48 protein-coding genes and 2 pseudogenes are annotated in these 51452 nt (G+C 67.3%); 22 read left to right on the top strand and 28 right to left on the bottom strand.

The features are described from left to right. Positions 1-571: 571 nt before the first annotated feature. Positions 572-865, bottom strand: a complete 294-nt coding sequence (locus tag FHR04_RS17400) for a hypothetical protein (RefSeq protein ID WP_139404500.1) — start codon at positions 863-865, stop codon at positions 572-574. A 507-nt stretch (positions 866-1372) separates the two neighbouring features. Between FHR04_RS17400 and FHR04_RS17395 the strand changes: the two genes are divergently transcribed. The 7 genes from FHR04_RS17395 (at position 1373) to FHR04_RS17365 (ending at position 6916) form a co-directional block, all read left to right on the top strand. Next, on the top strand, positions 1373-1834 hold the full coding sequence (locus FHR04_RS17395; RefSeq protein WP_139404499.1) for an SHOCT domain-containing protein: 462 nt from the start codon (positions 1373-1375) through the stop codon (positions 1832-1834). 105 nt (positions 1835-1939) lie between these two features. Next, on the top strand, positions 1940-3022 hold the full coding sequence (locus tag FHR04_RS17390) for an ABC transporter permease (RefSeq protein WP_139404498.1): 1083 nt from the start codon (positions 1940-1942) through the stop codon (positions 3020-3022). Positions 3023-3104: 82 nt separating this feature from the next. Beyond that, positions 3105-3839, top strand: a complete 735-nt coding sequence (locus FHR04_RS17385; protein ID WP_139404497.1) for an ABC transporter ATP-binding protein — start codon at positions 3105-3107, stop codon at positions 3837-3839. Between the two features lie 82 nt (positions 3840-3921). Continuing rightward, entirely contained in the window at positions 3922-4299 is a 378-nt protein-coding gene (locus tag FHR04_RS17380; protein ID WP_139404496.1) for a hypothetical protein, read from the top strand. A gap of 11 nt (positions 4300-4310) precedes the next feature. Further along, positions 4311-4907: a DoxX family protein gene (locus FHR04_RS17375; RefSeq protein ID WP_249039193.1), complete on the top strand. Its 597-nt coding sequence runs from the start codon at positions 4311-4313 to the stop codon at positions 4905-4907. 72 nt (positions 4908-4979) lie between these two features. After that, a complete protein-coding gene (locus FHR04_RS17370; protein WP_139404495.1) occupies positions 4980-5672 on the top strand; it encodes a response regulator in 693 nt (230 codons plus the stop codon). A 41-nt stretch (positions 5673-5713) separates the two neighbouring features. Further along, positions 5714-6916: an ATP-binding protein gene (locus tag FHR04_RS17365; protein ID WP_249039192.1), complete on the top strand. Its 1203-nt coding sequence runs from the start codon at positions 5714-5716 to the stop codon at positions 6914-6916. Here FHR04_RS17365 and FHR04_RS17360 read toward each other — a convergent pair. Beyond that, a complete protein-coding gene (locus FHR04_RS17360; RefSeq protein WP_139404493.1) occupies positions 6913-7143 on the bottom strand; it encodes an MliC family protein in 231 nt (76 codons plus the stop codon). The genes FHR04_RS17365 and FHR04_RS17360 overlap by 4 nt on opposite strands. Positions 7144-7680: 537 nt before the next feature. Here FHR04_RS17360 and FHR04_RS17355 point away from each other — a divergent pair. The 6 genes and pseudogenes from FHR04_RS17355 to FHR04_RS17325 form a co-directional block, all read left to right on the top strand. Next, positions 7681-7797, top strand: a pseudogene (locus FHR04_RS17355) (IS4 family transposase); the annotation flags it as partial. A 399-nt stretch (positions 7798-8196) separates the two neighbouring features. Then, positions 8197-11259, top strand: a complete 3063-nt coding sequence (locus FHR04_RS17350; protein WP_139404492.1) for a DUF11 domain-containing protein — start codon at positions 8197-8199, stop codon at positions 11257-11259. 167 nt (positions 11260-11426) lie between these two features. Beyond that, a pseudogene (locus tag FHR04_RS21710) lies at positions 11427-11841 on the top strand (hypothetical protein); the annotation flags it as partial. 277 nt (positions 11842-12118) lie between these two features. Next, positions 12119-12517, top strand: coding sequence for a hypothetical protein (locus FHR04_RS17335; RefSeq protein ID WP_139404491.1), 399 nt, complete (start codon positions 12119-12121; stop codon positions 12515-12517). A gap of 158 nt (positions 12518-12675) precedes the next feature. After that, entirely contained in the window at positions 12676-13215 is a 540-nt protein-coding gene (locus tag FHR04_RS17330) for a Dps family protein (RefSeq protein WP_139404490.1), read from the top strand. A gap of 70 nt (positions 13216-13285) precedes the next feature. Next, positions 13286-14932, top strand: coding sequence for a catalase (locus FHR04_RS17325; protein ID WP_211344213.1), 1647 nt, complete (start codon positions 13286-13288; stop codon positions 14930-14932). A gap of 279 nt (positions 14933-15211) precedes the next feature. Here the strand turns inward: FHR04_RS17325 and FHR04_RS17320 are convergent, their stop codons facing one another. Continuing rightward, positions 15212-16534, bottom strand: a complete 1323-nt coding sequence (locus tag FHR04_RS17320) for a sensor histidine kinase (protein WP_221265599.1) — start codon at positions 16532-16534, stop codon at positions 15212-15214. Between the two features lie 34 nt (positions 16535-16568). Then, on the bottom strand, positions 16569-17228 hold the full coding sequence (locus tag FHR04_RS17315) for a response regulator transcription factor (protein WP_139404489.1): 660 nt from the start codon (positions 17226-17228) through the stop codon (positions 16569-16571). A gap of 217 nt (positions 17229-17445) precedes the next feature. On the opposite strand from FHR04_RS17315, the gene FHR04_RS17310 reads away from it, so the two are divergent. After that, a complete protein-coding gene (locus FHR04_RS17310) occupies positions 17446-18159 on the top strand; it encodes a Dps family protein (protein WP_183944836.1) in 714 nt (237 codons plus the stop codon). An 849-nt stretch (positions 18160-19008) separates the two neighbouring features. Here FHR04_RS17310 and FHR04_RS17305 read toward each other — a convergent pair. The 3 genes from FHR04_RS17305 to FHR04_RS21455 form a co-directional block, all read right to left on the bottom strand. Beyond that, the gene (locus FHR04_RS17305) at positions 19009-19254 is read right to left on the bottom strand and encodes a hypothetical protein (RefSeq protein WP_139404487.1); all 246 of its coding nucleotides are present in this window, start codon (positions 19252-19254) and stop codon (positions 19009-19011) included. Between the two features lie 349 nt (positions 19255-19603). Beyond that, positions 19604-20020 carry a hypothetical protein gene (locus tag FHR04_RS17300; protein ID WP_139404486.1) on the bottom strand — a complete coding sequence of 139 codons (417 nt, stop codon included), beginning with the start codon at positions 20018-20020 and terminating at the stop codon, positions 19604-19606. A 271-nt stretch (positions 20021-20291) separates the two neighbouring features. Then, positions 20292-20657 carry a response regulator transcription factor gene (locus FHR04_RS21455; protein ID WP_249039194.1) on the bottom strand — a complete coding sequence of 122 codons (366 nt, stop codon included), beginning with the start codon at positions 20655-20657 and terminating at the stop codon, positions 20292-20294. On the opposite strand from FHR04_RS21455, the gene FHR04_RS21450 reads away from it, so the two are divergent. After that, complete coding sequence (locus FHR04_RS21450) at positions 20613-20912, top strand: hypothetical protein (protein WP_249039195.1); 300 nt, start codon at positions 20613-20615, stop codon at positions 20910-20912. The genes FHR04_RS21455 and FHR04_RS21450 overlap by 45 nt on opposite strands. Before the next feature lie 215 nt (positions 20913-21127). Continuing rightward, complete coding sequence (locus FHR04_RS17290; protein ID WP_139404484.1) at positions 21128-22429, top strand: hypothetical protein; 1302 nt, start codon at positions 21128-21130, stop codon at positions 22427-22429. A gap of 294 nt (positions 22430-22723) precedes the next feature. Here the strand turns inward: FHR04_RS17290 and FHR04_RS17285 are convergent, their stop codons facing one another. The 4 genes from FHR04_RS17285 to FHR04_RS17270 form a co-directional block, all read right to left on the bottom strand. Beyond that, a complete protein-coding gene (locus FHR04_RS17285; RefSeq protein WP_139404483.1) occupies positions 22724-26083 on the bottom strand; it encodes an ATP-binding protein in 3360 nt (1119 codons plus the stop codon). A 687-nt stretch (positions 26084-26770) separates the two neighbouring features. Further along, complete coding sequence (locus tag FHR04_RS17280; protein WP_249039191.1) at positions 26771-27724, bottom strand: phosphotransferase; 954 nt, start codon at positions 27722-27724, stop codon at positions 26771-26773. Then, positions 27721-28347: a response regulator gene (locus FHR04_RS17275; RefSeq protein ID WP_139404482.1), complete on the bottom strand. Its 627-nt coding sequence runs from the start codon at positions 28345-28347 to the stop codon at positions 27721-27723. The genes FHR04_RS17280 and FHR04_RS17275 overlap by 4 nt, the downstream gene beginning before the upstream one ends. Continuing rightward, positions 28344-29474 (bottom strand): sensor histidine kinase, encoded by a 1131-nt coding sequence (locus FHR04_RS17270; protein ID WP_249039190.1) that lies wholly within the window; start codon positions 29472-29474, stop codon positions 28344-28346. Before FHR04_RS17270 ends, FHR04_RS17275 begins: the two co-directional genes overlap by 4 nt. Positions 29475-30679: 1205 nt before the next feature. Between FHR04_RS17270 and arsB the strand changes: the two genes are divergently transcribed. Continuing rightward, complete coding sequence (gene arsB / locus FHR04_RS17265; protein ID WP_139404480.1) at positions 30680-31966, top strand: arsenical efflux pump membrane protein ArsB; 1287 nt, start codon at positions 30680-30682, stop codon at positions 31964-31966. A 15-nt stretch (positions 31967-31981) separates the two neighbouring features. Here the strand turns inward: arsB and FHR04_RS17260 are convergent, their stop codons facing one another. The 9 genes from FHR04_RS17260 to FHR04_RS21045 all read right to left on the bottom strand — a co-directional run bounded on the left by FHR04_RS17260 (position 31982) and on the right by FHR04_RS21045 (position 37747). Beyond that, entirely contained in the window at positions 31982-32521 is a 540-nt protein-coding gene (locus FHR04_RS17260) for a hypothetical protein (RefSeq protein WP_139404479.1), read from the bottom strand. A gap of 111 nt (positions 32522-32632) precedes the next feature. Continuing rightward, positions 32633-33391 (bottom strand): hypothetical protein, encoded by a 759-nt coding sequence (locus FHR04_RS17255; RefSeq protein WP_139404478.1) that lies wholly within the window; start codon positions 33389-33391, stop codon positions 32633-32635. 53 nt (positions 33392-33444) lie between these two features. Then, on the bottom strand, positions 33445-34863 hold the full coding sequence (locus FHR04_RS17250) for a sensor histidine kinase (protein ID WP_139404477.1): 1419 nt from the start codon (positions 34861-34863) through the stop codon (positions 33445-33447). Further along, entirely contained in the window at positions 34860-35561 is a 702-nt protein-coding gene (locus FHR04_RS17245) for a response regulator transcription factor (RefSeq protein ID WP_170214005.1), read from the bottom strand. Before FHR04_RS17245 ends, FHR04_RS17250 begins: the two co-directional genes overlap by 4 nt. Positions 35562-35834: 273 nt before the next feature. Further along, complete coding sequence (locus FHR04_RS17240; RefSeq protein WP_249039189.1) at positions 35835-36101, bottom strand: XRE family transcriptional regulator; 267 nt, start codon at positions 36099-36101, stop codon at positions 35835-35837. Between the two features lie 50 nt (positions 36102-36151). Next, positions 36152-36385 carry a type II toxin-antitoxin system RelE/ParE family toxin gene (locus FHR04_RS17235; protein WP_249039188.1) on the bottom strand — a complete coding sequence of 78 codons (234 nt, stop codon included), beginning with the start codon at positions 36383-36385 and terminating at the stop codon, positions 36152-36154. 122 nt (positions 36386-36507) lie between these two features. Next, positions 36508-37158, bottom strand: coding sequence for a hypothetical protein (locus tag FHR04_RS17230; RefSeq protein WP_139404475.1), 651 nt, complete (start codon positions 37156-37158; stop codon positions 36508-36510). 125 nt (positions 37159-37283) lie between these two features. Next, positions 37284-37631: a tyrosine-type recombinase/integrase gene (locus FHR04_RS17225; protein WP_170214004.1), complete on the bottom strand. Its 348-nt coding sequence runs from the start codon at positions 37629-37631 to the stop codon at positions 37284-37286. Further along, positions 37598-37747, bottom strand: coding sequence for a hypothetical protein (locus tag FHR04_RS21045; protein WP_170214003.1), 150 nt, complete (start codon positions 37745-37747; stop codon positions 37598-37600). The genes FHR04_RS17225 and FHR04_RS21045 overlap by 34 nt, the downstream gene beginning before the upstream one ends. A 280-nt stretch (positions 37748-38027) precedes the next feature. Here FHR04_RS21045 and FHR04_RS17220 point away from each other — a divergent pair, with 280 nt between their 5' ends. The 3 genes from FHR04_RS17220 (at position 38028) to FHR04_RS17210 (ending at position 41354) form a co-directional block, all read left to right on the top strand. Continuing rightward, positions 38028-38978, top strand: coding sequence for a tyrosine-type recombinase/integrase (locus FHR04_RS17220; protein ID WP_139404473.1), 951 nt, complete (start codon positions 38028-38030; stop codon positions 38976-38978). Between the two features lie 229 nt (positions 38979-39207). Further along, positions 39208-40149 (top strand): dienelactone hydrolase family protein, encoded by a 942-nt coding sequence (locus tag FHR04_RS17215; protein WP_139404472.1) that lies wholly within the window; start codon positions 39208-39210, stop codon positions 40147-40149. A gap of 311 nt (positions 40150-40460) precedes the next feature. Next, complete coding sequence (locus FHR04_RS17210; protein ID WP_139404471.1) at positions 40461-41354, top strand: C39 family peptidase; 894 nt, start codon at positions 40461-40463, stop codon at positions 41352-41354. A 310-nt stretch (positions 41355-41664) separates the two neighbouring features. On the opposite strand, the gene FHR04_RS17205 is transcribed toward FHR04_RS17210, so the two are convergent. The 4 genes from FHR04_RS17205 to FHR04_RS17190 are packed head-to-tail and all read right to left on the bottom strand — an operon-like array spanning position 41665 to position 43825. Continuing rightward, positions 41665-42462 (bottom strand): CopD family protein, encoded by a 798-nt coding sequence (locus FHR04_RS17205; RefSeq protein WP_249039187.1) that lies wholly within the window; start codon positions 42460-42462, stop codon positions 41665-41667. After that, positions 42459-42854 carry a copper resistance protein CopC gene (locus tag FHR04_RS17200; RefSeq protein ID WP_139404470.1) on the bottom strand — a complete coding sequence of 132 codons (396 nt, stop codon included), beginning with the start codon at positions 42852-42854 and terminating at the stop codon, positions 42459-42461. The genes FHR04_RS17205 and FHR04_RS17200 overlap by 4 nt, the downstream gene beginning before the upstream one ends. A gap of 45 nt (positions 42855-42899) precedes the next feature. Further along, on the bottom strand, positions 42900-43343 hold the full coding sequence (locus FHR04_RS17195) for a DUF1775 domain-containing protein (RefSeq protein ID WP_139404469.1): 444 nt from the start codon (positions 43341-43343) through the stop codon (positions 42900-42902). A gap of 41 nt (positions 43344-43384) precedes the next feature. Further along, entirely contained in the window at positions 43385-43825 is a 441-nt protein-coding gene (locus FHR04_RS17190; protein WP_139404468.1) for a hypothetical protein, read from the bottom strand. Positions 43826-43941: 116 nt separating this feature from the next. Between FHR04_RS17190 and FHR04_RS17185 the strand changes: the two genes are divergently transcribed. Further along, positions 43942-46623, top strand: coding sequence for an ATP-binding protein (locus tag FHR04_RS17185; RefSeq protein WP_139404467.1), 2682 nt, complete (start codon positions 43942-43944; stop codon positions 46621-46623). A 49-nt stretch (positions 46624-46672) separates the two neighbouring features. Here FHR04_RS17185 and FHR04_RS17180 read toward each other — a convergent pair whose 3' ends face one another. From FHR04_RS17180 to FHR04_RS17165, 4 genes are all read right to left on the bottom strand, one after another. After that, complete coding sequence (locus FHR04_RS17180) at positions 46673-47818, bottom strand: PQQ-dependent sugar dehydrogenase (RefSeq protein ID WP_249039186.1); 1146 nt, start codon at positions 47816-47818, stop codon at positions 46673-46675. A gap of 299 nt (positions 47819-48117) precedes the next feature. Next, a complete protein-coding gene (locus tag FHR04_RS17175; protein WP_139404466.1) occupies positions 48118-48762 on the bottom strand; it encodes a DUF6766 family protein in 645 nt (214 codons plus the stop codon). Between the two features lie 107 nt (positions 48763-48869). Then, on the bottom strand, positions 48870-49487 hold the full coding sequence (locus FHR04_RS17170) for a DUF1990 family protein (RefSeq protein WP_139404465.1): 618 nt from the start codon (positions 49485-49487) through the stop codon (positions 48870-48872). A 292-nt stretch (positions 49488-49779) separates the two neighbouring features. Continuing rightward, a complete protein-coding gene (locus FHR04_RS17165) occupies positions 49780-50649 on the bottom strand; it encodes a glucose 1-dehydrogenase (protein ID WP_139404464.1) in 870 nt (289 codons plus the stop codon). Positions 50650-50961: 312 nt separating this feature from the next. On the opposite strand from FHR04_RS17165, the gene FHR04_RS17160 reads away from it, so the two are divergent. Then, on the top strand, positions 50962-51387 hold the full coding sequence (locus FHR04_RS17160) for an alcohol dehydrogenase catalytic domain-containing protein (RefSeq protein WP_249039185.1): 426 nt from the start codon (positions 50962-50964) through the stop codon (positions 51385-51387). The last annotated feature ends 65 nt before the right edge of the window (positions 51388-51452 follow it).

Raw genomic sequence — 51452 nt, 5'->3', positions numbered from 1 at the left:
GTAGCCTGTGAGGCGGCGGGTTTTGGTGGCTTCACACCTCAAAACACCGCCATTTCTCGTTTCTGTCGAGGGACAGACCGGAAGGTGACCTTCCCGCCGTCTGGGACGACTAAAAAATGAAGTTGTCGGCTACTGAGCTCTGATACGGATTCCGTTTGTAACGCGACAGACATCGGGACAGCTCCGATGTCCACGCTCCACGTCCAGAACCCGTTTTTCCCCTGCTCGCTTCGCTCGGATTTCCAGGTGTTTTTAATACCTTTCAATCGGAGTCCATATGATTGCCCAACTCAGCCCAGGATTTACCCCAGCTCAGCCGGAGCGAAATGGGATATCCGAGCACGTGATCTTGACGCCATGATGGCCATGTCTCTCCAGAAAATTCTGGAGACTGGACCGGGACAGCCCAAAGTCGCTCGTCGGCCCCACGATAACCTCCTCGATGGGCGCTCTGGACTGGCCGCTGGCCCTGATCACGATGTATGGCACGAGCATGATTTGATTTGTGCGTCTTTTGAGGAGACGACGCAAAAGGCCCTGATCTCCGCCCATTCCCGGAAAGAGCCATCTTTCATCCTGGCGAAAGCGCACTATCGTAGATCACCGGAACAAGGAAAGAGGTCAGGCCGAGTCCAGCGCCGTATCCCTGAAAATCCGTTCTCAGCGCGGTGACGTTGAACCTGACCGAAGTACCGTTGCCGGCGGAACCGCAGTCGCGCCACTGGCCGAGCTGATTGCCGTTCTCGGAGAAGCTGACGGTGTAACTCGGGCACATGATCGCGTTGACGTTCATTCCCGCCACCTGCTGGATGAACCCGATCAGATTGTCGGAAGGAAAGGCAGAAGACCTGATCTCGCCCGACATGGTCCCGAGCAGATCAAAGCCGTGAACGATCTCGTGCTTGTCGTTGAGGTGGTGGAATTCGTGGCCGAGATGCTGTTGGACTCGGCGGTGCCTTTGGATCCGCTCAGCGTGGTGTAGCGGTAGAGGCTCTGCACCGCAGCCGGAATGCCGGACATCTGTTCGATGCGAGGTTCTCTTTGGGCAGGACCGGCGGCGGGGTCCCGGACCCTACGGGAGTGTCGGGCTTCCGCCGGTTTCGGGGGGCGTCCGGCACCCTCGACAGCGCCTTGGGGAGGGCGGTTTGACGCACAAGAAGAGTTCGGTGAAGGCGCCGATCATGCCCCTCTATTGCGCTGATAGTGATATTTGCCAGGTTCCCCCGCCATCTGCCGGTCATCCACCCGCGCCGTTCACGCAGGATTCACATTCCCTCCCCGTGCGCTTCACGCACCTGAACCTACCTTCTATTTCAAAGCACTCAACCGCGCCGCGCCGCATGGCCCACCTTCTGCGACAGGAGAAACACCCATGGATGTCATCATTTATACCCCCGGCCCGCAGGCCCAGTCCACGCCCATGATCCAGACACCGTATGGCTATGGCCCCAGCTCCGGCCACCCCCACGGCGGCCCCGGCTTTCTGCTGCCGCTGCTGATCGTCGGCGGCTTCCTGTTCCTGAGGGCCGGGAACAAGCGCCGCCGCTGGGCCAGGCGGCAGATGCAGCGCCCCACCCCGGCAGGCGGCCCGGCAATTCCCGAACCGCACGAGGATGACTGGAATCTGCGCGAGGACCCGCACGACATGTTCCGCCAGACCCGCGAACAGTTTTTCAGCGACGGCGCACTGGGCATTGTCCGCGAACGCTACGCCAGAGGGGAAATCAACGCCGACGAATATGAGACGCTACGCCGCACGCTGAGCGGTGAGGGCGAACGGCAAGGGCCTGACCTGAGCAAACCGGACTCCGGGGATGACGGACTGAAGCTGTAACTCAGGGCCAGTGGCGGCGGGGAGAACACCCTTTCCCGCCGCCTTCGACTGCCCCGGCCCAACCTCCCCCTCAAGCCTCGCCTTCTTTCACCCAGAGGATCACCCATGTTTCTTGCCCTGCGCGAACTCCAGCACTACCGCTTCCGCTCCGCCCTGATCGGCGGCATCGTCGCCCTGATCGCCTTTATGGTCTTTATGCTCACCGGCCTGACCCGGGGGCTGGCCCAGGACAGCGCGGCCCTGATGATCAACACCCCCGCCAGGCACTTCGTCACCACCCGCGACGCGGCGGGCGTCTTTAACCGCTCCTTCCTCAGTCCAGATGATGTGGAGCGCATCACTGCCATCGGCGAAAGCGCCGTTACCCCACTGGCCCAGAGCTTTGCCAGCTTCAGCGGTGGGACTGAAGCCACCCAGCTCAGCGGCGTGCTGCTGGGCGTGGATCCGTCCGGCTTTATGGCCCCCAAGATCACCAGCGGCCAGGGCCTCGCGGCGGGCGTGAGCGGCGCTGTGGTGGACCACTCCCTTCAGGAAGACGGCGTGAACGAGGGCGACACCCTGACCCTCAAGCCCGGCGGCGAAACGCTCAAGGTACTGGGCTTCACCAACGCGGCCCGGCTCAACCATCAGCCGGTGGTGTTCGTGACGCTGGACCGCTGGCAGGCCCTCAACCCCCGCACGCGCGGCAGTGTGAGCGCCGTGGCGCTCAAGACCGACGCCGATGTGACCAGCCGGATCGCTGAACTGGATGGCCTCAGCGTCCTGACCCGTGCCCAGGCGCTGCAAGTGCTGCCCGGCTACAAGGAAGAACAGGGCAGCCTGACGATGATTCAGGTGTTCCTGGTGGTGGTGGCCGCCTTCGTGATGGCCGTGTTCTTCTACGTTCTGACCCTGCAAAAGACCCCACAGTTCGGGCTGCTCAAGGCCATCGGGGCCAGCACCCGCACCCTGGCGGGCAGTCTGGTCGCGCAGATGCTGTTCCTGACCGTCATCGCCGTGGCCGTCGCCGCCCTGGTCACCCTGGGCATCGTGACCCTGCTGCCCGCCGGCATTCCGTTCGCGCTGACGCTGCCCACGCTGCTCTCCGCTTCGGCGCTCTTGATCGTGGTGGCCGCCCTGAGCAGCCTGCTGAGCCTGCGCACCGTCGCCAGGGTAGATCCGCTGATCGCCATCGGCACCGTGACCTGACGTATGCAGGGGCCTGAGCCAGATAGTCCAGACCTGTTGACCAACCGTTTGCCCTTTTTCCCAACAAATTCAGGAGTACGCCATGACCCTTACCGCCCCCCGCCCGCAGACCGCCCCCGGCTCTCCGTCCAGTTCCGCCCTGCTCACCCCCACCCTCGTCCTTCAAGACGTCAGCAAGACCTACGGCGACGGCGACGGCACCATCACCGCCCTGCATCCAGCCACCCTGGTGGTGCAGCCCGGCGAACTGGTGGCCATCAACGGCCCCTCGGGCAGCGGTAAAAGCACCTTCCTGTCGATTGCCGGGGCGCTGCTGCGGCCCACAGGCGGGAAGGTCAGGATCGCCGGTCAGGATTTGACGGCCCTGTCCGACGCGGGGCTGCCCGCCTTCCGGCTGAAGAACCTGGGCTTTGTGCTGCAGAGCAGCAACCTGATTCCATACCTGAACGTCCGTGAGCAGCTCACCCTGGTGCCGCACCTGGCCGGTGAGGATGGCTGGGACGCCCGAGAGCGGGCTGAAGAACTGCTGCGGTTGCTGGGCCTGTCCGGACGCGCCCGGCATTTCCCGGACGCCCTGTCCGGTGGGCAGCGCCAGCGCGTCGCCATCGCCCGCGCGCTGATGAACGATCCGCAACTGATCCTGGCCGATGAACCCACCGCCAGCCTGGACAGCGTGCGGGGCCGTGAGGTGGTGGAGTTGCTGGCCCAGCAGGTGCATGCCCACGGCAAGGCCGCCGTGATGGTCACCCATGATGAGCGTGTGCTGGACCTGTGTGACCGCGTGGTGAGCATCGTGGACGGGCGGCTCCGGGAGTAGGGTGGCCCGCCCATTTCCTGACCGAGGCCCTTCTTCTTTATCCACCCATTCCCATCAGCCTGACCGCTCAAGGAGTGCTGCCATGACCAATCCCATTCTTCTTCTTCGCTGGATCATTCGCATCGCCGGCATCGTGGCCCTGGGCATGGGGCTGGCGTTCTGGGGCGGTAGCGGGTCCGCCCTGCTCAGCGCCCACCAGGGCCTGGGCTCTCTGGTCTCGATTGCGCTGCTGCTGATGGCCGTTCTCGGCTTCAGCCGGGGCGTCGCGCCGGGGCTGCTGGGGCTGGCCCTCGTCTGGAGCCTGGTGGTTCCCGCCATCGGGGTCATGCAGTTCCGCTTGCTGCCGGGTGACCTACATTGGATCATCCAGGTCTTTCACCTGCTGCTGGGCGGCGGGGCCATCGCGCTGACCGAGATCATCGCGGGCCGCGCGCTGAAGGGCCAGGCTGTGGCGGCTTGAGGAGAAAGAGCATGGCTCCCGATCAACCTGTATCTCCCCAGTCCACCCCGCAGAGAGACACCCTGGCCTGGAAGTTGCATGCCCTGCAACTGCGTGGGCTGGGCTGGGCGGCGCAGCACGGCATCACCCTGCTGCGCCTGGCGCTGGGCGTGGTCTTCGTGTGGTTCGGCGCGCAGAAGTTCTTTCCCGGCCTCAGCGTGGCGCAGGATCTCGCCACCAACACCATCTCGGCCCTGACCTTCGGCACCGTTGGGGCGCAGGTCAGCCTGCCCGTCCTGGCCACGTGGGAATGCCTGATCGGACTGGGGCTGCTCTCCGGGCGTTTTCTGCCCGCCACCCTGCTGCTGTTGCTGGCACAGATGGCCGGAACTTTCATGCCCCTGATTCTGTTTCCCGGCGAGACCTTCAAGATCATGCCGTGGGTGCCCAATCTGGAAGGCCAGTACATCATCAAGAATCTGGTGCTGGTGGCAGCGGCCCTGGTGGTGGGCGCAACCGCGCGCGGCGGCAGGCTGATCTACGATGCCCAGGCCGCCGAGACCGCCGAACACACCCAACGGGTGCACGAACGCTTTCGGCGGCGCTTTCATCAGGACCCCGAGGAATAAAATCCCCTTCCGCCCACCCGACTTGACCCACCGAAGTGGCACCTCACGACAGCTCAAGGAGGCACGGCGCACATGACCACCATTCTGATCGTGGAAGACGAGGCCCGGCTGGGCGACATCCTGGAGGAGTACCTGCGCCGCGAGGGCTACGTCACCGAGCGCGCCATGACCGGCCCGCGCGCGCTGGAGCTGTGGCGCGCGGCCCGCCCCGCCCTGATGCTGCTGGACCTGATGCTGCCCGGCCTGGACGGCCTGGAGGTGGCCCGCCGCGTCCGTGCCGAGTCCGCGCTGCCGATCATTATGATGACGGCCCGCGACGAGGAAGTGGACCGGCTGGTGGGCCTGGGCATCGGCGCGGACGACTACGTGGTCAAGCCGTACAGCCCACGCGAGGTGGTGGCCCGCGTCAAGGCCGTGCTGCGCCGCGCTGGAGGCGCGGCCGGTGCAGGCGGCGGGTTCGGCCTGCCGACGCTGCACCACGCCGGGCCGCTGAGCGTGGACACCGCCGCCTTCGAGGTCCGCGTGAACGGTGAGGCGCTGGACGTGACGGTGGCCGAGGTCCGCCTGCTCTCGGCCCTGGCCCGCACGCCGGGCGTGGTGAGGACGCGGGCCGAACTGCTGTCCGCGCTGGGCGCGCTGGAACGCGGCACCGACGAGCGCGCGGTGGACGCCCACGTCAAGAACCTGCGCCGCAAGCTCGGCGAACACGCCGAGCTGCTGGACACGGTGCGCGGCGCGGGCTACCGCCTGCGCCTGGAAGGATGAGGGTGGGACCGGGTCCCGTCCGGCCTGACGTCGGAAAACGTTTGGAGGGCCGCCCGACACGGCGCGGGTCAGGTGGGCGCGGGCGGGGCAAAAAGCGCGAGCGTCGCGGCGGCCTGCGCGGCCGCCTGACCCGCATGTTCGCGCTGGTGGCGGTGCTGGCGGTGGCGGTCACCACCTCGGGCACGGTCAATTCGGCGTTCCGGGTGATCGACCGGCTCAATCCGGAACTGGGCCTCGGTTCCCTGTGGGACGGGGGGCGGCACGCCAATCCCTCGGCACCACTCACGGCACACGAACTCGTGGCGCGCGACGCCCGGCGTCGGATCATCGGCAGCGCGGTGCGTTCGGCGGTGTTCAGCGCGCTGGTGGCCGTGATCGTGGCCGGACTGGTCACGCGGCAGCTCACGCGCCCGCTGTCCCGGCTGGTGGACGGTGCGGGCCGCCTGCAGGCCGGGGCGCGCGACGTGCAGTTGCCGCTGCCCCGCCGCCATGACGAGGTGCGTGACCTGACCGGCGCATTCAACGACCTCACCACGGCCCTGGCCCATCAGGAAGCGTGGCGGCGGGGACTGATGGCCGACATCGCCCACGACCTGCGCACGCCGCTGGCGGTGCTGCGCTCCGAGATCGAGGCCATGCAGGACGGCGTGCAGCCCACCGACGCGGCGGCGCTGGCCCGACTGCACGGCGAGGTGCTGCTGCTGGCCCGCCTGGTCACGGACCTCCGGCTGTTGTCGCTGGCCGAGAGCGGCGCGATCACGCTGACCCCCACGCCTGTGGATGGGAGTGAAGTCCTGCAGGCCCTGGCTGACGCCTATGCCCTGCGAGCCGCAGAGGCGGGGGTCACCTTGACGGTCAACGCCTCCGCCCCCGTGCCCTTCACTGCTGACCCGGACCGGCTGAGGCAAACCCTCCAGAACATCTTGGACAACGCCCTGCGCTACGCCGCCCCCGCCCCGGTGAACCTGTCAGCGCACTGGGACGGAACGGGGGCGGTTCTGACCATCCGCGATCACGGGCCTGGGTTTCAGCCTGACGACCTGTCGCGCGCTTTCGAGCGTTTTTACCGCGCCGACGCCAGCCGCAGCCGCGACCCCGGCGGACGGGCCAGCAGCGGCCTGGGCCTGGCGATTACCCGTGCGCTGACCGAGGCGCAGGGCGGCACCATCACGGCGCGCAATCACCCGGCGGGCGGGGCGGAGTTCACGCTCCGCTTTCCGGCGGTGACAGAAGAGCTGACCTAGAACGACCAGCACGCCCAGTTTGTTTTGCCGCCCGTGAGCAGCGCCTGCGTCTTTGTCGTGTCGCCGTTCACGAAGGTGCTGAGGGTCGCCTCGCCCTGACGTTCCCACCATTCCAGACCGCCGCGCGCGTCCGCTGGGCCGCTCAGGCCCGCGTACCGCGCACCGCTGGCACTGATCGTCTCAGCCAAGCCGGAGTTCACGCCGGTCCACTTCAAGACGGCGAACATGGGGCCATGCCGTAAGCGACATCCACCACGCTAATTTTTTTGCCTATATTGCAGGTGTGAGAGTAGCTTCGCTCAGGAGCCACGGGGGGACACCGGCTCCACCCGCGCTGGCCGTCACCAGGGCGACGCAGGTCAACCCTGGACAAGTCCCTCATCAACAGCCCTTTGTCAGGTGGGGGCAGATCCGCTGATGGTGGGAGGCGTAGAAGACCCGTCGATCAGGTTAGCGCGACGCCTTCGTGGTCAGGCCAATGACCAGAAGTCAGACCCCGGCGATAACTGCAGTTGTCCCTGGGGGCGCCTCAGAGCTACGGTTCAAGTGCAATTGGACTGGACCGACCGAGGGGAGAACCTCATCCAGATCAACGTCAGGACGAGCAGAGCGAGCAGCTCCGCCCGATTTTTGCGGTAGGCCGGGAGGTGAGAGCCGAAGCACACCATCAACGATTTCAGGGCAGCGGAAGATGCGCTCTGTTCTCGCGTGCTGGACGACATATTTCAAGTCCCTCGAAAACTGTCGGGGACTGAGCGAAGATCCGCACCATGGCGCGGATCTTCCACGTCGCGCCTCTCACGCCGCAGGACGTCAATGACGTCCTGCTCCCACTTCTCCCCGACGGCAAACTGACCCTGATCCTGGTGGGATTGCCTTGGGCTGCCCGTAATGCCCTTCCTGCCCATCGGCACGTCAATTACCCGAGTGTCGGTTGCTCAGGAAAGCCAAGCCACAACATGGAAGATGAAAGATTTATGCGATAAGAGTAAATTTTATAACTGACCCTCTCACCATTTAATCTGTTAAGAATCTTACAGTGTCCTTGCAATCTAAGAAACATGACAGGGAGGTGACCGTGAAGTTTTCCCCTGGTTAACCCCGACCTATGGGCATTCTCTGAGCAGAATGTGGGCTCCGGCGGCCGTTCGTTCACTCGATTCGAGGAACTATCTGGATCTTTCAATTCATGAGAGACGCCACCGATTTTCATTGGCGTCGGTGCTGGCTCATGTCGCCGACACAGAATGCTCATGGATGGGGAGGGGGGGGGTTTTAGTATGCACCATTCCAAATCTCTCGCGTTGTCGCTCACCGGCGCCCTCCTTCTGGCGGCCTGCAACACCACCGCGCCGTCTCCCAAACCCGCACCAGAGGCCAGCGTGCCGCCGGGCGCGCAGCAGCCCCCGGTGGTGTTGCCGCCCTCCGTCGATGGCTGCGCCACGCTCACGGTCAATCTGAAGAACGTCGCCGGGGCGGCGGGCAGCGCGGCCGCCCCAGTCAGCGTGCAGAACGCCTCAGGGAAGACCGTCTTCTCCGGCACGGCGGTCGCGGGCCAGAAGCTCTCGGCCACCTTCCTGGCGGGCAAGTACACCGTCACCGGCCACAAGATGCAGGGGTACGACGCGCCCAACACGCCGCAGTCGGTCAGCCTCGACTGCTCAGCGAACAAGAACATGGCGGTGACCCTGGAGTACCGTGCGTCCCAGGTGGCCCAGCAGGAGGTCGCCAGCATCGCCCTGAACGGTGACACGCCGGTCAAGGACGTCGACGGGGCCGCGTTCATGGGCCTGAAAGAAAAGAACGACAACAAGGACGTGATGCTGTTCGCCGCACAGACCGAGGAACCGGTCCTGGTGCAGATGATCGTGCGTGACGCGGCCGGTGCGCCGGTGCCCGGCGCCCGCGTGAACGTCTCGGCCGACAGCGACTCGGTCAGCGTCGTCGCGGGTCATGTGCGTGCCGGGGCCAACAGCGTCCCCGGCCTGAAACTCCAGTCGTTGATGGCCACGGCGTTCTCGGACGCCGACGGCGTGGTGCGCTTCACTGTCTACGCCACCAGCGCCCCCCAGACGAATACCCCCGTGAAATTCGTGGTCAGCGCGAGCGAGCCGGGCGACGCGCCGGCCAGCGCCGCGCTCGCGGAATTCAAGATGTTCTTCACCAACATGAGCCACCTGTATTACCGTGGCGACACCAGCTTCGGGGCCACCGACACGATCGGCACCAAGCAGCGCCTGGGCGGCAACGTCGGCTCTTTCGAGAACAACTGGTTCAACACCAACCAGCGCGTTCACAGCTTCGGCACCGTCGCTTTTGAAAAGCAGCCCCAGACTGGCCCCTATCCCGTGGGCAGCGGTCCGTTCCCAGGCTACATGGAGTACACGCTGGAACCCGTCACGGGCCAGGAATCCGATCTCCAGCGCCTGTTCCTGACCACCAACGCCAGCGCCATCAGCGGGGCAGGCAGCGTGAGGGCCAATGGCGGCCAGAACGTCTATCTGCGGCCTGCCCTTGATCTGAAGGCGCAGGAGCTGCCGCTGACCGCAAATGTGCGGGCCGACTACCACTACCGCGTCAGCTACGGCAACACCGACTACGACTTCTTGCTCAAGAGCTATCTCTTCACCAAGACCTTCAGCGGCGCGACGCTGGAGATCGAGAAGACCGGACCGAGCATCATCACCTGGACCGGCTTCAGCGGCGCGGGGCACGATCCCTACGCCCCCGACGACGTGAACCTGCCGCCCCGGCTGGACGACGGCAACCGCACGGCTGGCGGCGAGGACAACTTCACGGTCGGCAAGACCTACACCTATCAGATCCGGCTGCGCAACACCTCGGGCACGGCCGCGCGCAGCGTGACGGTGCGCGACGAGCTGCCGGCCGAACTGGGCTACGTGCTGGGCAGCGCCCGACTGGTCGATGCGGCCGGCGCGACCGTGGGCACGGTGGCAGCCGATTACGACCTGAACACGCACACCATCGACTTCAACGAGATCGGTGACCTGGCCGCGGGCGCGGAGGTGCGGATCAGCATCGACGTCTATGCACGCCAGAAGCCCGGCTACGCCTGGAACGACAACGACCGCGACGGCAACGCCGATCCGGTGAGTGGCCTGCGGGGCGCCTACGGCCTGACGCCGCCCGAGACGGTGGCGAACCTGAACGACGAGTACCAGGACCCCTACGACATCAAGAACCGCGCCAAGGCATCGGCCAGCAATGCCGCCGAAGTCGACTCGTACAAGTACATCAACGTGGTGCGTCCGGTCGCGCGCATCACCAAGACGGCCCTGGACCGGGAGGTCACGACCAACCAGCAGGCCACGTTCCAGATCAAGGTGGAGAACTTCGACCGCTCGAAGTCCGGCGAACTCGACCCGCGCATCCGCGAGGCCTACGCCCAGCTCAAGAGCCGCTTCCCGAACGAGTACAAACAGGAAGGCTTCCTGCACCAGGCGCGGATCGAAGACACCTACGGCCCCGCGTTCAGCGGCCCGGTGGCCCGCGACGAGCAAGGCAACATCATTGCGCTCGAACGCTTTGACCAGACCAACGCCAATGACCGCCGCATCGGCCTGAACCTGGGCACCCTGCTGAACGGCAGCTCGCGCACCATTGCACTGTCGCTGCGCGGCGAGATCGTGGGCAATGAAAATCTCAACTGCGTGCGGCTGTTCGGCTGGAACCTCAACCAGCTCTTCCGGGGCAACCGGGGCGAATACCTGCAGTTCGAGGGCCCGGCAGGCACCCTGTCCAATCCGTACGCCCTGGACCGGGGCCGCAACTTCCTCGAAAGCTGCGACAGCGTGGATATCGTCGGGAAGCCGGCCTGGGGCCGGGACCTGTGGGATCACGTCTACTCCGCCCAGGAATTTGCCCGCGACGACGGCACGGACGCGTACCCGGTGGGCTCGCGGTACGTGTACGACATGTACTACGACAACGAGGGCATCGCACCCGCGACCAACGTCTTTATTAACACCGCCCTGCCCAAGATGGCCAACCTGCAGAACAGCTCGTCGATCTACCTCGGGTTCTGGAACGACTTCCAGAGCGGGAACCCCGGCGCCGGGTTGCAGCTTCACCAGATTGATCTGCGGAACCCGGCCACCTGGACGGTGACGTTCGGTAATTCGACGGTGACGGCCCAGCCCAGTGCCGATGGGCGCAGCTTCCGCTTCCACGTGAACCAGATGGATCCTGGCGAGCGCATCGGGATCGAGTTCGGCGTCGTGGCCAGCCAGAAGGGTGACGATCTGTTCCGCAGCTCCATGACCTGGGACCAGGGCAACGGCCGCACGCTGGACGACAGCGAGCACACCTTTATCACGGACTGAGTTCCGCGTTGTCCAGAAGGCGGCCATGGGGTACGGTGACGTCCTGAGCATCTGACGCTTCGCGGGCAAGGGCGTCCCGAACGCAGTGCGGCATGGCAAAGGGCGGTCTCTGGGTCACAGACTCAGAGGCCGCCCCACTGTCTGCCGGCGCACTAGTGTCCTTTTGTCGTCTGGCTGCAATGCGCCTGGCGTGGCTTCAGGCCGAATCCACGCGGCGCCGCAAGATCGCGCTCCAGCTGTCCCGGGACGCCACGCTTGAATCGAAGATCCGCACCGTGGCGCGGGTGTTCCACGTCGCGCCTCTCACGCCGCGGGACGTCAATGACGTCCTGCTGCCTCTTCGTCCCGACGGCCGACTGACCCTGATCCTGGACCACATCTTCATGGGCAGAACAGACTGTCGTCGTGAGAGAGCACCCGTATGGGGCGAGTCCTCCCCATCAGGACGCGTGCCCGCACCTGGCACGACGACCAGACGCCCCCCACATCCTGATGCTGGGGGCGCTCCTCGGTGGCGCGGTCATTCCCCTGGTGTGGTCCATCTTGCCGCATCAGGGGAACAGTGGCCCTGCGGCCCATTTGTCTGGTGGCCATGCTCAGAAAAACAGCCCGTCAGGATCATAGGGTTGTCATCGGAGGGCATGCCCAAACTGCCCCCTCGTCTGGCACACTCCTGGTCTGCGTCACTCAACCTCATGATCTGTAGAGCCGATCTTAAGCGAGGCTGGAATCTAACCCCCGCGTAACACCCTGGGCCTGGAATACATCGTGTCCCAGCGGTTTTGGTGGATGCGTGTGGCGCGGCGAGTGAGGCCCAACTTGTTGGAGCCCGATGGTTTGCCGCCCTACAAGGAGGGGTATGAAATATCTTCAGGACCATTGGACCGGCGTGCTCCTGCTGGCCGGCATCGGCTTCATTCACTTCAGGGATATCCCCGACAAGCTGGATGAAACGGCGTATCTGGGCTGGCTGTACATTTTGTTGGTGGCCGGTTGCGCAGCGGCGGGAGCCTGGCTGCTGAGTTCGCACTGGAAAAACGGCTATGGCCTGGGTCTGCTGATCTCTGCGGGGGCCATCGTCTTCTACGTCCTGACCCGCACCACCGGCCTGCCCAACGCGAAGGATGACATCGGCAACTGGGCCGAACCCTCCGGAATCATCGCCCTGATCCTGGAAGTGGCTTTCGTGGTGCTGAGCGTCATCCAGTTGCGCCGCCCAGCGCCCGCCATCCAGGGGATCAATTCCGCCGTTCACTGACCCAGGCAGCCAACGATTGGCTTCACCCATGCTCAATGGAGGCCTCTGCACTTCTCCATCTCTCATTCCGTGGTCCAGGGCGCCCATCAGAGTTGAGGCCAGTCGCCCACGCCGTCTCTGACCGACCGTAGCCCTCGCCCCACTCTAAGGAGATTTCCATGACCCAGAACGACTCCAGCAAGACCGCCGCCTATCCCGCCCCCGACGCCCTGAAGACGCCCACAGACCTCAAGGCTGACGGCGTGCAGAAAATCGTTGAGGCCATCAACCCGATCATCGCCGACGCCTATGCCGTGTACCTCAAGACCAAGAACTTTCACTGGCATCTCTCTGGCAGCCATTTCCGCGACTATCACCTGCTGTTTGACGAGCAGGCCGGGCAACTGCTGGCCTCCACCGATCCACTGGCCGAACGCGTCCGCAAACTGGGCGGCACCACGTTGCGCTCGGTCTCGCACATCTCGGGCCTTCAGACCGTGCAGGACAACAACGCCGACTTCGTGGCCCCGCTGGACATGCTGCGTGAGTTGATGGCCGACAACCAGGGCATTGCCGCCAGCATGCGCGCCGCCCACGAAACCTGTGACGACGCCCGCGATTACGCCACCTCCAGCCTGCTGGAAGTGTTGATTGACGAGACCGAGCGGCGCATCTGGTTCCTGTTCGAAGCCGCGCAGGGCGGAGAGCACACCAGATAATTCTGACGCCCGCCTCTTCCGCATTTCCCCAGGTGTCGGCTGCCCCGGCAGCACCACGAGGAGTCTTCCCATGAGTGAGGACAGCAAGGCCACCAACAATAAGGCCACACAGAGCGAGGTTTATAAACCCAGCGAACCCACCGACATGCAGGCCCCCAAGCAGGGCCAGACCCGGCTGACCAACGCGGCGGGCAATCCGGTGGCCGACAACCAGAATTCCCTGACGGCCGGCAAGGACGGTCCAGTGCTGCTTCAGGACCATCACCTGCTGGAGCGCATGGCGCTGTTTAACCGTGAACGCGTCCCCGAGCGCGTCGTTCACGCCAAGGGGACAGGCGCGTTCGGCACTTTTCGCGTGACCCGCGCCATTCCTGAATTGACGGTGGCGAAGCTGTTTCAAAAGGAAGGCACCGAATGCCGGATGCTGGCCCGCTTCTCGCAGGTGGCTGGGGAGCGCGGCTTTGCCGACACCGTGCGCGATCCGCGTGGCTTCTCATTGAAGTTCTATACCGAGGATGGCAACTGGGACATGGTGGGCAACAACACGCCGGTCTTCTTTGTGCGTGACGGCCTGAAATTCCAGGACTTCATTCACAGCCAGAAACGCCACCCGGTCACGCACCGCCGCAGCGAAACGATGATGTTCGACTTCTGGAGCCTGCGCCCCGAGTCCATGCATCAGGTGGTCTACATGTTCGGGGACCGGGGCATTCCGCGCAGCCACCGCCACATGAACGGCTACTCCAGCCACACCTACAGTCTGTGGAACGCTCAGGGCGAGCGCGTGTACGTCAAGTGGCACTTTCACACCCAGCAGGGCATCCAGAACCTGATGGAACCCGAGGCGATGGAGATTGCCGGGCAGAACCCGGACTTTTACCTGCAAGACCTGTTTGAGGCCATCGAGCGCGGCGAGTACCCGAAGTGGAAGGTCAGCCTCCAGGTGATGCCGGAGGCCGATGCCGAGACCTATCACCTCGATCCTTTTGATCTCACCAAGACCTGGCCGCACGCCGATTACCCATTGATGGACGTGGGCGAATTCGAGTTGAACGAGAACCCGGACAACTACTTCGCGCAGATCGAGCAGGCCGCCTTTGAGCCCAGCAACGCGCCGCGAGGGTTTGGCTTCAGCCCCGACAAGATGCTGCAGGCCCGCCTGATGAGCTACGCCGACGCGCACCGCTACCGGATCGGGGCCAACTACGCCGCGCTGCCTGTGAATCTGAATCAGGCCGTCTCGCCAGTGCAGACCTACCACCGGGACGGCCAGTTGCGTTTTGACGGCAACTTCGGCGGCATGCCCGTCTATGAACCCAACTCATTCGGTGGTCCGGTGCAGGACGGCGGGGAAGCCGCAGAACCCCCGATCACGGTGGGCAGCCGCGCAGACCGCTACGGCTGGCCCGACACCGACGAGGACTACTTCGCCCAGCCGGGCGCGCTGTACCGCCTGATGCGCTCAGAGGAACAGGCCCGCATGCACGACAATTTCGCCCGCCATCTGGGCGCGGCCCCTGACTTTATCCAGGGGCGGTATCTGGCCCAACTGGACAAGGTGGACGCCCGATTGGGCGCGGGTGTGCGCGCCAGTCTGGAGAAGCCGGAAATGAAGGCCAGGCCGCAGATCGAGACGATCTTGAAAGAGGACCACACCCACGCGGCGGGCGGTCCGCTGTCGGGACAGGCCCAGCAGACCGTGGGGGCCGACGACTGATACGGATTCCGTTTGTTTCGTGTAGGAACCGGGAGAGCGCCGGTTCCTACACTCCACGTCCGGAGGGATGTTTTTCTCTTTCTCGCTATCGTCGCGGACAGACGCCCATGAGGACGCTGCTCCTCCCCCTCGGATTTCTAGGTGTTTCCAACACCTTTCAATCGGAGTCCGTATGAGCATATTGGACCACCATTGGGCACCCCCTCTTCACCGTGGAGAGGGGGGTGCATTGATCAGCAAGCAAGTCCGCAAAACGTCCTCACCACTTTCAAACACCCGTCAATCCCGCTGGGCAGTTTGCGGAAAGGTCACCGTGACGCGCAGGCCGCTGGGGGCAACCGGCACCAGGTCTAGCCTGGCCCCGTGGAGTTGTGCAACGCGCTGGGCAATGGCCAGACCCAGCCCATTGCCCTGACCGCTGCGTGCGGCGCCCACCTGGTAAAAGGCGGTGGTCAGGTGCGGCAGGGCCGCCGGAGGAACGCCTGGTCCGCTGTCCACCATGCTCAGGGCCACCCCGGACGGCGTGCCAGTCACGGTCATCCGCATGGCCGCGCCGCCACCGTAACGCAGGCTGTTGCCGATCAGGTTGTCCAGCAGGGGAGAGAGCAGCGCCTCGTCCCCCAGAATCCAGGTGAGGCCCACCGTGCCGAACTCCAGCGGCAGGTCCGGGGCCAGCTCACGCGCGCGGTCCACCGCCTCCCCGGCCAAGCGGGAGAGTTCCAGCGGACGCCGCTGGATGTCTCGCTCGCCGCGTGCCAGCAGCAACAGTTGTTCACTCAGGCGGCGCATCCGTTCCAAGTCCGAGAGCACCTCGCGCAATTCCTCACGCAGTTCGGCCTCTGAACGTGGGCCGCTCAGCGCGCCTTGCAGTCGGGTCTTCATGGCCGTCAGTGGCGAGCGCAGGTCATGGGCGGCCGCGTAGGTAAACGTTTCCTCGCGTTCACGGACCTCGGCCACCTGCCCGAACGAGGTTTGCAGCACGCCGGCCAGGCGGCCCACCTCGTCACCCCGGTCCGCGCCGGGCAGCGCGGCGCGCAGGTTACCGCCGCGTCCAATGGCCGCCGCTGCCGCCGTCAAGCGTTCCAGTGGCCGCAAGAGGCGTCCAGCCAGCAGAAAGCAGAGTAGGGCTGCCAGGGCGGCTGAAACGGGCACAGCCACAGCCAGGCTCCGGAGATAGGCGCGCAGTGGGTTGACCACCCCCAGCACGTCGCTGGCCAGCTGCGCGGTGGCCAGCGTGCCGTTCAGGTTAAAGGTGGAGATCAGCACATCGTGGCCCGCGCGTCTGGCCCTGCCAATCGGCAGCGTCAGTGAAATGGCCGGAAATTCAGGGGTGACGGCCACCACCCGGCCTTCCCGGATCACGCGCACGTCCACCGTGCGTGGCAGGGTGTTCAGCACATACGGCCCTGTCGACGAGGCCGGAATGGTTGTGAGCGTCTGTTCCAGGCGTGGCAGCAGCAGTTCCAACCGCTCATACTCGGCCCCTACCAGAAAGGAACGCAGTACCAGGAACTGCACGGCGGCCACCGCCAGCACCACGAGAACCGTAATGGCGGCCACGCCCAGCGCCAGGCGGGCGCGAATGGTCACGGCTGGTTTCATCTTTTTCTGCGGACCAGCCCTGGCCCTGGATGGTTCACGGAAGCTGGTATCCCAGGCCACGGGAACTGAGCAGCGCTTCTGGCGAGAGTTTGCGGCGCAGGTAGCTGACGTACACGTCCACCACCCGTGCCTCGCCGCTGAAGTCCGGTCCCCAGACCTTCGAGAGCAGTTCCTGACGGGTAAACCAGCGCCCACGGGACAGCACCAGCGTTTCCAGCAGGGCGTACTCGCGGGCAGTCAAGCCCACCGTCTCGCCGTGCCAGCAGACCTCGCGCCGCCCGGCGTCCAGCAGCCCGGCCCCGTCCGCAAACGGCACCCGCGCGCTGCGGACCCGCTCGCCGCGCCGCACCACCGCGCGCAACAGGGCCAGCAGCTCCGGCAGCTCGTAGGGTTTGGGCAGGTAGGCGTCGCCACCCAGATCCAGTCCCTCCACGCGGTCCGGCAGGGCGCTACGTGCGGTCACGAAGATCAGCGGCAGCTCGCTGCCCTCGGCGCGCAGGGTGCGCGCCACCTCGAAGCCGTCCAGGCCAGGCAGCCACACGTCCAGCAGGGCGGCATCGAACTCCCCGCTGCGGGCGTGTGCCAGACCATCCACGCCGTTTGCGGCGATCTGCACCTGGTGCCCAGCGTCCCGCAGGGCACGCGCCGTCGGCTGGGCAATGCGCCCATCGTCCTCCACCAGCAGTAGCCGCATGCTCAGCCCTGCTGGGGAGACAAGCATAGAAAAAGCGTCAGGCAAAAGGCGGTCACCTTCCCAAGCTAGCGTGCGACGACACACTTGGAAAAGAGCGTCCCTTAAAGGCTTTTTCACGCCGCCTTTACCCCTGATCCTTTCTTGCATTCGTCTAACATCGGCTGCCTAACCTCACCCCTGTCCGCCCATCTACATTCGATCTTTCCTGGAGAATCCCATGAAACAGACCCTGCTTCTTTCCGTCCTGCTGTTCGGTTCCGCCCTGGCTGGGGGCGCTGGCGCGCAGTCCGCTGGCAGCCAGATCCCGGCCACCAGCGTCAACACGCCGCAGTCCAACACCGGCCAGCCCAGCGCGCAGAGCACCAAAACTGCCTCGCCGCTGCCGTACAACGTGCCCAGCCGCCTGCCGTCCTCCGGCACCGACAACCTGCAAAAGAGTGTGGCCGCGTTGCAGAACACCCTGACCGAATTGCAGGCGCTGCAACTCCAGACCAAACAGGCACACTGGAACGTGTCCGGCACGCTGTTTTACACGCTACACGAACTGCTTCAGGAGCACTACGAGGGCATCAGCAAGTACGCCGACGACACGGCGGAGCGCCTGCTGTCGGTGGGCGCGTCCAGCGATGGGCGGGCCATCACCATCGTCGCCAGCTCGCGCCTGCCAGAGATTCCGGGCGGCTTTATTGACGATGCCCAGGTAATCCAGTTCTTCATCTACCAGTACGAAACCGTGGGCCAGCGCATCTTCCAGCGCATTGGGGACGTGGAAAAGGCGGACCCCACCACCGCCAATCAGTTGCAGGAGGTCGAGGCCGCCATCGAGAAGTATCAGTGGCAGATGCGCGCTTTCCTTCAGAACACGCCCACCGATTCCAACAGCGGCTTCGACATCAACAACAACAAGCCGGTGCCTCTGCGCGGCAAGTAAACTCAAACATTCAGACTTCAATCGGAAATGCCAGGACCGTCGTGTCCTGGCATTTGTGCTGGTCTCCGCGCTTCTCAGTTCACTGCGCCTGACATGGATGACGGCCAGCAACTTCAGCAGCCAGGCGGAAACGCTGTTGACCGGAACCGGGCGTTCCCTCCAACTTCTGGCCCCATGCCTCTCCAAGATCATCTGGACCGACATGAGCTGCGGGTTGTACGAGACGCAGAGCGTTGGCATCTCGCTGTGCGGGGGCTGCAACGACGTCCGAACCGAACACTGCGAAGCCTGCTACGCCTGATTGTCGCGGTGACCAGCACGCTGCTGTTTCTCTCGCTGGGCGAGGGGCTGAAAGAACAGGTGCGCCAGGAGTTGCGAAGTGTCGCCCCGGATCTGCAGGTGGCCTGACCCTCCAGGGGACTGGCGCTGCTTCCCAGTCCAAGCCTGCCCGCTACGCTGGTCGCCACCCTCCAGGTCGGCGCGAATGGTCTGGGTCTGGGGGTGGTCGGAGCGTTCAGGGTGACCCGCTGCTCTCGGGCGCGGATCGTTGGCGTGTTGCAGCCATTGAGCAGCCTGGCCGACACCTTTACCTTCCTGCCGCTCACGAGCGTCCAACAGGCGTTTGGCACCGGCGATCCGCTTTTTCATTTGTGGCGCTGCGGCTGGAACGGCAACGCCAGCTTCAGGTCAGCACGCAGCACCTGCCCCGCCGACGGCGGGACGATGTGCTGCGTAGCGTCGATATCCTCAGCTCCGCACGGTGCCCATACCCCAGGGGAGAGACCCGCTGATCCCCTGGCACTCACCCACGTGAACCCGTCTTCAGCATCCTCTCAACCGCGCCGCAGGTCAGTCCGTGGAGGGCTGGGGTGAGGTCCGGGCCGACGGGCTTTCAAGCAGCCGTTCCGCGTCAGGGCGAGCGGTGCGGACAGCCAGGACGTACAGGCGGTTGACCAGGCCCTCGAGCCGCTCGTCGCGCAGGGTGTGGGTCTCGAGGTGCTCGAGCAGCAGGTCGGCCATCAGGCGGTACTCGTCCGGGGTCAGTGAGAGGTCACAGGTGGGTGCGTCGGTGGGGCGGCTCCTGTGGTCTGTCATATCTTCATTTTGGGTTCATGAAGGGGGCTGGACTGTGGGTCAGCATGCGATGCGGGAGGGTCCGGCTTGGCGGCCTTCAAAGAGGCAACGCGGTGTGCAAAAAGAGGCCTGTGCGTCCGTGGTGCAGTCTGCGGCTTGCCGGTCCTCCTCGGCCTGTCGGTGTCCTTCCATGGCCTCGGCGTCATGCTCGCGATCAGCACCACCACATCGGCGCGGAGCCCTGGCAATCGCGTACCCCGGTCAGTGGGAGGCTGAACGTGGGCGGTGGGCGGGGCATCAATTCAGACGGCCACACCGTTCAAAAAACCTCTCCCCTGAAAGCGGGGAGAGAGGTGGGGGAATCAGGAGGTCACTTTTCAGACCCTTCCTGTCCAACGACCAGCGCCTGTACAGTGTGGCTGTATCCCGTGGTGGGATTGCGCAGGGTCAGGGTGCCCATCTGATGCACGGCCTGGGTCTTGTCCTTGCGCGAAACTTTCAGGCCAATCACGCCTGCCGCGTGCGAGGGCCGGAGACTGACGGTGACGTTGCTCGGCAGGTCTCCTACCGTCAGCACCAGTCGCCTCGGATCCCCCAGCGCGGCCATCACGTCGTCGGACAGCCTCAGTCCCTGCCAGGCGCATTCGGTGTTCAGTTGATCGTAGCCCAGCATGTCTCCACTGCCTGAGTTGCCCACCACCGAGGCCCACGGCACCGAGTCCGCAAGGCCGGTGTTCATTCCACTCAGGGCGCTCAGGGTCAGCAGGACGGTCAGCATCTTTTTCATGGCGGCGCTCCTCAACGGCTGGCAAGAGGGCGGGGAAACAGAGAGACAGGCGGCGGACTTTGACGATCTAGATGGGCATGATGCGTTCTCCTGGGCAGGACCGGCCTGCCAGCGCGCCTGTCGGTCCAGACGGAACCTGGGACGGCGCATAAAGAGCTGAGCCGAACGACGCCGGAAACCTGAGTCGCCAGGTGTGCTGCGTCCACCTGACCTCAGCGCCGAGCTGAGGCCTTCAGTGTGCGCGTTTGCCCCCCGTAGCACATCGCGAGAATTACGTACGAGGCAGGCCGCTCCCCCTGATAGAATTCGGTAGGTCCCAGACCATGGCCCGAAGAAGCTGGAAAGAAAAGCCGCCAGATGTCCGAACGGAGCAGCTTCTGTGCATTGGCACTGGCGCGTTCAGTCCTGAAGCGACATCAGGCCACGGATGAATGAGGCGGCCTGGATGCCGCCCCGTCGGCGAGGCCGTGCCGCATGCCCAGCGGGCCAGTTCCACGCGGTTGTGCAGGCCCAGCTGGCCCCGCAGGTTCCCGACGTGCTTGCTGGCGGCGCCGCGACTGATGTCCAGCCGCCGCGCCACCCGGCGGTCTGGGTGACCCCGAGCCACCAGCGCCAGGACCTCCACCTCGCGGGGCATCAGGGCTGGACGAACGGCGGGCACGCCCCACACGGGGGCCACCCGCTCGGCCAGTTGCATCAATACAACAACTCTGGACTGAGCGTCAAGGAGAGCCTCTACCTCAAGTTCGACAAGGACGGGATCGCCGCCGCCGCGTCCTGGCGGGGGCAGCAGAACCTTCGCCCGCCCAGCGCCCCCCCCCGCGTCACCGCTTGCGGCGTCGCCGATGCTCAAGGGCACGGCGCCGGCTGTGCCCGCATGGGCCGCCCGTGAGATGAGCGGAGATCTGGTGCGGCCTGCCATCCCCGAGCCATCCGGCCTCTCGTACCTTCTGAAGAGGCACAGCCGAATCGACACAGCCGAATGGACACAGCCCGCAGCCACACGCCACTTTTCCCACAAGGACGTCCAACATGATCCATCCCGCATCTCTTACCCTGTCGGCCCTTCTGCTCATCCTGCCCCTCTCTTCCGCGTCCGCTGCGGCGGTGCCTGCCCCCTTGACGGGCGAGTGGCTGAGCGGGCCACAGCTGCCCGCCAACGTCTACACCACAGACTTTGGCGGCGCGACCTCGGATGCCCGGCGCCTGCTGCTGAACACGGACGGGAGCTACGTCTATACCGAGTTCGAATCCACGTTTTACCCGAGTTCGTTTGGCACGACGGGTTATCCCATCACCTGCCAGATGATGGACGTGACCGTCGAGAGCGGGACCTTCAGCGTCTCGGGCAGCAAGATCACATTCAAGGCGGCGAAGGTGGACCGGGTCGGCGCGTACTCGCCGGACCGCCTGAACAACGGCTGCAAACGCAGTTCGGGCATCAGGACGTCGAAGGCCGGGGCCGACGTGGACACCATGGCGTGGAGCGTGACGTCGGGCGAACTGACGTTCAAGACCGGCGACGGCTCCGCAAAATACGTGCGGCGGACCCCGGCAACAGGGACGCCAACCGCCACGGGCCTTTCGCCTGAATTGCGCGGCGAGTGGCACAGCGGCAACGTCTCGCCGGTTGAGTACTACAACACCGCCACCGGCAAGTGGGCCGAGGCCAGCGGCACCAGCGTTATTCTCAAACTGCACGCGAACTCCACGTACGAGCGCACCGGCCTGCTGGTCGTCACCACCTACGGCTGCACCTCCAAGCTGCTGGTGCAGGAGCAGGGCAGCGTCAAGCCGAACGGCGCCACCCTGACCTTCACGCCCGCCACCAGTTCGGCCACCGGCTACACCTGCACGCCGGGCAAGGTTTCCACCCAGAAGAACCACATCAAGCCGTACAGCGAGCGGGCGACCGTGACGGTGGACGCGCGCGGCCAGCAGACCCTGAGCCTCGCGTCCGGCGGCGGCGAGACGCGGTTCAACCGGCCTCGCGGCGCGGCGGCCCAGGGCCAGGCAGGACAGGCGCAGGCGGGTCAGCCGCAGGCCGGCCAGGGCCAGTCCGCAGGGGCGGTGACGCCCCCGGCGCCCACGAAATGGAATGCGCGCGGCGAGTGGGACGCCGTCATCACCACGCCGGGCGGCACCATCCGCGTGCGCTTTGGCCTGGACGATGACGAGCCCCGCATCCTGGGCAGCGGCTTTTCGGGCGACGACGCGGTGGGCTGGATTCAGGGCAACAGCCAGACCGGCGCGCTCAGGATCGGCCTTGAGGTCGAGGGGGAACGCGAGGTGGAACTGAACGTCACCGGGAAATTCAACGGCGATTCGTACAGCGGGCGCTTCACGGCGACGAATGCCGACGGTGAACCCCTGGCGGGCGGCACACTTACCATGACCCGCCGCCCATGACCCGCCGCGCGGGCCACCGCTGAGCCCGGCCCCACCCTGAAGTGCTCCAGACCCGCAGGTCCTCAGGCCCACCACAGACGCAGCGCCCCGTCTGCGTCCCGGTGGGCCTGAGGCTGCGGGCAGATTCCGGCCGTTCCCACTCGCTGCGCTGTGGTGCCCCCTCCTTGCCGTCACGCCGCCGCGCGAGGGGCGGGGGCCACAGCGGCGCCTGCCGCGCGGACGGGGCAATTCCCAACAGTTCGCCGGGAAACGCCCAGTGGTCAGGGCGTCTCCCGACGACCGGGGAACGGGCGTTCAGGCCTGGGGGGCGGGCTCCGCCACCTGCGGTGCCCGCTGGGCAACGAGGGCCTGCAGGGCGCGGTGCGTGACGTGCTCATTCACGAACGCGTGACGGTGCTCTTCCGGAACGCGCTGCCCGGCCTCCCGGAGCCACTCCAGCGCCTGTTGCAGCGGCACGTCGGCCGCCGCATCCCCCGCCGCCATCAGGACGCGGCAGTGCACCAGCAGCGGCCACGCGAAGTCGTCCCGTGGCGCGTGGGTGGGCAGGCGCAGGGCGGCGGCCTCGCTGTCCTGCCGCGCTGCTTGCAGGTGGCCGCCGGCCAGCCGGGCCTCGGCGCGGGCGGCGAGCGCCGCCGTTTCCAGATCGGGGAAGCGGTGCGTCCGGGCCAGGTCCAGGGCCTGGGAGGCCAGTTCAGCCGCCGCCTGCGGCGCACAGTGGGCCGCCTGAGCGAGCAGCAGCAGCCCGCGCGAATACGGAAATTCGCGTGTGGCAAGCCCTGCCTCGACCTGCCCGTAGGCCTGCAGGGCGCCGCGCACGTCACCCCTCACCGCCCGGACGCGGCCCACGAACAGCCACGGCAGAAACCCGCCAGCGTCGCGCGGGTCGGGCTGCGCGAGCGCCCGCTCGGCAGCGGCCAGGCACTCGCCGTAGGCCCCCAGCGCCCAGAACAGGTCGGTAAAGGCGCGGTCGAGCGCTCCAGGCGGCTCGCCGGCCGCGTCGCCGTGGGCCTGGGCACGGCGCAACCACGTCAGCGCCTGAGCGTACTGGCCCAGGCGGGTGTGGGCGATGCCGAGTTCGCACAGGTTGGCCCAGTACAGGGTGGGGGCGTCCGCGCGGCCAAGCCGTCGGTCGAGGTCCTCGCGCAGCCGGATCACCTCCTGAAGGTGCTCGTGGGCCTGAAGGCTGGCGGCGAGGTTGTGGGTGGCCCATGCGAAGCGGTACGCGTCGCCCAGGTGTCCGAACAGCTCGGCGGCGCGTCTCAGGTACGGCCCGGCCTGCTCCTCCAGGCCCAGCCGCAGGTAGGCCCCGCCCAGCGCATTTTCGCCCAGGGCACGCTCGCGTTCGTCGTCCAGCGTCTGGTGCAGGGCGCGCATGTCCTCCACCAGGCGCTGGACCGCCTGCACCTTTCCCTGCCGCGCCCTCGCCTGCACCAGTTCGCGCAGCAGGGCGGCCCGCACGCGGTCCTGCCCGAAACGGTCCAGCAGGGCCAGCCCCTCCAGAGCCGCCGCCTCCGACGCCGCGCCCTGTCCCTGGCCGAGCAGCCGCCCGGCGCGCAGGGCGCAGACCCACGCGCGCTGCTCGTTCGTGCGGGCCCCCGCCGCGAGCCGCTCGGTCAGGGGCTGGAGGGACGCGACGTGCTCGGCCCGCCACGGGCTCTCCGCGGCGCGCAGGCGCGCTTCAAAAGCCGGGTCGTGCTCTCCCAGGGCGTCGTAGAGCAGGGCGGCCTGCTCGTAGAAGTGCACCGCCTCCACCGGGCGCAGCGCCGCCAGGGCGTCTTCCGCCCCGCGCAGGAACAGCGGCGCGGCCGCCCCGAGATCGCCGCCCTCCTGCCAGTGCCGGGCCAGCCGGGCCGGACTGGCCGCTTCGCGGGTCAGCACCCGCGCGGCGCTGCGGTGCAGCAGGCGGCCCACCGACGGCGGAATGCCGGCCAGCACTGTTTCCTGCACGAGGTCATGGCTGAACCGCTCGCCGGTCATGACGCCCGCGGCCTCCAGCTGCTCCCAGGCCAGGGCGAGATCCAGCAGCGGCGCCCCCAGCACGTCGGCCACCCGTTCCACGCGCAGATCGCTTTGCAGGATGGCGGCGGCCCGCGCCGCGCTCAGGGCCAGGGGCGGGAGCCGCGAGAGCCGCCCGGCGATCAGCTGCGTGGCGCGCTCGGCCACCGGCAGGGGGCCACTCGCGTCCGGCTTGTCCAGCAGATGCTTGACCGTCTCCAGCACAAAAAACGGATTGCCGCCGGTGAAGCGGGTGAGTTGCCCGGCCCGCCCGCGCACCTGCGGCATGTCAAGGTCACGCAGCAACTCGGCCACCGCCGCCTCGGGCAGCGGCCCCAGATCGACGCGCAGGTTGTGCCCGGCGGCATGGCCGCGCCGGAAAACGTCGGCGGTCACCTCTGAGAGTTCGGCGGGCCGGACCGTGCAGATCAGGTGCGGCACGCCCCCCGGCTGGCCCAGCGGAAAGGACGAGGAGATAAGAACGAACCCTGCCTCGATCGACGCCGCGTCGGCAAGATGCAGGTCATCGTAGACAAACGAACCCACCCCGGCCAGGCCCACCTGAAACACGTACTGGATGGCGGCATGCAGCGAAGGATCAGGCGCCGCCGGGCTTCCGGCCTCGGCGCGCAGTTCAGGCAGCAACCACGCGAGGCTTGCGCGCATCCACGGCTCGAGGCGCAGTTCCGGAGTGCGCGCGAAGATGCGCCGGAGGTTGCGCGCGGTCGTGGTGTACGGCACGAGCGCGTCACCTGGGCGGCCCTCGAGGTGCAGCACCTCGCCCTTGCTGGCGGCGAAGTCCCGCGCCAGGCGCGATTTGCCCACGCCTGCCTCACCCGCGAGCACAATGAACTGCCCCGCCTCCCACGCCTCTTCCATGCGTGCCCATTCGTCTTCGCGCCCCACCAGACGCGGCGGCCTCAACATCGCCACCGGCAGGCGCCGGCGCCGCGCCGCAGGGGGGCTGAGCTCGGCCCGCTCCACTGCCCGTGCCAGCTGAACGGTTTCCGGCAGGGGATCGACGCCGATCTCGCGGCGCAGCACCTCCACGCAGCGCCTGTAGGCGCGCAGGGCGGCGGGGCGGTCCCCGGCCAGGTAGTGCAGCCGGATCAGCCGGCGGTGGGCGTCCTCGGAGACGGGATTGAGGTCCAGCAGACGCTGGGCCGTGGCGAGGGCACCGGTAAGGTCACCGGCATCCTCCTGCTGCGTGGCCCGGCCCGTCAGGGTCTCCGTCTGCCGGTGGTCGAGGCGCTCGCGCCAGACGAGCAGCCAGTCGGCAAGATCGGGGCGGTCGTCGAAGTCCACCCCCTCCAGAAGGGGGCCGGGGGCGTCAGGGTCGCCCGCGCCCGCGCCCAGAAGGGCCGCTGCGTCCACGGCCACGCGCGGCGAGAGGCGCACCCGGTCATCCGCAATCAGCAGAGTCTCGCCCGCCAGCCTGTTGACGCGCCGGATCAGGTGCACCAGATTGTTGCGGGCCGCCGCCTCCGGCGTGTCTGGCCACAGCAGGCTGGCCACGCGGGACCGGGGGGCCGGACCTTCCAGGGCGAGATAGGTGACGAGTGCGAGCCCCGGACCCTCCAGCCGCACCGCCGCGCCGTCCGGCTGACTGAGGGCCGGTGGGCCGAGTACGCGTAGCCTCCAGCTTTCCCCGTCTCCCATGTCTGCCCAGCATAACGAATCGGCTGAACCAGTCCGGTCACTTCTGCCCGACACCTGGATGATACGGACGCCGATTGAAAGGTGTTGAAAACACCTGGAAATCCGAGCGGAGCGAGCAGAAGAAAAACGGGTTCCGGACGTGGAGTGTGGACATCGGAGCTGTCCCGATTTTCACACGAAACAAACGGAATCCGTATGAGTGTTTCCCGCAACAGTGCGTGGGGTGGCCGTCGCCCAGGCCAGCACGAACGTAGCGGCGCCCGCGCCGTCACAGATCGTGCCGGAGCGGGGTGCCGGTCACCCTGCTCCGGACACTCGTTCACTGCGGCAGCAGGGCGTGAATCGGAATCAGCCACGCAACCTTACGGCGGCGGAACATCAAATTTGCGCCCTTCCCAAGAGTCAATAGCGATGCAGTAAACGGTGTACGGTGTTCCGCAAGATCTCTGCGACGAACCCGGTGCCACCCCACCACGCGCGCCTTTCAAACGAGACCACGGCTAACCCCAAAGAGCCATCCAGTTGCCCACACGAAGACAGGACGCCGGTCAGAACCCGCACCGCACACGCGCAGAAGTTGCCCGGCCCCAGGATGACCCGGAACAGCGCTGGAAGAGGCCCGGCCCATAGTCCGCAATTTCCCGGTGGGCAGCGCTCTTTCCACCAAAGGCTGGGCACCCACCGTGGTCAGAGAGCGGCGAGGCCAGCGCCGTGGGTTGCCAGCCAGGTTTGGAGACTGAGCAGAGCCTCCAGGCGGGCATGCGTGGTCAGGGTCGCGCCGTTCTCCAGGGCCTGGCCCAGGCCCCAGATCCCCACGGCAGTCTGACGAAGCAGCAGGGCCGCCGGGAGCGTCGCCCTCTCGGCAGCGGTCGGGGTTCCGTATCCCAGAAAAAACGCCTGCGCCAGCGGCCATGCCGGATCCGGGCGCACCAGCACCTCGCTCACAGCGGTGGCCACGTCGAGGACCGGCGGCCCCAGGCAGGAGAATTCGAAGTCCAGCACGGCGCTGACCTTGCCCTGAGCGAACAGCACGTTGACGCTGTTGAAGTCACCGTGAATCACCTGGCGGGGCAGATCAGCGTACTCGCCTTGCATCAGGGAGAGCGTTTCTTGAAAAGCCGCCCGCCAGGAACGGGCCTTCGCCTCACTGCCCCAGAGGTCGGGCCGCTCAAAGGAAAGCGTCAGCGGGTCCGGAACCAGGGGATGCAGCTTTCCCAGGTGTGCCCAGTCCAGCGGCCAGGGCGCCTCCTGCGGAGACCGGGCGAGCGCTTCATGCAGGGCTCGCAGCGCCACGCCCAGCGCCTGCCAGGCGGCCGGGGTCTCTGGCAACCCTTCGCCGTTCAGGAACGGGAGAAGCACATTCAGGCCGTCCTCCTCCCAGCCCCAGGCGCCGCCACGGGTTCGCAGGGGCGCAGCCACGCGAAACGGCAGCGACTGGCCGTTCAGCCACTCCAGCAGTGCGAATTCCCGTCGCTGAACCGGCCCCAGAGCAGCCCCGCCGCGTTTGCACACGAACGACCCGCTGGGGCTGTGGAAGGCCTGCAGCATGTTGTTGTGGCCCTCTGCCGCCAGCGGCGCCGGTTCGAAGGGTCCGCGCAGCCCGTAGTGCTGCCAGAGGGCCTGTTCCAGCTCGGGCCTCACTCCCGGACCCACTTGCGGGCGTTGAGGGCCGCCTCGGTGCGGTTTCTGACCTGCATCTTCGCCAGGATGTTCTTGACGTGGTTCTTCACGGTGCTCTCGCTGATGTCCAGCTCCCGCGCGATCAGCTTGTTGCTCAGGCCACGCGCCAGCAGGCGCAGCACGTCCTCCTCGCGCGGGCTGAGATGCTCGGTCTCGAGTTGCCGGGTGGTCAGCAGATGCAGGTATTTGCTCGCCACGCTCGGCTGGATGAACACCTCCCCCGCCGCCACCCGCCGCACCACGTCGAACAGCTCCTGTGGCCGCACGTCCTTGAGCAGGTACCCGCTGGCCCCCGCCCGGATACCGTCGAGCACATAGCCCTCGGTGTCGAAGGTGGTCAGGATCAGGACCCGCGACGGCAGACCGAGTTCCCGGATCCGGGCGGTGGCTTTCACGCCGTCGAGTTCCGGCATCTGCACGTCCATCAACACCACGTCGGGCTTGAGGTCCTGCACCAGCCGCACGCCGTCGGCGCCGTTGCCCGCCTCGCCCACGACCTCGAAGGCGTCGTCGGTCTCGAAAAGGGAGCGCAGGCCAAAGCGCATCAGCGGCTGGTCGTCGATCAGGGTGAGGGTAATGCTCATCTGGGGTGGACCTCCGGAGTGGATGAAAGGCGCAGAGGAAGCGTGGCCGTCACGGTGGTGCCCTCGCCGGGCCGCGAGCGCACGTCCAGGCGGCCTCCCAGCAGCAGCAGCCGCTCCTGCATGCCGCTGAGGCCGTAATGACCGGGCGGCACGCTGCTGGGGTCAAAGCCGGTGCCATCGTCCTCCACCCGCAGCACGGCGGCCTCTCCCTGCGTTTCCAGGACGACTTGAATCTGCCGGGCGTGCGCGTGACGGTGGGCGTTGTGCAGCGCTTCGCGCGCCACGCGGGCCAGCGCGTGCTCCTGCTGAGGGGCGAGCCGCAGGTCAGCGACGGCCACCTGGACCGCCGAACCCTCGCCGCCTCCCTGAGCCGAGAGCGCGCGGAGTTCCTCGGCCAGCGGGATGCGCTCGTCCTGACGCAACTGGGCGAGGCTCGCGCGCAGCTCCACGGTGGCGCCGCGTGACAGGTCTCGCGAGCGCTCCACCAGCAGCTGGGCCCTGGCCGGGTTCTTCTCCAGCAGCCGTTCCGCCGCGTCGAGTTGCACGGTGATGGTGGTGAGGGCGTGTCCCAGGGTGTCGTGCAGTTCCCGCGCCAGACGGGCACGCTCGCGCAGGGTGGCGAGTTCCTCGGCCTGCTGCGCGTGCTGCTCAAGCTGCCGGTTGGCGCGCCCGAGGTCCTGTCCGAGCCGGGTGGTGCGGCGCAGAATGAAGCCGAACATCGCCATCACCAGCAGGCCGATGCCGTCGCTCAGCGCCTGGAGAAGCGTGGGCGGCGTGGCAGACATGCTCTGCAGCAGCCAGACGTTGGCGGCCACCAGCGGCAGCGTGACCCGCTGGTGCCACTTCAGTGACATACACGCGCCGAGAAACAGCATGGTACAGACCGAGACGGTGAACCCCAACGCGGAGTTGAGCGTGATGAGGGCCGCGGCGCTGGTGAGCAGGCAGCCGAGGATGAGCCAGCGGAACAGCTCGGACGTCCCGTCCATGTCGTCGAGCCGCATCAGGACGTACACATACGCCGTGGCGACCGCGACGAACACGCCCATGCGCGCCCAGGCAGCCGGCCCCTCACTCAGAATAGTTTGCCCGACGACGAGCGCGGCGATCAGGGCAGCGATCGCCACGAACCGTCTCCAGAACCCCTGTCGCTCAGGCGCGACTCGCCAGGGCCAGACCACCGGCAGGATGGCCGTCATGACGACCGGGGCGAGCGTCCACGCAAGGAAGGGCATGCCTCAGCGTAACGGCCCAGATCGGGCGCGACATGCCCCGAAAGGGCTATCGCATTCCGGCCGCGCGGCAAAGGGGTTGACCCCAAAGCCCGAGCGTCGGAAGGACGTGGCCCTATCACTTCCCTGCACAGGCGCTGCACGTCAAGTTCAGCCTCCGTCGGTTTCATGTCTCTGCCAATACCTCGCCCAGCGTTGGGCGTGGACCTGACCGCGCTGCAGCCCCAGAGCCCAGGCGTCGGCTGGCTGCTGCACGGCGTCCAGACACGTCACACCTGGCATCCAGACTTGAACGAGGACCAGGCAGTTCCGGACTTCACGGCACATCACCACGCGCGCCACCCGCAACGGCCCAGCCTCAAGGAAGGCCAGCAGACGCACCATCCGCCACACCTCAGCCGCCTGGCCGAGGCGAGAGAGGCGGACCGCCACCATCTCCTCGGGGGTTTCCACCCTCCGTGTCGGAACCCTTGACCCGCCTGCCATGCGCGTCACGCCCCGGACGACAGCATTCAGCTCCTGGAGAGCCGAACGGACCTGTGCCGCCGATGGTCCTCCACCAGAGAGCATTTCCCCGGGGCGTCGGTAGGTCAGGCATTGCCCTCACCCTTCCACTCTCCACCCATCACGGTGAAGGGCGGGGCAGCGGCGAGCGGACGGCCAAACCCACAAGCAAAACAGGTCAGCGTGTGGACTCTCTGGTCGACGCTGTGGCAGGCGAAGGCAGAACGCTGCGGGGGGCACGCCGGAGGACACGGTCAGTGGAGATGACGGCGGCGCACATCGGTAAGGGCAGCGCCAAGCCACATCACCGTCAGTGGCCCCATCACGTCCCACGACAGGTTGAGCAGGCACGTCACGCCCAGCAGAGCCAGCAGGAGGCCGCTGACGGCGTACCGGTCAGCGACGGGGGACGCTCTGTGCGGGCCACCCAGCACGATCGTCAGGGCGAGGTGGAGAAGCTTGTCTGGCGGAAGTGGTTGTTCCGGCCTCAAGCCCGTTTTGATCCCACGCTCTGGCTTTGCGCCTGTACCCTATTCTTCGGCGGTGATAACAGGCTGGCTCAGGCAAACGGACCGCTCTGACCGGCCCACGCCGCCGTGATCCTGCCCCTGGGCGTCTTCGCCCTGACGCTGTATCTGTTGGTCTTTCGTCCGCGTGGTCTGAGTGTCGCGGCGGGCGCATTGACTGGAGCTGCGCTGGCGCTGCTGCTGGGCCTGGTGGGCTGGGCTGACGTGCGTGCCGTCTGGAACGACACCTGGAACGCCACCCTGACCCTGGTGGCCCTGATCGTGCTGAGCCTGCTGCTGGACGCGGCGGGGCTGTTCCGTTTCCTGGCCCTGCATCTGGCGCGGCGGGCGGCCGGCCACAGCGGACGCCTGTTCGCGCTGCTGGTGGTGTTCGGGGCGCTGCTGGCGGCGCTGTTCGCCAACGACGGCGCGGTGCTGATCCTGACGCCCATCGCGCTGTCGCTGTGCAGCGTCCTGGGCTTCTCACGGGCGGCGTCCCTGGGGCTGCTGTTCGCGGTGGGCTTCGTGGCCGACGCAGCCAGCCTGCCGCTGGTCACGTCCAACCTCACCAACATCATCAGTGCCGATCTGTTCGGGCTGCCGTTCGCCCGTTACGCGGCCGTGATGGGGCCAGTCAACCTAGTGGGCGTGGCGGTCAGCCTGGGGGTCTTGTGGCTGATGTTCCGGCATGCCTGGCCCGCCCGCTACGATCTTGCGGCCCTGCCGCCGCCCGCCTCGGCGTTGCTGGCGCCGCGCACCTGCTGGACGGGCGCGGGCCTGATGGCGGCGCTGCTGGCCGGATTTTTCCTCGCACCTGGAGTGGGCGTGCCGGTCAGTGGGGTGGCGCTGCTGACCGCCGCCGTTTTGCTGGGCGTGGCCGCCCTGGAACGCCGGGTGGCGCTGGGGCCCGTGTTGCGCGGCGCCCCCTGGGACGTGGTGCTGTTCTCGCTGGGGATGTATCTGGTGGTCTACGCACTCAAGAACGCGGGATTGACGGTCTGGCTGGCCGGGTTGCTGGGGACGTTTGCGGCCCACGGCGCAGCGGCCACCGTTTTTGGCACAGGCGGCATGATCGCGGCGCTCTCGGCGGTGACCAACAACCTGCCCGCCGTATTGATCGGCACGCTGAGCATTCAGGAGGTGGGCGGCGTTTCGCCTGCCCTGCGTGAGCTGATGGTCTACGCCAACATCGTGGCCGCCGACATCGGCCCAAAATTGACGCCCATCGGCAGCCTGGCGACGCTGCTGTGGCTGGGCCTGCTGCGGCAGAAAGGACTCGAGGTGTCATGGGGCGAGTACCTGCGCCTGGGCCTGATGGCCACGCCGCCCGTGCTCCTCGCCGCGCTGCTGGCACTGCTGTGGCGGCTGGGCGGTTGATGGCTGGGCGGCCGATTACGGCTTGCCCGGCCCTGGCCCCTTTTGATCGTCCTTGCCGGGCGGCCCCCGGTCTTCCAGCAATGCCCCGGTCTTGCGGTCAAAGCGCAGTTCCGTGACCACCTGGGCATTCAGCAGCAGGTAACAGTGAATCTGCGGCCCCATCACCCGCGCCAGATTGGACACCGTGAGGGCCGACACCTGCGCCTTCAGGGTGGCCTGCGCCCCGGCTTTCAGCCCCTTGCCTGTCGCCAGAAACCCTTCCTGGCCGCGTGGAACGAGGTGCCCCGTCTCATCCACGAAGACCCGCGCCACGGGCTGCCCCGCGTACAGCAGCGGCACGGCCAGACGTGGCCCGCCGGGCGTCTTCTGCGTCTCCGGCACGCCGGGGCTGAGCGCCGCCGCAATGGCCCGCGCCCGCACCAGATAACCCGCCGCCTCGGCAAAGCCTGCCAGCTCGGTCTGCGGCGGGGGCGGCGGCCTGGGTGGCCGCCCGCCCTGCGCCGACGCGACAGACAGCGGCACGGTCAGCAAAAGGGCAAGCAGCAGGGTTCTCACAAGGGGCGCTCCAGGGAACAAAACGAGAGAAGTGCGTCCAGATGGGCCGTGGTTCACGGCGTCCGGCGCACTTCAGATTCTAGGGGAGGGCGGTGACGCCCGGCTGACCGGTCAGCGCTGCAGAGCCGGCACGCCCCTGATCAGGGCCTCCGCAGCGTGGAGCAGATCGCGGCCCGCCTTCTGCTGGGCCTTGTTGGCGCTCTGGAGGTAGGTGCGGGCGTCGTTCAGGTAGCCGCGAATCCGGGCGTCGCTGGTCTGCGCGGCCAGGGCGTCCAGGCGGTCCAGGTCACGGGCAGCGGGCGCAGGATTGGGGGCGGCTTGATTGGGCGTGGCCAGACCGGGAGCCGCCGCGCCGGGCTGAGGCTGACCCCGCTCCATTCCCCTGGGGGCAGGCGGGCAAACCTCACTCTTGCCGCCCTGGTCACCTTTGCCTAGGCCCTTGTCCATCCTGTCGCCCTTAGGGGCTTTCGGTGCGGCTGGCTGGGCAGAGATTGTGCCGGGCGTCGGCTGGGCGGTGCTGGGCATGGCCGTACCAAGAGCGGGCGGGGCGGGGCGGGCACGTTCAGTGGTGCCGGGGCCACCAGGCGCAGGCCTCATCACCATGTCTGCGCCGGGCGCACAGCGGGCCGCACCAGGGCCTGCCTGACCGGGGACCAGGGGCGCGGGCGGGGCCTGAGGGGTGACGCCGGGGGCGGCAGTCTGCGGAGCTGTCGACTGGATGGGTGTGGCTGGGCTTGGTGTGGACGGGCTTGATGTGGCTGGGCGTGGTGTGGACGGGAGGGCTGCGCCGCCTGCCAGGGCACTGGCTCCCAGGCCCAGCAACAGGGTGGCGATCAGCATGGCGTTGGTCTTCTTCGTGGGTGCGTTCATGGTGGCTCCTTCGGGGCGGGGAAGTGGAGCGGTCCGCCCTTCAAGGAGCAAAGCTAGTCGCGCGGGCTGAACGCCTGAGGGGGCAAAGCTGAACGCGGGCTGAATGCGGGCAGGGTCAGCCCCACCTCCACCCCCCCGCCGGGCAGATTTCGGGCCAGCACGTCGCCGCCGTGCGCCAGGGCCGTGGCCCGCACGATGGCGAGGCCCAGGCCGCTGCCCTCGCCAGAAGGGGGCTCACCAGAGGTCGGGCCGCGCACGAACCGGTCAAACAGGCGCGACAGCAGCTCAGCGGGGATCTCGCCCGGATTGCGGACGCCCAGCGCGACACCCCCGCCCTCACGCCTACTCCACAGCACGATCGTGCTGCCGGGGGGTGAAGCGCTCACCGCGTTGCGGATCAGGTTCCACAGGGCGTCTTCCAGGCGAGCGCGGTCTGCCCAGCCCTCTGCGGCTTCAATTTCGGCGCGCACCGTCATCTGCGGGGCCAGGTCCGCTGCCGTGCGGGCCAGGGTGCCCAGCAGGGCGCTCAGACCAATCTGTTCGGGCCGCAGCGGTTCACCTGCCTCCAGCCGGTTGAGCTGCAACAGATCGCCCACCAGCCGCCCGGCGCGGCGGGCCTCGCGGCGCAGGCTCAGCAGGAGCCTCGTGCGCGCCGCCGGATCGTCGCCCACCTTTTCCATCAGCTCCAGCCCGGCGCTCAGGGAAGTGATGGGCGTCCGCAGCTCATGGCTGGCGTCCGCCGCGAACTGGCGGGTGCGCTCCTCGGCGGCTTCCAGCCGGGCGAAGGCGTCTTCCAACCGCGCCAGCATGGCATTCAGGGTCAGGGCCAGCGTCTGCACCTCGTCGCGGGCCTGCGGTACGGGCAGCCGTTCGGACAGCGAGGCCGCCGTCAGGCCCGCACTGCGCCGCGCCATCGTCCGCAGCGGGGCCAGGCCCACCCGCAAGAGGGCCGCGCCGATTCCCGCCGCCAGCAGGGAGGCCAGCGCCGCGCCCAGCACGTAGGTTCGCAGCACGTCGCCGCGCAGGGCGCCAACCTCCTCCTGACGCACGGCCAGACCGATCACTGCGTCGCCCGCGCGGGCCAACTGAAGGCCGTTCCACTGGCCCGCGCCGATGTTCAGCACATTCTGAACAACGCCGGCAGGCGGGCGGGGATGCGTGCCGCTATCTGAAAACAGTGTCTGCCGAGGCGTGACGATCACGCCCCAGGTGCCGCTGGACAGCGCCAGGCTGAAGACCTCGTACTGCAACAGCAGCAGCCCGTCACCGCTGACGGCGCCACCTGCGCCGCTGCGTTCCTGATCCCGCGCCACCACCGCCAGTTGTCCGGCCAGGGCGCGGGACGCCTGCTCCTGGGCAAAGCTGCCGATGCGGGCGTTCAGGTACAGGCCCAGCGGCAACAGCACCGCCAGCAACAGCCCCAGCAGCACGCCCAGCAAGCGTCCGCGCAGGCTCAGGCCAGCGGGATTCAAGCTGGCTCCGGCTCTCGCAGCCGCAACACATACCCGGAGCCGCGTACAGTGTGCAGCAGCTCCGGACGGCCCAGCGCGCGGCGCAGCTGGCGCACGTAGACCTCCACAATGTTGTCGTCGCCCATGAAGCCAGCGCCCCACACGCTGTCCAGCAGCGCCGCCTTGGACAGCACCCGCTGCGGGTAGCGCAGAAAGGTCTCCAGCACGTCCAGCGCCCGTGGACTGAGTTCCAGCACCCGCCCGGCCCGACGCGCCTCGCGCAGGTGAACGTCGAACTGGAGATCGGCGAAGCCGAGCACCGCGCCGACCTGCGGCTGTGAGCGGCGCAGCACCGCCCGCACGCGGGCCATCAGCTCGCCGAACACGAAGGGTTTAATCAGGTAATCGTCGGCTCCGGCCTGAAGGTGGGCGATCCGGTCATTCACGCCGTCGCGGGCGGTCAGCACCAGCACGGGCGTCTCACCGCGTTCGCGCACGGCGCGCAGCACGGCGCTGCCATCCAGACCCGGCAACCCCAGATCCAGAATGATCACGTCGGGCCGGATGCGGGCGAACAGTTCAAGCGCCTCGCCGCCGGAACGGGCGCGCACGGCGGTAAAGCCCTCGTAGCCAAAGCCCAGCTCCAGCAGCTCGCCGATGGCCGGATCATCCTCCACGATCAGCACGGTGGACGTGGGCGGCAGGGGCGGTTCGGCCATGCCCGCTACTGTAGCGGCGCACAGAACGGCGCGGGAGGGCTGGCCCCACGGAGCGTCAACAGACCCCCAATAGTGCAGCGTGCCGCCGACGCGCCGGCGAAAGGCTGAGAACCACCGGGAATCCAGCATCAGCGGGTTCGAACGTCCAGTCAGCAGCACCGCCACCCCGAGTGCCGGGCAGCGGCCAGCACATGGCGGTCAAGTGGATTGGGCAGCGCGGGGCCAGAGATCAAGGCGTCGTATCCGTGACGCCCAGCAGTCAGCGCCGTCCGGTCAGCCGATCAGGAAGCGTTCCTGCCCCAGCTTGACGGTGACCTCGATGTCGCCGCCCAGCGCCTGCACAAAGGCGCGCAGGGTGGCCAGCTCGGTCTTGTCCAGGTCACCGCGCTCGATGCGTGAGACCCGTGACTGAGAGCTGCCCAGCCGCCGTGACCGTTCCTCCTGATTCAGGCCGGTGGCGCCGCGGACCTCGGCCAGCCGATGGGCGCGCACCTGGGCCAGCGCCTTACCCTTCAGCTCTGCCACGCGCTTCCCGTTCACGCGTCCGTCGGCCCCGGCCCCCGCGCGCACAGCTTTTCAGTTCTGGGCCTTCATATTTCCTCCTCGTCGTAATCTCCAGCCAGCCAGCGTTCGTAGCGCTGCTCAGCCAGAGGGGTGTGCTGGCCGTACCACTGCTTCCAGCGACCGGCCTTATCACCGGCCGTAAGCAGGATGACCTGCCGCGTGGGATCGAACGCGAACAGGATGCGGATCTCGCTTCTTGTTACCGATTCCAGCCGCAGCTCCTTGAGGTGGGCCAGCTTGGAGCCGCGTAGCGTGTCCACAAGCGGTCGACCCCAGCCTCGGCCAGTAGGTCTACCGCTGCCGTGACCAGCTGCCCTAGCCACCAACCTCAAGTTCCGAGACTCGACCACCTCATCCTGGCCCTGACCTCTGTTTGCGGCTCCTACTTTTTCCGGTTCTTCTTGCGGCTGGCCTTGGCCATGTTGCGCCGCATCTTGGCGTGCGCCTTCTTCGCGGCGGCGGTGCGTTCCCCACGGAGGGGAATCGGGATTCCTCGTCCCTGAGCGAGCTCGGCGTTGTACGTCTGCATCCAGCTGCGGATGCCCGCTTCACTGGTCATGTCGAAGCCGCGCTCTGCGCCGAGCATCATCATGCTCTTGGCCGGCCCAAAATTCTCGGGATTGCCCAATTCCTGGGCAAGCGACTCGGCCGCCTCGTCGCCCAGGAACTCAAGGAGCTCGGGCGCCTGAGGCAGCGCGTACTCGCGGCCCAGGAAGCGCCAGAAGGCCTGCAACTCGGTGACGATCTCCGGAGCACTGTCGGGTGTGGTGGAAACCTGGCGCGGGAAGATCTCCAGCAGGACCTCATCGAGGTCTGCCACCGTCATCTGTGCCGGCGTGACGCCGCCGTGCGTGACGGCGTAGGTCAGGAAGACGTCTGTCCAGCTGCCCGAGGTGTCGTTTCCCTGGAAGTGGGCTCGGCCTTCAGGGGAGGCGTGGAATTGCTCGATGAGGGCGAGCTGGTAGCTGGCACGGGCCTCATCATCCAGCTCGCCGTGAGGATCAAAGAGGGTTCGGTGGATATTGAACGCCATCACTCACCTTACAGCCCGTTGAACGGTATCGTCCCTCCCGCCCTCTGGAGCCACTGACTCCTGAAGATAAATCCAGGTGCCACCTGGCCGTCGGCTGAGGCCCTCGGATAGACAGTCTCACCACATCAGGCAGCGGCGGCAGCGACACGCGTACTGGATGGATGCGCGTAGATCGTCGTGGTCTGAATCGAATCATGCCCCAGCAATACCCGAATCCCGTCCAGTGAGCGGCCTGACTCGATCAGCGCCGTGGTGAAAGTGTGTCTGAGTTTGTGGGGGCTGACCCTGGCCACGTTCAGGCCAGCGCGGCGGGCGGCGTCGAGCATGCCCCCGACGCTGCGCGCCTGCATCTGCTGGCCAGATCGTTTGCCCGAGAGGGGAGGCCACACCCACGGGCTGACCGGGTTGCCGGACATCCGCCGCAGGCGCAGCCAGCGCGTCAGGGCACTTCTGGCAGTCTCGGACAGCGGCACGCGCCGTCCTTGTCGCCGTTGCCGATCACGCGCACAGCGATGGACTGCCCGTCGCGGGATTCGATCTGGTCAATGTCCATCTCGCGCCAGGCTGTTTCCATTCGCACGGCGAGCACGACAGACCGGGAGCCCTCATCTGACTTCCCGCCGGCGCAGGGCCTCGTCGCTCCATCTGGCCTGGATCCTGGGCCTGACCCAGCGCGCCCTACCGCGCCGGGTCAGGCCCAGGTAGATCTGAGTTGAGCGAGGACGGAGTGGGATTTTGACAACAACTCGCATTATTGTCAAAATATTCCGGAAGAGGTGGTCCTTGAACTCTAGTCCAACTTTCATTTCAACCCAGACCTCCACCGCGCCGACCCCGCCGTCCCCCATCCGGCTGCCCGGAGGCTACGCATGACCCTGGCGCCCACCCGCTCCGCGCTGGCGCTGAGCGACCTGAGCGATCAGGCGCTGCGTGTCCGGGCCGTGGAGGCCGCGGCCACCTACGACACTGAGATGCTGTGCCTGGTGCTGCTGGCCTACATGCGCTCGGGCTCCCGTCAGGGCGCCCGCACCAGTCCGCGCACCTTGACCGCCTATCAGGTGGCGGCGCGCGACTACGTCCCCTGGGCGCAGGCAGGCGGCGTCTCGTTGCTGCGGCCCGGCCACCGCGACGGCGGCCGCTACCTGGCCCACCTGCAGGAACGGCCCAGCGCAGGGCGCGGCCGACGCGGGCCGCTGGCGCCCGCCACCATCGCGCAGTACGTCGCCGGTGCCCGCGCCCTGCACCGCGCCCTGACCTGGGCCGGGGCCAGCGACGCCAGTCCGTTTCTGACCACCAGCGCCCCGGCGGACCGCACCCCGGCCATCGAGCGGCGGCCGCCCTACCGGGATGAGCTCGAGCTGTTGCTCGGGGCGTGCGAACCCCGGCTCGCAGCGCTGCTGCTGCTGTGCGCGCACGGGGGCCTGCGCGCCGGCGAGGCGCTCGCGGTGCGCATCAGCGACCTCGAGGGGGGCCGACTGGTGGTGCGCGGCAAGGGTGGGAAACTGCGGCGCGTGCCGCTGAGCCGCCGGACCCGCGAGGCGCTGGCGGGCCTGGTCCCGGTCGACACGGACGGCCGCCTGTTCAGCTGGACCTACGCTCAGGCCGCGTACCGCATGCGCCAGGCCACGCGGGCCGCCGGGTGGCCTGGGTCCTGGCGGGGGTTTCATGCGGCGCGCAAATACGGCGGGACGCGGCTGTACGGGCGGGTCAAGGATTTCACGCGCGTGAGCCTGTTCCTGGGCCACGCCAGCGTGGATACGACGCGCCGCTACGTCGCGGTGGATCCGGACGACGTGGCCGCCGAGGTCGAGGATTTCTAGCGCAGAGCGGCAGGGTGCCGGCGCTGAACGGGGGTCCCCAGATGCCCTGGATCGGTCACCAGGTTGCCAGCAGGTCCCGGCTCTGGGCGCCGCCATACACATCCACCCCACCTGGCGTGCTACTCCTGAACAGCACATTAAGCGTCCATGTCAGCGTTCCTTTGTCCAACTGCCGAAGGAACGGCCCCTTGCCCAGGGCTGCGGCCCGCCCCCGCTGGAGGTTACGCCCATGGCTGAAGACCGTCAGGACCTGTTCCGCTACGTCGTTGAAGAGTTCGCCGAGGACTACCACGAGGGCGAGTTGCAACGCCGCGAGTTCCTGCGCCGCATGACCCTGCTGGGCGGCGGCGTGGTGGGCGCGCGGGTGCTGCTGACCTCGCTGGGGATCGCGGGCATCACCTCTGCCGAGCTGGCCAGCGCCCAGACCGCCCCGCCCCAGCCGGACCCGGCCAAGGGCGCGGGGATGGTGGACCCGCGTGACCCCGCCATTGTGGTAAAGCCCGTCACCTACGAGGCGGGCGGCTTTACCCATCTGGCGTACCTGGCCCGCCCGGCGGGCAACGCTCCCGCGCCTGGCTTGATCGTCATCCATGAGAACAAGGGATTACAGCCACACATTCAGGACATCGCGCGCCGACTGGCCAAGGCCGGCTACATTGCGATGGCCCCTGATCTGGTGTCCAACATTGGCGGCACCCAGCAGTACATCGACACCGCCCAGATTTCCAGCTCTCTGGCGCAGACCTCTGGCGACGAACACATCACCCATCTGAAGGCGGCGCTGGCGGTGCTGAAAATGCAGCCGGGCGTGCGAAAGCTCGGAGCAGTGGGGTTCTGTTTCGGCGGCGGCCTAACCTGGCGGCTGGCCACCGAAGCCCCCGAACTGGTGGCCGCCGTCCCCTTTTACGGCCCGGCTCCTGACGCCGCCAAGGTCCCGAACATCAAAGCGGCGGTGCTGGGCATCTACGGCGGCACCGATACTCGCATCAATGCCGGGATTCCCGCGCTGGAAACGGCCCTCAAAGCTGCTGGCACCGTCTACGGCATCAAGATCTACGAGGGCGCGGGCCACGCGTTCAACAACGATACGGGGGGCAATTACGTCAAGGCCGCGGCCGACGACGCCTGGGCACAGACGCTGGCGTGGTTTGACCAGTACCTCAAGGCGTGATACGGATTCCGTTTGTTTCGTGTAGGAACCGGGAGAGCGCCGGTTCCTACACTCCACGTCCGGAACCCGTTTTTCTCTTTCTCGCTCTGCTCGGATTTCCAGGTGTTTCCAACACCTTTCAATCGGAGTCCGTATGAGTCTGCAAAAATTCCTGCGAAAGGAACGCGGGCGGGTGCCGACAGGTGCTGGTCCGCCTTGGCCCCGGCCCGGCCCGTTGCGGTCCGGCAGTTTCCAGACCACTGCTCAACATTGAATGAAGCTGGCATGGGAGTTGCAGAACTGTCTGACACAGGCTCCAGCCACAATACAGCATGTCCGGATTGCCCCGCCTGCTGCTGACTGGTCTGGCCCTGTGTAGTGTGGCCGCTGCCCTGCCCGCCAGCACCACCCTGAAAAACATCCGCCACGAGTATCAGGGGCCAGACAACTGCGCGCCCGTCACCGCCCTGACCATTCTGGGCTACCACGGCACCCGCGTCACCCAATCGGCAGCCGCCTCGGCCCTGAAAGACTATCCCGGCGATCCCCAGGTCACCAGTCTGGAACTCGCCGCTTACCTGGGCAGATTCGGCCTGCGCAGCGTCATCCGCTACGCCGGCACGCCCGAAGTGCTGCGCGAACTGGTCTCGCGCGGCTTCCCGGTGGTGGTGCAGCAGCGCCTGAAACCCGGCAGCAACGTGGCCCACTTCCGCACGGTCTACGGCTACAGCGCCGGCTCCTTTCTGACCAGCGATCCCCTGCGCGGGCCGTCGCTGCGCCTGAGCAACGCCGAGCTGACCGAGCTGTGGCGCTACTACAACGGCGAGTACCTGGTGGCCTACCCGCCGGCCAGGGAGAGCGAGGTGCGGGCGGCCATGGGCGACGACTTCAACGCCACGGCGAACTGGCAGAACGCCCGGCAGACAGGCGAGCGGGCGGTCAAGGCGCGGCCCGGCGATCCCTACGCGTGGTGGGGGCTGGCGAAGGCAAACCTGCGGCTGGGCGACGCCCAGACGGCGGCCAATCAGTTTGACCGGGCGGTGAATCTGGGCGTGCCCACCATCTATTACCTGTACCGCCAGGAGGCGTTCGAGGCGTGGACGCAGGCGGGGTGGTACACCAGGACGCTGCAGCTCACCGCACGGGCGCTGGACGCCTGGCCAAAAAGCAAGGAATTGCAGAAGTTCCGTGATCTGGCGCAGGGACGGCTCAACAGAGAGGGCTGAAAAGGCCCGGAGGCGCGTCGGCTTCCGGGCCAGTCCTCTCCATTGGACGCGGGGGTCAGCGGCCTTCCTCCGCCGCGTCTGGGACGACGAGGCCCTCAGCAGCCTGACCCTGCGGACTGCCCGAGTCGTTCAGATGGCCGCGCGGCCCGCCGTCATGCCCACCACTCCGCCCACCGGGGCCGTGTCTGCCGCGTCCATCCGGCCCGCCCCCTGGACTGTCCAACCCGGTCCACTGGGCCGCGAGCGTCTGCCCAGGCTGATCTTGCCCAGGAAGACGGACTGCCGCCCATTCCCAGCGGTGTTGACGACGTCAGTGCCCCGAATGTTCCGTCCCGGTGTGGCCAGGCGGAGCCTGCCCCGACAGCGAGGCGGTCACGCCCAGCACCGCCAGCAGGGTCAGGGCCTCGGCGGCCAGGCGCGGACGCACGCCGCGGTCCAGGGCGAAAGCACGGCGGACGATGACGGCGGCCCCCAGCGCCAGCCCCACCAGCCCCACCTTGAGCAGCAGCGTGCGCCCGTAGCCCGAGGCGGGCAGTTGCCACAGGTTGCCGGCATGCTCCAGCGACATCCACACGCCGCTGACGCCCAGCACCAGTACCGAACCCAGCGCGTAGGGGGTGAACCTGCGGGCCAGGGCGGTGGTGGCCTGAGCTGAGCTCAACAGCGCGAAGACCCCGCCCACCCACAGGCACATCGCTCCGCCGTGCAAGGTGTGCAGGACGTGGACGGGCTGACCATGCGAGGCCCCGTGGCCGATGCCGGCCAGTCCCCACAACAGCACCCCGGACGCGCCCAGGACGGCCAGCCACGTCAGTTCCGCGAGTTCGGCGGCCAGCAGGACCAGTCCGCCAATCCACAACACCAGCACGGCCCGGCCCGCCCCCGTCCCCGTCAGGTAATCAAGAATGTCGGCAGGGGCGGTGAAGCCCAGCGACGACAGGGTGCTGGACACGCCCAGACCGCCACCCAGAATCAGCAGCGCCAGCCCAGTACCCAGCCAGCCGAGGCCCGGATGCCCCGGCGTCAGCAACCGGCGGGCCGCGGCGCCGCCCACCAGCAGCGCTGCGCCCAGGTACAGCAGCAGCTTGGGCAGGAGGTCAGGCGTCACTTCACCGTGAAGACGCTGTGTCCCGTGACCGGGTGGCCGTCCTCGGACAGAATTTTCCAGGCCACGACGTAGATGCCAGCCCTCAGCCCCGGCCTGAGGGGAAGGCGGAGCTGGGCGGCCAGAGTCCTGGCGGTCAGCGGTCCGTTGGCCAGTTCGGGGGCGTCGGCCTTCAGGGCCAGCGCCGCTTTCGCGCCGTCCTCGGGCGATTGCCCCGGCCCCAGGGCCATCACCCGGAAAGTGCTGAAGCGCAGCTCGATGGGTTCACTGAATTTCAGGGCGATTTCTTTCGGGGCGCTGACGGTGGAGTCGGCGGCAGGAGCCAGAGCGGTGACGGCGGTGTGGGCGGACGCAGTGCCGAGCCCAAGGGCCAGCAGCAACAACAGTGAGCGCATAGAACCTCCAGAACCGGGACAGGGTCTCCCCTGCCCCAGCCCCGATTACTTGACGGTGGTGTGGCTGGCGGGCGCCGTGTCGGGCTGGGTGTCGTCCCAGGCCACCACGCTGCCGTCGGCATAGGTCTGGTAGACCTTCCAGACCAGTTCACCTGCGGCCCCAGGGTTCTTCGCCTGGAAGAAGAAGCGGGCATATTCCATCGGGGCGATGGTGCCCGTCCAGACCACCTCGGTCACGAGGCCATCGGCATTTTTGGTCAGCGTGCGGGTAAAGCCAGGGGTCACCTGAAAGCGGCTGATGCCCACGCCTGCGGGGACCACCAGGCGAATCTGGGTGGTGGCCAGGTCTTTTTCCACAGGCACGTTCAGGCGGTAGGTCTCGGATTTTCCAGCGGCGGATTCGGACAGGCCCGTCTCTGTGCGGACGGTGGCATGGGCCGCGGCGAAGGACAGCAGCAGGGCAGCGGACAGCATAAAAATTTTTTGCATGGTGAAACTCCTCCTCTGAAAAAGGCGGGGGCGCTGAATGTTCAGAGGGAAGCAGGGGGCGCGCGGGCGTCGGCGTGACGCACGGTGGCGGGATGGTGGGCCGGGACGGAGGCCAGACGCCGAGCGGCCAGACGCGGCGGCGCCGTCGGCAGCGGCAGCACGCCCGCCTCCAGCGCGAACGCACCCGTGACGCAGAACGGACAGTGGGCGGCGTGGTGGTGACCCTCTTTGGTGGGGTCACGGCCTGGACGCGGCGACGGCGGGAAGCCCGCTTGCGGCGACTGAAGAGGTGAGCTGACCGGCGGCGCTGAATGGTGGGAGAACCTTACCCCCACCGGCCCAGCCCCGCGCAGGGTCACCGCGCCAGTCGCCTGGGCCAGGTCCACCATGCCGCCTGCCCGCAGCTGGAAAGCGAAGGCGGCCACCAACGTCAGCGCCGCCAGAACCTGGCGGAGCAGAGGGGCGACACGGGGGCTTTGCACGCTGGCGACAGTGTAGTTCAGGCGAACGGCTCAAACGTCCCCGGTGGGTTCCGCTGACCGGGGCCTCTTGATGAAGCTGCATTCGGCCGCGGGGCTGTCAGACTGGGCCTCAAGCCATGACTCTCCCGCCCACCACTGACCCCCTTCTGGACGCCGCCGACCTGCAGGCCATCATCGACAGCAGCGCCGACTGCATCAAAGTGCTGGACCTGGACGCCCGGGTGCTGTCCATGAACGCCGGCGGCATGAAGACCATGGAGATCACGGATTTCAGCGTGTGCCAGGGCCTGCTGTGGCCCACCTTCTGGGAAGGCGAGGCCCGCGCGCAGGTCGAGCAGGCCCTGGACGCCGCCCGCGCCGGGCAGACCACCACCTTCGAGGGGGCCGCCAGGACGTTTGCCGGCACCCCGAAGTGGTGGGAGGTGCGGGTCTCGCCGCTGCGCGCCCCGGACGGCGCCGTCACCCGGCTGCTGGCCAGCAGCCGGGACATCACGGCCCGCACGGTGGCAAAACAGCAGCTCGTCGAGGCCCAGCACCAGCTCAAGACCCACGCCCAGGTGCTGGAAGTCCGCGTGGAACAGCGTGAGCGCGCGCTTGAGGCCTTCGTCCGGTTCACCACCCAGGTGGCCAGCAGCACCGATCTGAACGACCTCGCCACGGCGGCCAGCGACATCCTGCGGGACGCGGTGGGCGGCGCCATCAGCGGCTTTTACCTGGTCAAGGGCGAGATGGCGTACCCGGTGGTGTTTTCCAGCAACACGCCGGCGGAGGTGATCGCGGCCCGCCGGGCCGGGCTCGCCCTGAGCGCGCCGCTGGTGGCCAGCGCCCTGGCGCGGCGCGGAACGGCGTTTGTGGGCGGCGAGGCCGGACGCCTGCAGTCGGTGGGCCACGCCAGTGCGCTGAGCGTCACGGCCTACCATCACGGCGACCAGCCCTACGCCCTGTTCGCCGCCGGGACCCCGCGCCCCGAATGGACCGCGCAGGAACAGGCGATCATCGAGTCGGTGGGCCGCGGGCTGGGGCTGGCCCTGGAACGGGCCCAGCAGTCCCGGCAACTGCAGGAACGCACGGCTGGACTGGACGCCTTCGTGGCCTTCAGCGAGGCGTCCAGCACGACGACGGACCTGCTGGTGCTGGCCCGCGCGGCGGTGGAGGTGCTGGAGACCACCTTGCAGGTGGTCAGTGCCGTGTATTTCGAGCTGGACGGTGACCTGTGGAAGGCCCGCGTGTGGTCCGAAGGCTTTGCCCCGGAGGTTGTGGCGGTCTTGACGGCAGGTCTGCCGCAAGACGCCCCCAGTTCTGCCGAGGCGATCCGGACTCGGCAGGCGGTGTTTGTGCCGGGCTGGTCTGCGGGCAGCGTGGCGATAGCCGAGACGGAAGCATTTGGAGCCGGCGCCTTTTACCCGTGCTTCGTGGGCGACACCCCGCGTGGCCTGCTGGGCATGGGCACGCAGCGGGCCGGGGACTGGACACCCCGCGAGGAAGCGGTGTTCAAGGCGGTGGGCCGCAGCCTGACCCTGGCCCTGGAACGCGCAGAGCGCGCCGCGCAACTCGCGGCACGCACGGTGCAGGTCACCGAAGCCGCGCGCGCCCAGGCAGCCTTCGTGGCCTTTACCGAGGCGGTCGGTTCGGAGACCGACGTCCACAGCCTGGCCCGGCTGGCCACGTCGGTGGTGCAGGCCCAGATGGACGAGGTCAGCGCGGTGTACTACGAACGCTGCGGTGACGTCTGGCAGGCGGTGGCCTGGTCCGCCGACGTCAGCCCGGACGGGGCGGCGCAGCTGCGGCGCGGCGCGGCGCTGGACGCCCCGAACTTTCAGGAGGCGGTGGCGTCGGGAGCGGTGGTGTTCTCGGACGGCTGGAACGCCCACGCCCACGCCCTGCCCGAGACCACCATGTACGGCGCGGCGGCGTTTTACCCGCTCGTCATCGGCGGCGAGACCCTGGCGATCCTGGCGGTGGGCAAGCCGACGGGCCTCCACTGGAGTCCGCGGGAGCAGGCCACGGTGCGCGCGGTCGGCCGGGGCCTCGGGCTGGTGCTGGAGCGCACGGCGCAGGCGCGTGAACTGACCGTGCAGCGCGACGCCCTGGCCTCGCGCACCCAGGAACTTCTCGCCGCGAACGAGGAACTCGACGCGTTCACGTACTCCGCCTCGCATGACCTGCGCACCCCCATCCGGCACGTGATGGGCTTTGCCGATCTGGCCCGCGCCGCCCTGGTCCGGAATCAGCCGGAGAAGATCGGCCGCAACCTGGACATCATCCAGCAGGGGGCCATGCGCATGAACGGGCTGATCGACGGGATGCTGATGCTGTCGCGGGCCGGACGGCAGGACTTCCAGCCCCGGATGGTTTCCCTGGAACCGCTGGTCGTGCAGGCGCAGCAGGACGCCCAGCTTGAATTTCCGGAGCAGGTGATCGACGTTCAGTTTCCGGGTGGCGTGATGGTCTGGGGGGACGGGACGCTGCTGCAACAGATCATGACCAACCTGATCGGCAACGCGGTGAAGTACTCCACCCGGCAGGACGTCTCCAGGGTCACGGTGCAGGTGGACGAGACCGAGACCGAGTGGACGGTCGCCGTGCACGACAACGGGGTGGGCTTCGATCCCCGGTACGGTGGGAAACTGTTCGGAATCTTCCAGCGCCTGCATACGCAGGAGGCCTTCCCCGGAATCGGGGTGGGCCTGGCGACGGTGCGGCGCATCGCGCTCAAGCATGGCGGGCGGGTGTTCGCCGAAAGCGTCCTGGGGCAGGGGGCCACCTTTGGCGTGACCCTGCCCAAACCCATGGCGTGACGCCGGTGGGTCCAGCCCCTTCGGCAAGGGCTGCTGCGGCCGACACCGCTCAGGGCTGCTGGTAGGTCACCCGGTACATCACGCCGTTGCCGTCGTCGCTCACGAACAGCGCGCCGTCCGGGGCCACCTGCACGTCGGCGGGGCGGCCTGAGGTGGACAGGCCCAGCGCACCCAGAAACCCGGTCATGAAGTCCTTCGTTTCTCCGGTGTTGGGGTCCACGGTGATCACGCTGTAACCGCTCTTCTGTGGGCGGTTCCACGAGCCGTGCAGGGCCACGAACATCTTGCCCCGATACTCGGCGGGAAACGCCTGGCCGGTGTAAAAGGCCAGGCCCAGCGGCGCGGCGTGGGCGGTGGTGGTGGCGAAGGACGGTTGGGCCGCCTCGCAGACGGCTGGGGACTTCTTGCCGAAGTCCTTGTCCCAGACCTGGGGTTCACCGGCAGCCACCGGATAGCAGTACGGCCAGCCGTAATTCTTGCCGTCCAGCACACGAAAAAAGGATTCGGGCGGGGTGTCGCTCCCGGCCAGGTCACGCCCGTTGGCGGTGGCATACAGCGTGCCCTCAAACCACTCCAGGCCCACGGCATTTCGCAGACCCGTGGCAAAAGGCCGCCCATTCTTGCCGTCGGCGTCGTAGACCCAGACGGTGGCGCGCTGGGCGTTCTCTTCCTCGCACACGTTACAGGTGCTGCCCATCGCCACGTACAGCCTGTCGTCCGGCCCAAAGACGATGGTGCGCGAGTGGTGTCTTCCCCCGGCTTCCAGGGTGATGATCTTCTCGGGCGCGGCCTCCGGTTTCAGGTCGCCGTCCTTGTAGGGCATCCGAATGACGCCGTCGGTGTTGGCGACGTACAGGTAACCGCCGTGAAAGGCCAGACTGTTGGGCTGGTCCAGGGCCGACAGGTAGGTCTGCAGCGTGTCCAGGCGGCCGTCCCTGTCGCGATCCGCAAGCACCAGCACGCGCCCGGTGCCGGGGTCCTGGCCCTCGTCGGCCACGAACAGATCACCGTTTGGCGCAAAGGCCATCAGGCGAGGCTTGCCGAGGTCCTGGGCGTACAGGTCCGCTTGAAAGCCGGCCGGAAGAGTCAGTCCGGCGTTGGGCCTGCTGGTGTCGGGCCGCTGAACCACCGCGCAGGAGCTGAGGGCAAGCAGGCCGCCGAGAAGGACCATGCAGACTGGTTTTGAAAGGGACATGGCTCAGCAGACCGCAGAGACATGAGGGAGCTGAGTCAATTGTTTAAAGCGTACCCCAGGCTCTTTTCGGCTTTCCTTTGCGGAAGGGCGGGAGTTCCCTGCACAGGACGCGGCCCCGCCATACCGGAGGGTGCAGTTTTTGGGCCACACGGTTCCGGATGGTCATGCGCCAACGCTCCCGCAGACCGGCCGAATTGGCAAGGAGTGATCAGGCCCGACATCGACAGCCGGTTCACCTGAACCTTCGCAGACACGCGGGCAAAGTTGAATCTCCGGTCGTGGACGGCTGGGCGGGGCCATCAGTCGTCACCGGTCTTGCGGTGCGGCTCGTCCAGCCGTTTGGACTGCGAGGAGCCCACCTGACGCAAAAAGATGGTCAGCACCACGATGACCGCCACCGCCAGGAACTCGCTTTGCCAGTTCTGGAAGGACTCGAACCAGAACTCTGGCTGGCCCAGGAACGCCCAGAGCGTTTCGGCGTTCTGTCCGCGGGCCAGCCGCTCCAGGTTGTCGTCCTGCCACGAGTTGCGCAGGTGCATCAGCAGGGACAGGACAAAGAGGCCCAGCAGGGCCAGCGTCAGTGAATTGCGCCGCCAGAACCTCGCCTGGGCGGCCGCCCGCCGCTCCTGCTGGTCCTGCTGACGTTGCGTGTCGTCCTTCTCGTCCTCGTAGGGGTTGGATTCGGCGCTGCCGCGCTGCTTGAGGTGAATGGTCAGCACCACGTAGGCGGCCAGTTGCAGAAACTCGCTCTCCCAGTTCTCTGCGGTGGCGGACCAGAAGTGCGCCGAGGCCAGGTACTGGGCGAAATTCAGGGTGTGCTGTTTCAGGTTCCCGAGTTCCTGGTTGTGGCCGGCCCAGCCACTCAGGGCCTGCGCCAGCCAGAACAGCAGGAAGAAGCCCAGCAACACCAGGAGCAGCGCGTTGTCGGCCCAGAACCGTTTCATGCCCCGTTCTCCCGTCTGAGGGCCACGTTCTGGACCGGGCGAATGCTGGGGGTCTCCATGCCTCATTCTGCGTCCACGCCTCACCCAGCTGAGGGGTGCCCCGGCCATCAGGCCGTGTGCTGCACGCCCGGCGTTTCCAGGGTCTCGGTGCCGTGCTCAACCACCCGTCCGCCGGCGGACCGGGCCACGCTCCGCAACGTCAGTTGCCAGGTGCGGCGCTGCGCGGCATGAACGCCAAGCAGGTAGGCCAGTCGGTCAAAGTGCGAATGGCTGCGAAACAACGACTCGATCTGCAGCCGCATCCGGCCCGGCTGTGCTCCTGGCAACACGCGGAAGTCCGTGGTTCCCGCCTCGGGGTGCAGCCGCAGCGTCCGGGCACGGAACCCCAGGGGGCCGACGCGTTCGATCACCACCCGTCCCCGCCGACTCAGGAACATCAGAATCCACAGGCGGGTGTCCTGCCGGACGGGCGGCACCGGATGATCCAGACCCCGGAACCACGCCAGCAACTTCGGCGCGTGTTCGGGCAGATGGTGGCGCCAGTGTTCGGCCGTCTCCTCAGGTCCCAGTGTGGCCCCCTCGAGGTCCAGCCAGTAGCGCCTGCGGGTCAGCGGTCCCACACCGTCCTGGGGGGTGGAGGGACGCAGCGGATCGCGCGGACCTTTGATGATCACGGCGGCGGTGACCAGGGCAACCGCCCACAACACGGGGACACGGGGGAACATGGAACACCTCCAGGGTGAGGGACGTCAGATCGTCTGGGCGGAATGGGCGCTGACGGGCGCCGCAGCGTGATCTCCGGGGAGCGGGACGGAATGAACATCACCGTGAAGTTCACCGGGAGAAAATGTCGCCCCGCCTGACCCCATGCCGTTGGAAACAGAACACGCCGGCGGCCCGGAGCCGTTGTCGGGGCAGGTGCCGGGCGCCTGATCTCTGGAGGGGCCGGACCCCCAGCGTCACCAGTGGTTTGGACCCAGAAGCCCCCAGCAGACGCCGCCATGCCCCGCCAACGGTCTAGGCGGTCAGCTCGCCGCCGGTGATGGCATAGATGGCCCCGGTGGTGTAACTGCTGTCTGCCGAGGCCAGCAGCACGTACGTGGCGGCCAGATCAGCCGGCTGACCCGGGCGGCCCAGCGGGGTCTTTTGCCCGAATTCCGGCGCGGCGTCGGCGTCACCCTGGACCACCAGCGGGGTCCAGATCGGCCCCGGAGCCACCGAGTTGACGCGGACGCCCTGATCCGCCAGCAGTTTGGCCAGTCCTTTGGTCAGCGTGACCACCGCGCCCTTGGTGGACGCGTACGCCAGGATGCTGGGCGAGGGCTGGTAGGCCTGCACCGACGACGTGTTGATGATGCTTGCCCCGGGTTTCAGATGGGGCAGCGCCGCCTGGCACAGAAAGAAGATGGCAAAGACGTTGGTGCGGTAGTGCCGCTCCAGCTCTTCAGGCGTGATCTCGGCCAGCGTCTTGAAGTTGTTCTGGTACGCGGCGTTGTTGACCAGCACGTCCAACCCCCCGAATTCGGCCACGGTGCGCTGCACCAGCGACTGGCAGTGGGCTGGATCGCCGATGTCCCCGGCCAGGATCAGCGCCCGCTGTCCGGCCTCGCGCACCAGGCGGGCGGTGTCCTCGGCATCGGCGTCCTCGCTGAGGTAAGACACCACCACGTCGGCCCCCTCGCGGGCGAAGGCCAGGGCCACCGCCTTGCCAATTCCGCTGTCGGCCCCGGTGATCAGCGCCACCTTGCCCGCCAGCTTGCCGCTGCCCCGGTACGACGTTTCGCCGTGATCAGCGGCCGGGTGCAGGCGAGCCTCGGTGCCGGGACGGTCCTGATGCTGCGGGGGAATGGACGGTTCGGGCGTGCGCGGATCGTCATTCTGGGTCATGCCAGACAGTGTGGGCCGCCGCAGAGCATCAACAGTTGAGAATTCAGTCAAGGGAGAGGAATGGAAGGACGCGTCAAAAAGAAAGGTCAAGCCAGGTCCGGCCCGTGGACTGAGGCCCTGAACGTCCATGAAAAGCCGCCGCCGCGCATGATGCGCCTCCTAACATTTGCGCTAGGTCAGCTTAATACGGCGTGAGCGAATAATCTTCCGGCCCAGTCAGGTCCGGGAACATACTTCTACACGTCGGCCCGGCAAGGCCATCGTCACGGACCTGTGGGCTGCGTGACGCCCGGACTGAAAAGGAGTGAAACGATGAAAGCAGTGGTGTGGCACGGTATTGGCGACATTCGCCTGGACGACGTTCCCGAACCGCAGCTTCAGGAGCCGACGGACGCCATCGTGCGCCTGACGGCCAGCGCGATCTGCGGCACGGACCTGCACTTTGTTCGCGGCACCATGAGCGGCATGGTGCCCGGCACCATCCTGGGCCACGAGGCGGTGGGCGTGGTGGAACAGGTGGGGGCCGACGTCCGCAACTTCGCGCCGGGCGACCGCGTGGTCATCCCCTCCACGGTGTCGTGCGGCTACTGCCCGCCGTGCCGCGAGGGAAACACCGCGCAGTGCGACAACGCCAACCCCAATGGTCCCTCGGCGGGAACGGCCTTTTACGGCGGGCCGCTCTGTACCGGACATCTTCGAGTTGAGGCTGTGCTGGACGGGAAATCCCTGAACGTGTGACAGGTTGCGAATCGGCAGGATAAACGGCGGTGTTTTGGGTGTGTGACGACTCCAAAACCCGCCGA

The sequence above is a fragment of the Deinococcus radiopugnans ATCC 19172 genome (assembly GCF_006335125.1).
In the GTDB taxonomy this organism is placed as follows: Bacteria; Deinococcota; Deinococci; order Deinococcales; family Deinococcaceae; genus Deinococcus; species Deinococcus radiopugnans.
The sequence above is the reverse complement of the archived record's forward strand: the minus strand, read 5'-3'. Positions and strand labels throughout refer to the sequence as shown.

What these genes read in the sequence shown, in the direction of transcription:
- FHR04_RS17400 (WP_139404500.1), bottom strand. Translation starts at nt 865, where the DNA reads ATGTCGGGCGAGATCAGGTCTTCTGCCTTTCCTTCCGACAATCTGATC.
- FHR04_RS17395 (WP_139404499.1), top strand. Translation starts at nt 1,373, where the DNA reads ATGGATGTCATCATTTATACCCCCGGCCCGCAGGCCCAGTCCACGCCC.
- FHR04_RS17390 (WP_139404498.1), top strand. Translation starts at nt 1,940, where the DNA reads ATGTTTCTTGCCCTGCGCGAACTCCAGCACTACCGCTTCCGCTCCGCC.
- FHR04_RS17385 (WP_139404497.1), top strand. Translation starts at nt 3,105, where the DNA reads ATGACCCTTACCGCCCCCCGCCCGCAGACCGCCCCCGGCTCTCCGTCC.
- FHR04_RS17380 (WP_139404496.1), top strand. Translation starts at nt 3,922, where the DNA reads ATGACCAATCCCATTCTTCTTCTTCGCTGGATCATTCGCATCGCCGGC.
- FHR04_RS17375 (WP_249039193.1), top strand. Translation starts at nt 4,311, where the DNA reads ATGGCTCCCGATCAACCTGTATCTCCCCAGTCCACCCCGCAGAGAGAC.
- FHR04_RS17370 (WP_139404495.1), top strand. Translation starts at nt 4,980, where the DNA reads ATGACCACCATTCTGATCGTGGAAGACGAGGCCCGGCTGGGCGACATC.
- FHR04_RS17360 (WP_139404493.1), bottom strand. Translation starts at nt 7,143, where the DNA reads ATGTTCGCCGTCTTGAAGTGGACCGGCGTGAACTCCGGCTTGGCTGAG.
- FHR04_RS17350 (WP_139404492.1), top strand. Translation starts at nt 8,197, where the DNA reads ATGCACCATTCCAAATCTCTCGCGTTGTCGCTCACCGGCGCCCTCCTT.
- FHR04_RS17335 (WP_139404491.1), top strand. Translation starts at nt 12,119, where the DNA reads ATGAAATATCTTCAGGACCATTGGACCGGCGTGCTCCTGCTGGCCGGC.
- FHR04_RS17330 (WP_139404490.1), top strand. Translation starts at nt 12,676, where the DNA reads ATGACCCAGAACGACTCCAGCAAGACCGCCGCCTATCCCGCCCCCGAC.
- FHR04_RS17325 (WP_211344213.1), top strand. Translation starts at nt 13,286, where the DNA reads ATGAGTGAGGACAGCAAGGCCACCAACAATAAGGCCACACAGAGCGAG.
- FHR04_RS17320 (WP_221265599.1), bottom strand. Translation starts at nt 16,534, where the DNA reads ATGAAACCAGCCGTGACCATTCGCGCCCGCCTGGCGCTGGGCGTGGCC.
- FHR04_RS17315 (WP_139404489.1), bottom strand. Translation starts at nt 17,228, where the DNA reads ATGCGGCTACTGCTGGTGGAGGACGATGGGCGCATTGCCCAGCCGACG.
- FHR04_RS17310 (WP_183944836.1), top strand. Translation starts at nt 17,446, where the DNA reads ATGAAACAGACCCTGCTTCTTTCCGTCCTGCTGTTCGGTTCCGCCCTG.
- FHR04_RS17305 (WP_139404487.1), bottom strand. Translation starts at nt 19,254, where the DNA reads ATGACAGACCACAGGAGCCGCCCCACCGACGCACCCACCTGTGACCTC.
- FHR04_RS17300 (WP_139404486.1), bottom strand. Translation starts at nt 20,020, where the DNA reads ATGAAAAAGATGCTGACCGTCCTGCTGACCCTGAGCGCCCTGAGTGGA.
- FHR04_RS21455 (WP_249039194.1), bottom strand. Translation starts at nt 20,657, where the DNA reads ATGCCCCGCGAGGTGGAGGTCCTGGCGCTGGTGGCTCGGGGTCACCCA.
- FHR04_RS17285 (WP_139404483.1), bottom strand. Translation starts at nt 26,083, where the DNA reads ATGGGAGACGGGGAAAGCTGGAGGCTACGCGTACTCGGCCCACCGGCC.
- FHR04_RS17275 (WP_139404482.1), bottom strand. Translation starts at nt 28,347, where the DNA reads ATGAGCATTACCCTCACCCTGATCGACGACCAGCCGCTGATGCGCTTT.
- FHR04_RS17255 (WP_139404478.1), bottom strand. Translation starts at nt 33,391, where the DNA reads ATGAACGCACCCACGAAGAAGACCAACGCCATGCTGATCGCCACCCTG.
- FHR04_RS17245 (WP_170214005.1), bottom strand. Translation starts at nt 35,561, where the DNA reads ATGGCCGAACCGCCCCTGCCGCCCACGTCCACCGTGCTGATCGTGGAG.
- FHR04_RS17230 (WP_139404475.1), bottom strand. Translation starts at nt 37,158, where the DNA reads ATGGCGTTCAATATCCACCGAACCCTCTTTGATCCTCACGGCGAGCTG.
- FHR04_RS17220 (WP_139404473.1), top strand. Translation starts at nt 38,028, where the DNA reads ATGACCCTGGCGCCCACCCGCTCCGCGCTGGCGCTGAGCGACCTGAGC.
- FHR04_RS17215 (WP_139404472.1), top strand. Translation starts at nt 39,208, where the DNA reads ATGGCTGAAGACCGTCAGGACCTGTTCCGCTACGTCGTTGAAGAGTTC.
- FHR04_RS17210 (WP_139404471.1), top strand. Translation starts at nt 40,461, where the DNA reads ATGTCCGGATTGCCCCGCCTGCTGCTGACTGGTCTGGCCCTGTGTAGT.
- FHR04_RS17200 (WP_139404470.1), bottom strand. Translation starts at nt 42,854, where the DNA reads ATGCGCTCACTGTTGTTGCTGCTGGCCCTTGGGCTCGGCACTGCGTCC.
- FHR04_RS17195 (WP_139404469.1), bottom strand. Translation starts at nt 43,343, where the DNA reads ATGCAAAAAATTTTTATGCTGTCCGCTGCCCTGCTGCTGTCCTTCGCC.
- FHR04_RS17185 (WP_139404467.1), top strand. Translation starts at nt 43,942, where the DNA reads ATGACTCTCCCGCCCACCACTGACCCCCTTCTGGACGCCGCCGACCTG.
- FHR04_RS17180 (WP_249039186.1), bottom strand. Translation starts at nt 47,818, where the DNA reads ATGTCCCTTTCAAAACCAGTCTGCATGGTCCTTCTCGGCGGCCTGCTT.
- FHR04_RS17175 (WP_139404466.1), bottom strand. Translation starts at nt 48,762, where the DNA reads ATGAAACGGTTCTGGGCCGACAACGCGCTGCTCCTGGTGTTGCTGGGC.
- FHR04_RS17170 (WP_139404465.1), bottom strand. Translation starts at nt 49,487, where the DNA reads ATGTTCCCCCGTGTCCCCGTGTTGTGGGCGGTTGCCCTGGTCACCGCC.
- FHR04_RS17165 (WP_139404464.1), bottom strand. Translation starts at nt 50,649, where the DNA reads ATGACCCAGAATGACGATCCGCGCACGCCCGAACCGTCCATTCCCCCG.
- FHR04_RS17160 (WP_249039185.1), top strand. Translation starts at nt 50,962, where the DNA reads ATGAAAGCAGTGGTGTGGCACGGTATTGGCGACATTCGCCTGGACGAC.